General features: G+C 47.0%; 58 protein-coding genes, 10 tRNA genes, 1 riboswitch and 1 other annotated feature (1 of these 70 cut by a window edge). Of the genes, 41 read left to right on the top strand and 27 right to left on the bottom strand.

Annotation, left to right across the window (positions count from 1 at the left end; translation table 11 throughout):
- Positions 1–216, top strand: the end of a protein-coding gene (locus HZS85_RS14590; protein WP_214856665.1) for an alanine/glycine:cation symporter family protein. It extends 1161 nt beyond the left edge of the window; 216 of the gene's 1377 nt are visible here — the last part of the coding sequence; the start codon falls outside the window, past its left edge; it ends in the stop codon at positions 214–216.
- Positions 217–273: 57 nt separating this feature from the next.
- Here the strand turns inward: HZS85_RS14590 and HZS85_RS14585 are convergent, their stop codons facing one another.
- From HZS85_RS14585 to HZS85_RS14570, 4 genes are all read right to left on the bottom strand, one after another.
- Entirely contained in the window at positions 274–1131 is an 858-nt protein-coding gene (locus HZS85_RS14585; RefSeq protein WP_214856663.1) for a sulfite exporter TauE/SafE family protein, read from the bottom strand.
- 114 nt (positions 1132–1245) lie between these two features.
- Positions 1246–2802 (bottom strand): solute symporter family protein, encoded by a 1557-nt coding sequence (locus HZS85_RS14580; RefSeq protein WP_035412105.1) that lies wholly within the window; start codon positions 2800–2802, stop codon positions 1246–1248.
- Positions 2799–3125, bottom strand: coding sequence for a DUF485 domain-containing protein (locus HZS85_RS14575; RefSeq protein WP_214856662.1), 327 nt, complete (start codon positions 3123–3125; stop codon positions 2799–2801). The genes HZS85_RS14580 and HZS85_RS14575 overlap by 4 nt, the downstream gene beginning before the upstream one ends.
- Positions 3126–3602: 477 nt before the next feature.
- Entirely contained in the window at positions 3603–4250 is a 648-nt protein-coding gene (locus HZS85_RS14570; protein ID WP_214856661.1) for a TVP38/TMEM64 family protein, read from the bottom strand.
- A 238-nt stretch (positions 4251–4488) separates the two neighbouring features.
- Between HZS85_RS14570 and trhO the strand changes: the two genes are divergently transcribed.
- Positions 4489–5403 carry an oxygen-dependent tRNA uridine(34) hydroxylase TrhO gene (gene trhO, locus HZS85_RS14565; RefSeq protein WP_396136368.1) on the top strand — a complete coding sequence of 305 codons (915 nt, stop codon included), beginning with the start codon at positions 4489–4491 and terminating at the stop codon, positions 5401–5403.
- Between the two features lie 59 nt (positions 5404–5462).
- Here the strand turns inward: trhO and HZS85_RS14560 are convergent, their stop codons facing one another.
- Both HZS85_RS14560 and HZS85_RS14555 read right to left on the bottom strand, forming a co-directional pair.
- Positions 5463–6245: an alpha/beta hydrolase gene (locus tag HZS85_RS14560; RefSeq protein ID WP_214856659.1), complete on the bottom strand. Its 783-nt coding sequence runs from the start codon at positions 6243–6245 to the stop codon at positions 5463–5465.
- 15 nt (positions 6246–6260) lie between these two features.
- Positions 6261–7937, bottom strand: coding sequence for a GGDEF domain-containing protein (locus HZS85_RS14555; RefSeq protein WP_214856658.1), 1677 nt, complete (start codon positions 7935–7937; stop codon positions 6261–6263).
- A gap of 129 nt (positions 7938–8066) precedes the next feature.
- Positions 8067–8285: a binding site (T-box leader), on the top strand.
- 59 nt (positions 8286–8344) lie between these two features.
- On the opposite strand from HZS85_RS14555, the gene argS reads away from it, so the two are divergent.
- Entirely contained in the window at positions 8345–10027 is a 1683-nt protein-coding gene (gene argS, locus HZS85_RS14550; protein WP_214856657.1) for an arginine--tRNA ligase, read from the top strand.
- Between the two features lie 30 nt (positions 10028–10057).
- On the top strand, positions 10058–10663 hold the full coding sequence (locus HZS85_RS14545) for a hypothetical protein (protein WP_214856656.1): 606 nt from the start codon (positions 10058–10060) through the stop codon (positions 10661–10663).
- A gap of 62 nt (positions 10664–10725) precedes the next feature.
- Here the strand turns inward: HZS85_RS14545 and HZS85_RS14540 are convergent, their stop codons facing one another.
- Complete coding sequence (locus HZS85_RS14540; RefSeq protein ID WP_214856655.1) at positions 10726–11322, bottom strand: metallophosphoesterase family protein; 597 nt, start codon at positions 11320–11322, stop codon at positions 10726–10728.
- An 80-nt stretch (positions 11323–11402) separates the two neighbouring features.
- Positions 11403–11897, bottom strand: coding sequence for a YajQ family cyclic di-GMP-binding protein (locus HZS85_RS14535; protein WP_214856654.1), 495 nt, complete (start codon positions 11895–11897; stop codon positions 11403–11405).
- Between the two features lie 111 nt (positions 11898–12008).
- On the opposite strand from HZS85_RS14535, the gene pulA reads away from it, so the two are divergent.
- Positions 12009–14015 (top strand): type I pullulanase, encoded by a 2007-nt coding sequence (gene pulA / locus HZS85_RS14530; RefSeq protein WP_251138012.1) that lies wholly within the window; start codon positions 12009–12011, stop codon positions 14013–14015.
- A gap of 184 nt (positions 14016–14199) precedes the next feature.
- Positions 14200–14682, top strand: coding sequence for a site-2 protease family protein (locus tag HZS85_RS14525; protein ID WP_035412122.1), 483 nt, complete (start codon positions 14200–14202; stop codon positions 14680–14682).
- Between the two features lie 47 nt (positions 14683–14729).
- On the opposite strand, the gene HZS85_RS14520 is transcribed toward HZS85_RS14525, so the two are convergent.
- Entirely contained in the window at positions 14730–14903 is a 174-nt protein-coding gene (locus HZS85_RS14520) for a YycC family protein (protein WP_214856652.1), read from the bottom strand.
- Between the two features lie 115 nt (positions 14904–15018).
- On the opposite strand from HZS85_RS14520, the gene HZS85_RS14515 reads away from it, so the two are divergent.
- The 3 genes from HZS85_RS14515 to HZS85_RS14505 all read left to right on the top strand — a co-directional run bounded on the left by HZS85_RS14515 (position 15019) and on the right by HZS85_RS14505 (position 19182).
- Positions 15019–15813, top strand: a complete 795-nt coding sequence (locus HZS85_RS14515) for a hypothetical protein (RefSeq protein ID WP_214856650.1) — start codon at positions 15019–15021, stop codon at positions 15811–15813.
- 69 nt (positions 15814–15882) lie between these two features.
- Complete coding sequence (locus HZS85_RS14510; protein ID WP_214856648.1) at positions 15883–17958, top strand: MMPL family transporter; 2076 nt, start codon at positions 15883–15885, stop codon at positions 17956–17958.
- A gap of 108 nt (positions 17959–18066) precedes the next feature.
- A complete protein-coding gene (locus HZS85_RS14505) occupies positions 18067–19182 on the top strand; it encodes an NADH-dependent flavin oxidoreductase (protein WP_056059882.1) in 1116 nt (371 codons plus the stop codon).
- Positions 19183–19588: 406 nt separating this feature from the next.
- On the opposite strand, the gene HZS85_RS14500 is transcribed toward HZS85_RS14505, so the two are convergent.
- The 8 genes from HZS85_RS14500 to HZS85_RS14465 all read right to left on the bottom strand — a co-directional run bounded on the left by HZS85_RS14500 (position 19589) and on the right by HZS85_RS14465 (position 27456).
- Positions 19589–20155, bottom strand: coding sequence for a 3'-5' exonuclease (locus HZS85_RS14500; protein ID WP_214856647.1), 567 nt, complete (start codon positions 20153–20155; stop codon positions 19589–19591).
- Between the two features lie 108 nt (positions 20156–20263).
- Positions 20264–21652 carry an MATE family efflux transporter gene (locus HZS85_RS14495; RefSeq protein ID WP_214856646.1) on the bottom strand — a complete coding sequence of 463 codons (1389 nt, stop codon included), beginning with the start codon at positions 21650–21652 and terminating at the stop codon, positions 20264–20266.
- Between the two features lie 150 nt (positions 21653–21802).
- Positions 21803–22876, bottom strand: a complete 1074-nt coding sequence (locus HZS85_RS14490; RefSeq protein ID WP_214856645.1) for a site-2 protease family protein — start codon at positions 22874–22876, stop codon at positions 21803–21805.
- Positions 22877–22943: 67 nt separating this feature from the next.
- A complete protein-coding gene (locus HZS85_RS14485) occupies positions 22944–24215 on the bottom strand; it encodes a HAMP domain-containing sensor histidine kinase (RefSeq protein WP_214856644.1) in 1272 nt (423 codons plus the stop codon).
- On the bottom strand, positions 24212–24895 hold the full coding sequence (locus HZS85_RS14480) for a response regulator transcription factor (RefSeq protein WP_214856643.1): 684 nt from the start codon (positions 24893–24895) through the stop codon (positions 24212–24214). The genes HZS85_RS14485 and HZS85_RS14480 overlap by 4 nt, the downstream gene beginning before the upstream one ends.
- A gap of 19 nt (positions 24896–24914) precedes the next feature.
- Complete coding sequence (locus HZS85_RS14475; protein ID WP_251138011.1) at positions 24915–25799, bottom strand: hypothetical protein; 885 nt, start codon at positions 25797–25799, stop codon at positions 24915–24917.
- A 98-nt stretch (positions 25800–25897) separates the two neighbouring features.
- Positions 25898–26449, bottom strand: coding sequence for a maltose acetyltransferase domain-containing protein (locus HZS85_RS14470; RefSeq protein WP_214856642.1), 552 nt, complete (start codon positions 26447–26449; stop codon positions 25898–25900).
- A gap of 122 nt (positions 26450–26571) precedes the next feature.
- Positions 26572–27456 (bottom strand): SDR family oxidoreductase, encoded by an 885-nt coding sequence (locus tag HZS85_RS14465; protein WP_214856640.1) that lies wholly within the window; start codon positions 27454–27456, stop codon positions 26572–26574.
- A gap of 131 nt (positions 27457–27587) precedes the next feature.
- Between HZS85_RS14465 and HZS85_RS14460 the strand changes: the two genes are divergently transcribed.
- Positions 27588–28061, top strand: a complete 474-nt coding sequence (locus HZS85_RS14460; RefSeq protein WP_035412154.1) for a VOC family protein — start codon at positions 27588–27590, stop codon at positions 28059–28061.
- A 153-nt stretch (positions 28062–28214) separates the two neighbouring features.
- Here HZS85_RS14460 and HZS85_RS14455 read toward each other — a convergent pair whose 3' ends face one another.
- The gene (locus tag HZS85_RS14455; protein ID WP_214856639.1) at positions 28215–29564 is read right to left on the bottom strand and encodes an FAD-dependent oxidoreductase; all 1350 of its coding nucleotides are present in this window, start codon (positions 29562–29564) and stop codon (positions 28215–28217) included.
- A gap of 411 nt (positions 29565–29975) precedes the next feature.
- On the opposite strand from HZS85_RS14455, the gene HZS85_RS14450 reads away from it, so the two are divergent.
- Positions 29976–30593 (top strand): YitT family protein, encoded by a 618-nt coding sequence (locus tag HZS85_RS14450; protein WP_214856638.1) that lies wholly within the window; start codon positions 29976–29978, stop codon positions 30591–30593.
- Between the two features lie 101 nt (positions 30594–30694).
- On the top strand, positions 30695–31261 hold the full coding sequence (locus HZS85_RS14445; RefSeq protein WP_214856637.1) for a GNAT family N-acetyltransferase: 567 nt from the start codon (positions 30695–30697) through the stop codon (positions 31259–31261).
- Positions 31262–31454: 193 nt separating this feature from the next.
- On the opposite strand, the gene HZS85_RS14440 is transcribed toward HZS85_RS14445, so the two are convergent.
- Positions 31455–32630 (bottom strand): hypothetical protein, encoded by a 1176-nt coding sequence (locus tag HZS85_RS14440; RefSeq protein WP_214856636.1) that lies wholly within the window; start codon positions 32628–32630, stop codon positions 31455–31457.
- Between the two features lie 151 nt (positions 32631–32781).
- Positions 32782–33309: a type III secretion system chaperone family protein gene (locus HZS85_RS14435; RefSeq protein WP_023469644.1), complete on the bottom strand. Its 528-nt coding sequence runs from the start codon at positions 33307–33309 to the stop codon at positions 32782–32784.
- 201 nt (positions 33310–33510) lie between these two features.
- On the opposite strand from HZS85_RS14435, the gene HZS85_RS14430 reads away from it, so the two are divergent.
- The 3 genes from HZS85_RS14430 to HZS85_RS14420 all read left to right on the top strand — a co-directional run bounded on the left by HZS85_RS14430 (position 33511) and on the right by HZS85_RS14420 (position 38139).
- Positions 33511–35964, top strand: coding sequence for a CoA-disulfide reductase (locus tag HZS85_RS14430; protein ID WP_214856635.1), 2454 nt, complete (start codon positions 33511–33513; stop codon positions 35962–35964).
- 181 nt (positions 35965–36145) lie between these two features.
- Entirely contained in the window at positions 36146–37591 is a 1446-nt protein-coding gene (locus tag HZS85_RS14425; RefSeq protein ID WP_214856633.1) for an alanine/glycine:cation symporter family protein, read from the top strand.
- Positions 37592–37677: 86 nt separating this feature from the next.
- Positions 37678–38139 carry a YfbM family protein gene (locus tag HZS85_RS14420; protein ID WP_214856632.1) on the top strand — a complete coding sequence of 154 codons (462 nt, stop codon included), beginning with the start codon at positions 37678–37680 and terminating at the stop codon, positions 38137–38139.
- 122 nt (positions 38140–38261) lie between these two features.
- Here HZS85_RS14420 and HZS85_RS14415 read toward each other — a convergent pair whose 3' ends face one another.
- A complete protein-coding gene (locus HZS85_RS14415; RefSeq protein WP_214856631.1) occupies positions 38262–39074 on the bottom strand; it encodes an aldo/keto reductase in 813 nt (270 codons plus the stop codon).
- Between the two features lie 159 nt (positions 39075–39233).
- Between HZS85_RS14415 and HZS85_RS14410 the strand changes: the two genes are divergently transcribed.
- Positions 39234–39437: a hypothetical protein gene (locus HZS85_RS14410; protein ID WP_214856630.1), complete on the top strand. Its 204-nt coding sequence runs from the start codon at positions 39234–39236 to the stop codon at positions 39435–39437.
- Positions 39438–39476: 39 nt separating this feature from the next.
- Here HZS85_RS14410 and HZS85_RS14405 read toward each other — a convergent pair whose 3' ends face one another.
- Positions 39477–40787 (bottom strand): Na+/H+ antiporter NhaC family protein, encoded by a 1311-nt coding sequence (locus HZS85_RS14405; protein ID WP_214856629.1) that lies wholly within the window; start codon positions 40785–40787, stop codon positions 39477–39479.
- Between the two features lie 81 nt (positions 40788–40868).
- Positions 40869–40973, bottom strand: a riboswitch (SAM riboswitch).
- A 69-nt stretch (positions 40974–41042) separates the two neighbouring features.
- Entirely contained in the window at positions 41043–42011 is a 969-nt protein-coding gene (locus HZS85_RS14400) for a metal ABC transporter solute-binding protein, Zn/Mn family (RefSeq protein ID WP_214856628.1), read from the bottom strand.
- Positions 42012–42180: 169 nt separating this feature from the next.
- On the opposite strand from HZS85_RS14400, the gene HZS85_RS14395 reads away from it, so the two are divergent.
- Complete coding sequence (locus HZS85_RS14395; RefSeq protein WP_214856627.1) at positions 42181–43170, top strand: alpha/beta hydrolase; 990 nt, start codon at positions 42181–42183, stop codon at positions 43168–43170.
- 17 nt (positions 43171–43187) lie between these two features.
- Positions 43188–43778: a histidine phosphatase family protein gene (locus HZS85_RS14390; protein WP_035412184.1), complete on the top strand. Its 591-nt coding sequence runs from the start codon at positions 43188–43190 to the stop codon at positions 43776–43778.
- Here the strand turns inward: HZS85_RS14390 and HZS85_RS14385 are convergent.
- Positions 43775–44266: a YwpF family protein gene (locus HZS85_RS14385; RefSeq protein ID WP_035412187.1), complete on the bottom strand. Its 492-nt coding sequence runs from the start codon at positions 44264–44266 to the stop codon at positions 43775–43777. The genes HZS85_RS14390 and HZS85_RS14385 overlap by 4 nt on opposite strands.
- Before the next feature lie 141 nt (positions 44267–44407).
- Here HZS85_RS14385 and HZS85_RS14380 point away from each other — a divergent pair, with 141 nt between their 5' ends.
- Positions 44408–44734, top strand: coding sequence for a hypothetical protein (locus HZS85_RS14380; protein ID WP_029342848.1), 327 nt, complete (start codon positions 44408–44410; stop codon positions 44732–44734).
- Positions 44735–44785: 51 nt separating this feature from the next.
- On the opposite strand, the gene HZS85_RS14375 is transcribed toward HZS85_RS14380, so the two are convergent.
- Both HZS85_RS14375 and HZS85_RS14370 read right to left on the bottom strand, forming a co-directional pair.
- Entirely contained in the window at positions 44786–46237 is a 1452-nt protein-coding gene (locus HZS85_RS14375; protein WP_214856625.1) for a nicotinate phosphoribosyltransferase, read from the bottom strand.
- A 17-nt stretch (positions 46238–46254) separates the two neighbouring features.
- Positions 46255–46788, bottom strand: a complete 534-nt coding sequence (locus tag HZS85_RS14370; RefSeq protein WP_035412192.1) for a cysteine hydrolase family protein — start codon at positions 46786–46788, stop codon at positions 46255–46257.
- 162 nt (positions 46789–46950) lie between these two features.
- Here HZS85_RS14370 and HZS85_RS14365 point away from each other — a divergent pair, with 162 nt between their 5' ends.
- The 3 genes from HZS85_RS14365 to HZS85_RS14355 are packed head-to-tail and all read left to right on the top strand — an operon-like array spanning position 46951 to position 47999.
- Entirely contained in the window at positions 46951–47226 is a 276-nt protein-coding gene (locus HZS85_RS14365) for a 4a-hydroxytetrahydrobiopterin dehydratase (RefSeq protein ID WP_035412195.1), read from the top strand.
- Positions 47216–47716 carry a hypothetical protein gene (locus HZS85_RS14360; RefSeq protein ID WP_214856624.1) on the top strand — a complete coding sequence of 167 codons (501 nt, stop codon included), beginning with the start codon at positions 47216–47218 and terminating at the stop codon, positions 47714–47716. Before HZS85_RS14365 ends, HZS85_RS14360 begins: the two co-directional genes overlap by 11 nt.
- Positions 47717–47735: 19 nt before the next feature.
- The gene (locus tag HZS85_RS14355) at positions 47736–47999 is read left to right on the top strand and encodes a hypothetical protein (RefSeq protein ID WP_035412200.1); all 264 of its coding nucleotides are present in this window, start codon (positions 47736–47738) and stop codon (positions 47997–47999) included.
- Positions 48000–48049: 50 nt separating this feature from the next.
- Here the strand turns inward: HZS85_RS14355 and HZS85_RS14350 are convergent, their stop codons facing one another.
- Positions 48050–48790, bottom strand: a complete 741-nt coding sequence (locus HZS85_RS14350; protein WP_214856623.1) for a rhomboid family intramembrane serine protease — start codon at positions 48788–48790, stop codon at positions 48050–48052.
- A 68-nt stretch (positions 48791–48858) separates the two neighbouring features.
- Between HZS85_RS14350 and acpS the strand changes: the two genes are divergently transcribed.
- The 19 genes from acpS (at position 48859) to HZS85_RS14255 (ending at position 56468) form a co-directional block, all read left to right on the top strand.
- Entirely contained in the window at positions 48859–49239 is a 381-nt protein-coding gene (acpS, locus tag HZS85_RS14345) for a holo-ACP synthase (RefSeq protein WP_214856622.1), read from the top strand.
- Positions 49217–50290 (top strand): alanine racemase, encoded by a 1074-nt coding sequence (gene alr / locus HZS85_RS14340; RefSeq protein WP_214856621.1) that lies wholly within the window; start codon positions 49217–49219, stop codon positions 50288–50290. The genes acpS and alr overlap by 23 nt, the downstream gene beginning before the upstream one ends.
- 139 nt (positions 50291–50429) lie before the next feature.
- Positions 50430–50654 carry a hypothetical protein gene (locus HZS85_RS14335; protein WP_023469624.1) on the top strand — a complete coding sequence of 75 codons (225 nt, stop codon included), beginning with the start codon at positions 50430–50432 and terminating at the stop codon, positions 50652–50654.
- A gap of 3 nt (positions 50655–50657) precedes the next feature.
- A complete protein-coding gene (locus HZS85_RS14330) occupies positions 50658–51008 on the top strand; it encodes a type II toxin-antitoxin system PemK/MazF family toxin (protein WP_023469623.1) in 351 nt (116 codons plus the stop codon).
- Positions 51009–51201: 193 nt separating this feature from the next.
- Positions 51202–51528 (top strand): STAS domain-containing protein, encoded by a 327-nt coding sequence (locus HZS85_RS14325; protein WP_029342841.1) that lies wholly within the window; start codon positions 51202–51204, stop codon positions 51526–51528.
- Entirely contained in the window at positions 51525–52007 is a 483-nt protein-coding gene (gene rsbW, locus HZS85_RS14320; protein ID WP_035412210.1) for an anti-sigma B factor RsbW, read from the top strand. The genes HZS85_RS14325 and rsbW overlap by 4 nt, the downstream gene beginning before the upstream one ends.
- Positions 51973–52770: an RNA polymerase sigma factor SigB gene (sigB, locus tag HZS85_RS14315; RefSeq protein ID WP_023469620.1), complete on the top strand. Its 798-nt coding sequence runs from the start codon at positions 51973–51975 to the stop codon at positions 52768–52770. The genes rsbW and sigB overlap by 35 nt, the downstream gene beginning before the upstream one ends.
- Positions 52771–52833: 63 nt before the next feature.
- Positions 52834–54954, top strand: a complete 2121-nt coding sequence (locus tag HZS85_RS14310; protein WP_214856620.1) for a Tex family protein — start codon at positions 52834–52836, stop codon at positions 54952–54954.
- Positions 54951–55391: a SprT family protein gene (locus HZS85_RS14305; RefSeq protein ID WP_214856619.1), complete on the top strand. Its 441-nt coding sequence runs from the start codon at positions 54951–54953 to the stop codon at positions 55389–55391. Before HZS85_RS14310 ends, HZS85_RS14305 begins: the two co-directional genes overlap by 4 nt.
- Before the next feature lie 149 nt (positions 55392–55540).
- A tRNA-Asn gene (locus HZS85_RS14300) sits at positions 55541–55615 on the top strand.
- 7 nt (positions 55616–55622) lie between these two features.
- Positions 55623–55714: transfer RNA gene (locus HZS85_RS14295), tRNA-Ser, on the top strand.
- A gap of 49 nt (positions 55715–55763) precedes the next feature.
- Positions 55764–55838: transfer RNA gene (locus HZS85_RS14290), tRNA-Glu, on the top strand.
- A 3-nt stretch (positions 55839–55841) separates the two neighbouring features.
- A tRNA-Val gene (locus HZS85_RS14285) sits at positions 55842–55917 on the top strand.
- Between the two features lie 36 nt (positions 55918–55953).
- Positions 55954–56029: transfer RNA gene (locus HZS85_RS14280), tRNA-Asp, on the top strand.
- 4 nt (positions 56030–56033) lie between these two features.
- A tRNA-Gln gene (locus HZS85_RS14275) sits at positions 56034–56105 on the top strand.
- 7 nt (positions 56106–56112) lie between these two features.
- A tRNA-Lys gene (locus tag HZS85_RS14270) sits at positions 56113–56188 on the top strand.
- A gap of 17 nt (positions 56189–56205) precedes the next feature.
- Positions 56206–56292, top strand: a tRNA-Leu gene (locus HZS85_RS14265).
- Between the two features lie 4 nt (positions 56293–56296).
- Positions 56297–56373, top strand: a tRNA-Arg gene (locus HZS85_RS14260).
- Between the two features lie 18 nt (positions 56374–56391).
- A tRNA-Ile gene (locus tag HZS85_RS14255) sits at positions 56392–56468 on the top strand.
- The last annotated feature ends 188 nt before the right edge of the window (positions 56469–56656 follow it).

Genomic DNA, 56656 nt, shown 5'->3' with positions numbered 1-56656 from the left:
AGCGGTACGACACGTTTCAACGAAGGATACCGTGTATTCTTTGCACTCGCAGCCTGTTATGGTGCCGTCGCGCAATTAGAACCGTTGTGGCTCGTCGCAGATATCGCAAATGGATTGATGATGATTCCGAACTTGATCGGGATGCTGTTCTTGTCGCACTTGGTCATTGAACAAACGAGGAATTACGAACGGACGGCTCATAAACGAGTCGCTTAAACGAACAAAAGCCGTGATGCCTTTAAACAGGCACCACGGCTTTTGTGATGAGACGATTCATCCATTCGTCCGACGACGACTGTAGATGAGGAGTGTCAGTAAGAATATTAAACTCAGCGCAACGAGGACAGAGAGTGAAGCGACGTTCCAGCCGATGACCTCGAGTAAAACACTGATCGCAACCGTCAAATAGAAGATACCGAGGTACTTTTTGACGAATGGGCTTTCGAAGTGCGTCAATTGCTTCGCGCCAATCGGTGCTCCGAGCAAGGCACCGACGATCAGCATGATTCCGACCAGGATATCGATGTTCGTACTTGCGACCGTGTAATTGACGAGTCCCGATAGGACAATCAGCAACGCGGAAGCAATACTCGTTCCGACCGCACGTTTCAACTCATAGCCAACGATCCCGACGAGTAACGGGGTGATGATGAAGCCACCGCTGACACCAAGTAATGAAGAAATGAATCCGGCGAACAAACCAGTGAAGGCAAGAGCGAGATATCGATTTTTCCACCCCGTCTGTTCACCCGTCGTTGATTTCGGACGTAAGAATTTATTCGCGAAGTAGAGTAAGAGACCGATATAAACGATTGAGATGACGAGATGAGCACCATTGACTGCCTCTAGTCGAAGAACGAGTGGTGTCGCGATCGTCGAACCGATGATTCCGACGCCACCGACGACGAGACTATCGCGCCAGACGACATTTTTAAGACGTAAGTGAGAGAGCGTACCTGAAACCGTTGATCCGAGAGTCAACATGAGGCTCGTCGCGATCGCGACACTCGGAGCATATCCTAAAATGAGTAACAGGGGCGTCAAGATGATACCGCCACCGATTCCGAAAAATCCGGAAATGATTCCAATGAAAAATCCGAGGATTAAGAAATAATAAAAAGCGAGATCCATGTACAGTCTTCCTTTCCTTTTCTTCTCTATTATTCACTTAGTATGGCAATGAATGAGAAGAATGTAAAAGGGGACGGCTCCTTCAAGGGGGTTGAAGGAGCCGTTAAGGGGAACTTATTCTTTTGACGCGGCGACTTCCGTTGCTGCATCGATACCGGTATTGGCCTTGACTAAGATACGTTCGAAGTTACCGGCAACTTCGTTCGATTTCGTCAACAATGTCCCGACGATAGCTCCGAGGAAACCAAGCGGGATGGAGACGATTCCTGGATTCGTCAGCGGGAAGAGGGCTTCCCCGACAAACAAGGCTGAACCGTCGACTGCCCAAAGGTTTGGACTGAGTGCGACGAGAATCAGTGAAGAGAATAACCCGACGACCATACCTGTGACAGCTCCGCCAGTATTGAAACGGCGCCAGAAGATCGTCAAGAGAATGACTGGCAAGTTGGCACTTGCCGCGACAGCGAAGGCAAGCGATACGAGGAACGCGACGTTCATCGATTGTGCGAACAATGCCAGTACCATCGAAATCAAGGCGACAGCAATGGAAGCAAGTCGTGCTGCCGTCATCTGTTCTTTTTCCGTTGCTTGCCCTTTGCGTAGAATATGACTATAAAAATCATGAGCAAAGGCAGACGCAGCGGATAAGACAAGTCCTGCAACAACGGCGAGGATTGTCGCAAAAGCGACCGCAGCGACGAATGCAAAGAGTAAATCGCCACCAAGTGCTTTAGCGAGAAGTGGCGCAGCCATGTTACCAGCAGCATTAGCAGCGATGATATCTTCAGAACCAACGAAAGCAGCAGCACCAAAGCCGAGGAAAATCGTCAAGATATAAAAGACACCAATGATCCATGTCGCGTACACGACGGATTTACGAGCTGTCGGAGCATCCTTAACAGTAAAGAAACGAATTAAGATATGTGGTAATCCAGCTGTTCCAAGAACGAGCGCGAGATTGAGCGAAATCGTATCGAGTGGTAACTTAAATTTGTTTCCAGGATTCAAGAATGAATCTCCGAGCGGCGTGGCTTGTTTCACTTCTGAAAACATCTTGAAGATCGAGAAATCGAACTTCGCGAAGACCATGAACGAGATGACGGCTGTTCCTGCCATCAAGAGAATCGCTTTGATGATTTGAACCCACGAAGTCGCAGTCATACCACCGAAGACGACGTAGACCGTCATTAAGATACCGACGATGATGACACTCGTCGTATAAGGAATTCCTAACAACAATTCAATCAAGGCACCTGCACCGACGAGTTGCGCGATCATGTAAAAAATCGAGATCGCAATCGAGTTCATGGCAGCGACTCCACGAACTTTTGAGGCGTTAAAACGAGCGGCAATCATATCAGCCATCGTGTATTTTCCGAGGTTCCGAAGTGGTTCGGCAACGAGGTACAAGACAACAAGATAAGCAACGAGGAAGCCGATCGAGTAAAAGAATCCGTCGAATCCGGCTAAAGCGATCATCCCGGCAATTCCGAGGAACGAGGCGGCGGACATGTAGTCGCCGGCAATCGCCATCCCGTTTTGTGCACCAGTGAGTCCGCCGTCCGCTGTATAAAAGTCGTTAGCTGTTTTTGTTTTACGGGCAGCAAAGTATGTAATGACGAGCGTCAAACCGACGATCGCTGCGAATAGGGCAACGGCAGTATAATTCATTTCGACTCCTCCTTGATCTGTTCGACGAGTCGATCAAAGGCACGTGCTTTTTTGCTATACATCATGCAGAACGTCCACGTCATGATGAACTGGGCAAATGCGAATACCCAAGCTCCTGTAATATCACCGAATACTGGCTCATTCAAAATCGTGAAGTAACTTGTCAAAATCGGAAGCGCAAAATAAAAAATAAGGCAAAAACTAATAGCTGGAAGAATGAAGCCGTTCTTTTGGCGCATCAATTGTTGAAAGGTAGCACTCTCGACAATGGCTGGAGCAGATTGAGTCGCTTCATTTTTCTGGAATTCGGACGCTTGATGCATGAGGACGCCTCCTTTAAGGAATGAATGTAAATTCATTATAAGGATGTCGTTTCTGGAAAAGCTATCCTAATTTTTAAGAAGAAAAGATCATTATTATATTAATATTGGTCATACCAATTTAATGTAAGCGTTCTCAATATTGAACATTGTTTGAACGTTATTTTTATATATTAACCACTTTATAAAATGATTCAAAAGACCTAGTCCCTAGAAAAATGAGAACAGCTTAAAGGGGCTGACTCAAAAGTCAGTCTCTACAAAGATAAGGATGGCAGAATGATGATCTGCCATCCTTATCTCGTAACAAAAAGAATGACGCGTTTCGCGCCACTCCTACAGGAACAAGCGCATTTATGCGCTATCAGAGACGAACAAGACCCGCTTTCCTGCTTCAACGGAGCAGGAAAACTGGCTTGTGTCTCGCCTGAGGAAAGGGCGTGAAAAGACGCGTCATTCTTTTTTTGAGTCAGCCTCGAGTCATTTTTCAAATGGACGTTCGATCTTATCTTCGATTTCTCGTAAATGATCCGCACGTTTTGAAAGTGCACGACGCTTCAACCATTCTTCCGTCCCGCGACTAAATCCCCAGATGGCGAGTAAAATCAAAAATAGAAGGACAAGACGCATCGGACGTTCAAGAAACGTGGACCATTCCTTTCCGATTAGCGAGAAGATGATGACGACGATCAGACGCCCGGCACCAGCAGCGATCAAATACGTCCGCAGCGATAGTTGAATCATGGCAGAAATGGACGTGATGATGAACGCAGGCATGAATGGAAGCGAAAAAAAGAATCCGAGTGAGATGGGACTCATGTGACGAACACGTTCGATCCACTGTTGCGCGGCATGGTGTTTTTCAAGCCAACGCGTGACCGGACGACGAAATAGATATCGAATACAAGCGAAGACGACGAGTGATCCAAGCATGCTCCCGACCCATGATACGAGAACACCCATACCAAAACCATAGGTTGCCGCATTCGCAGAAATGATCAGGACGAGTGGCAGGAAAGGAAATAGAGACTCAAGAAACGGGGCAATCAAACCGGTGGCAGCTCCTCCAGGTAAGTCTTGGAGAAAGAAAATCATCTGCTCGATCCAGTCACGAAGTGTATGGAGCATTCGGAATCCTCCTTGCGAGATGTACTACTGTGTTTTATTTTACCTCTTTCGGATTCAGAAAGGGAATGAAATTCCTTGAAAGGGATTCAGGAATTGTGGATTGTACATTCGAAAGGGAGTTGGTATTATACTTAAATGGGTGCGTTTTGCAGGCGTTCCCAGCTAGTCAATAGCTAGACGCTTCGTTTGCCAACGTTCGTTTTACTGCAAAAAACTGACATGGGGGCTAATGAGGAATATGAAACCTTATCGCGTACTATTATTTTATAAGTATGTTCCAATTGAAAATGCGGAACAGCTAACGAAAGAGCATCTTGCTTACTGTAAAGAGCTCGGTATCAAAGGTCGGATTTTGATTGCACCTGAAGGAATCAACGGCACACTCTCTGGAACGGTCGAACAAACGGAACAATACATGAAGGACTTGACGGCGGATCCACGATTCGCTGACATCGAATTCAAAATCGATGAAGTCGAGGAGCATGCCTTCAAAAAGACGTTCGTCCGTTACAAAAAAGAACTCGTCACATGGCGTTTTGAGGACGAATTCAACGTACCAGAAGAACACGCTGCGTATCTTGAACCAGCAGAGTGGAAAGAAATGATGAAACAAGATGACGTCGTCATTCTCGATGTACGCAACAACTACGAATACGACCTCGGACACTTCAAGAATGCTGTAAAAGTGGATGTCAATGCTTCACGGGAATTCCCGGAGTGGCTTGACGAGAACGAGCATTTGTTTGAAGGAAAAAAGGTTCTCACATACTGTACGGGTGGTGTTCGTTGTGAAAAATTCACGGCGTACTTCCGTAAACGGCAACAGAGTGATGATATCTTCCACCTTAAAGGCGGAGTCGTCATGTACGGAAAAGATGAACAGACACAAGGAGAAGACTGGGAAGGCGAACTATACGTCTTTGATGAGCGTGTACAAGTTCCTGTCAATGCCGTCAATCCTTCTGTCGTCTCAGAATGTTACTACTGTGGAAAACCGGAGACGCGCTACGTTAATTGCGCAAACCCGGAATGCAATCGACAGCACTTCTGCTGTGAAGAATGCGAACCAAAAGTCATGCGTTCGTGTTCCGATGAATGCCGGGAGCATCCGCGCAACCGTTATGAAAAAGAGCAACAAGAAGAATTAGTATAAGGCACGCGTAAAAAGCCGGATGATTTCTTTAATAGAAACCGTCCGGCTTTTTTGTGTATTCAAGAGGATGGGAACAAGTAACGTAAAATATCTGGCAAACGTTTGGCCCAGGCCGTTTCATGATGGATTGCTTCCGGAATGATCGTATAGCGACTTTGAGCGAGTTTCTGTTCGACCGCTCGCGCTAAGACATCATTCGTGTGTAAATAATCCGTCTCGGTCATCGGACCACTCACTTCTTTTGTGCCGACGTCCATATAACAGCGATGCGTTGCAGACAGAGACGGACTGCGCTCGATGAATTCAAGGAGTGAGGAGAAGTTTGCCCATCCAGCAGTCGATAAGGCAGCGACGCGCGTGATGACTTCCGGATACGCGAATAATCCATATAGCGAGATGACGCCACCCATCGAACTGCCGATCATTGTCGTATCATCAGGGCGTGTCGCATAGTTGGCATCAATGTATGGTTTTAACTCGCGGATGATCCAGTCCATATAGACCTTACCGTTGCCACCGATTGACGTCCGGTGCGAAGGATAGGCGCTCCGCATCAATAAGGCTTCGTCACTCCAAGGAGCATAGTCATCGTACCGATCCATTCCATCTTCTGGACTGTCAATCGCGACGACCATTGCCGGAATCTGTGTCTGTTGTAGTGCAAGATGAATCTCCCAGCCTTTTCCGAACGAGGCGGTTTCTCCACTAAAGACGTTTTGTCCGTCATGCATATAAATTACTGGTAAAGCTTTAGAAGGATCAAAATGTGGCGGACGATGAATTCGAATCGTCCGGTGGGTTTGTGATGTCGGTAGCGTCATTTCAATTTCCGTAATCGACAATAGAGTCACGACCTTTCAAAGATTTGCATAGTGCGCGGTACAATTGCGTCCGTTGTGTTTTCCGCCGACATAGAGTGCATGATCGGCTTGACGTAGCGATTCTTCGAACGTCCGTTGATATCTTTCTTCCACTGTATCAATTCCGAGGCTTATAGTTAAGGAAAGTCGGTGACCATCGACGAGGAAGGGGCGATCCATGACCGCATGGCGGACCGTCTCGGCAATCTGAATGGCAGCCTCTTGACTACGATTTCGCAACAAAAGTACGAATTCCTCCCCGCCATAACGAGCAGCGAAGACATCATCATGTTGCAGTTGGATCACCTGGATGCGTCGACCGAGTTCACGAAGGACGAGATCGCCTACTTTATGCCCGTACGTATCGTTGACGCGTTTGAAATGATCGATATCAAACAGGATCACGGAAAGCGGATAGCAATCAGCAGCGAATTCTTGTCGACCGTGTTCGTAAAAGGCACGACTATTTGGTAATTCCGTTAAGGCGTCAGTCCGACTTTCTGTATAGAGTTGAACCGTTTCACGAGAGCGTTCTAGGACGCGACAAAAGATACGGAGTAGACGAGATAATTCGTCGGCATTCGTCGCATCATAGGCGTCTGCGACTTGATGGAACAGAATGATCGAGACATCGACTTCTCCGCTCGTAATCGAAGGAATTGCTAGCATTGAATGGCGATCGACAGGCAATCCGATTTGAATATCGTTTCCCCAGTCGCAACGAAGACCATAGATGATCGGGGTATGCAAATCGTCGGCTGTCAAAGAGTGAAACAGCGGTAACACATCGATCGGTTGCTTCGTCCGGATGTCATAGATGACTTGTTTCCGCTGTTGTTGAATCGAAATCCAGCCTTCAGAAAACGGTAGCAGATGCGGTAAATCGAGAAGTAACGAGTCGATCGTCTCGCGTTCGAAGCGGGAGATCAATAAGTGTTCCTTCGCATCATCAAATCGTTTAGCATTATCATTTGCTTCAAGTAAGTCACCACGTTCTTGCAACAGACGTTTGAATAAAAAGAGAATCAAGGCGGAGACTGTAGCCGCGACAAGAGGACTTTCATCGTAGAACCAGATCCCAAGTAGAGCACTTAACATGCTGATTCCGTAAACGAGGGACTGAAGCTTCACAAGACGTTGCCAATCGTATTTCAAGAAAAGAAAGCGATTGACGAGCAGACATTGGAAGTAAGAAACAAGGAAGACTGTGATCAAAAAGCCGATGAAGGGAATCAGAGCTTTGGTATACGTAAAGCTTGAGCCGATCGGTCCACCGAGCGCTTCATACGCAAATACCGGAAGCGAGATGTAGACTAAATCAAACAAGGCGTTGATTGGGTAGAGATAGGCGAAACGTTTCCAGCGAATCGCTTTTCGGTGAGACATGAATTGAAAGACGAGAATACCGACTTGGCTTAAAATCAAAGCGTACGTCAAACCGTAATTGAGGAATAAAAATAAAATGATTCCTTCTTGAAACGTATAATAAATGCCGCCACGACGGACATTATCGAACTGAAACAGGAGAACGAGCCCAAACAAATAAAGGGTATTGACGATGGAGATGGAAGGAGGGAAGGTAGGTGGATGAACGATGCCAATCAATAACAATGTCAAGGCGACGAGACTGAAAACGATCCAGCTCGTCCGGGCTACCTGTTGGTAGTAGCGCATGAAACATCCCTCCCCCTGAGAAGTATCTTTTATTCCTATACCCGAATTGTGGAAATTTTGATAAGCCATTTACCAAAAAAATAAGGTTGAGAGAAAAGAAAGAATTGCGTATAATGTGAAAGATATCGAATACAGTCGATGATGAAGAGAGTAACGGTTGATTTTCGTCAACTAGCGAATCAGGGAATGGTGGAAGCCTGAGGACGAACCGGTCGTGAAGCGCACTTCTGAGACGCTACCCGATTCCTGAAAGAAAAGGCGTAGCCGGGGGAACCCCGTTATCCCCGAACAAGGTGGGTGTCAAAAGGACACCAAGAAGAGTGGTACCGCGGTCATTCCGTCTCTTTGCGCGTGGCGCAAGGGGCGTTTTTTATTGCCAAAAATCAGTGAAGCAGGAGGAAATAAAGATGAGTTATAAAACGCAATACGCAGAAGTATTACATCAAGTCATGGAAGGTGCCTTATCGATTGAACAAATCGAACAACTAATCGAGCAACCGAAACATGAAGATCATGGAGATCTAGCATTCCCATGCTTCATGCTCGCGAAAGCATTCCGTAAAGCACCCAATATGATTGCTTCGGACCTCGCAGAAAAAATCGACGCGCCATTGTTCTCAAACGTTCAGGCTGTAGGTCCTTACATCAACGTCTTCTTGAACCGGGAAGTCGTATCGCAAGAAATCGTCAACCAAGTTCTGACGGAAAATGAGACGTTCGGATCAAGTGAAGCCAATGGAAAAACGATTGTCACTGATTTTTCATCACCAAACATCGCGAAACCATTCTCGATGGGTCACTTACGTTCAACGGTAATCGGAAACGCGCTCAACCAAATCTCACGTAAAAAAGGCTATGATGTCGTCGGTGTCAACCATTTAGGGGACTGGGGAACACAGTTCGGGAAATTGATGGTTGCGTACACGATGTGGGGTGAGGAAGAAGCGGTCCGTGCAGAACCAATCAAGGAATTGTTGAAATTATATGTCCGGTTCCACGAAGAAGCGGAAACAAATCCGGCACTTGAAGACGAAGGACGTCTCTGGTTCAAAAAACTCGAACAAGGTGATGAGCAGGCAACAACGCTTTGGACGTGGTTCCGTGAAGTCTCACTTGTTGAGTTCAATCGTGTTTATGAGATGCTCGGAGTTAAATTCGATAGCTTGAACGGAGAAGCTTTCTACAACGATAAGATGCAACACGTCATCGATTTGCTTGAAGAAAAAGATTTACTCGTCGAATCAGAAGGGGCAATGGTCGTCGACCTCGAAGCAGAAGGTATGCCGCCTGCTTTGATTAAAAAGAAGGATGGCGCAACGCTTTATGCGACACGTGACTTAGCAGCTGCTGTCTATCGTCTCGAAACGTACCGTTTTGAGCAAGCATTCTACGTCGTTGGCGGCGAACAAGCGCTTCACTTTAAGCAATTGTTCGCAGTCCTGAAGAAACTTGGATTTGAGAATGTCGACGGAATGCACCATGTACCGTTCGGTTTGATTATGAAAGACGGAAAGAAAATGTCTACGCGTAAAGGTCGGATCGTCTTGCTTGAAGAAGTACTACAAGAAGCAATCGACGTCGCGAAGCAAAACATCGCGGAAAAAAATCCGAACTTAGCGAATGCCGAAGCAACAGCTCGTCAAGTAGGTGTTGGCGCCGTCATCTTCCATGATTTGAAAAATGAACGGATGAACAATATCGAGTTCGATCTTGAGCAGATGTTGAAATTCGAAGGTGAAACAGGACCGTATGTCCAGTATACGAATGCTCGTGCGCACTCATTGCTCCGTAAAGGTAGCTATGATGGCACACCATTCGCTGGCAGTGCCGATGATCATGCATGGGGTGTCGTATCGATGCTGAACCAATTCTCGACGGTCATCGATCGCGCGTTCACACGTCGCGAGCCGTCAATCATCAGCCGTTACGTCTTAGATCTTGCACAAAGCTTTAATAAATACTACGGACACGTCCGTGTTCTCGAAGATGACGCGGCAAAACAATCGCGTCTTGCACTCGTCAAGTCCGTCACGATCGTCTTGACAGAAGGTCTTCGTTTACTTGGTGTCGGCGCTCCGGAAGAAATGTAAGACCAATCCACGAATAAGAAGAGGTAGATTATGAAGACTGAGACGAAAGACCGATTACAGCAAGCTGCTTCACGGATGAAGCAGGAGCCTTTGGCAGAAACCGTCGCCTTCATGGCTGATTTTCACGGGAAACTCGCTGCTTGGTTACCGGGAGAGTCTGTCGATTTCGTTCACGATTTCGTGACGGCGCCGGAAGCTGATTTGATTGCTCCGATCGAAGGAGACGCGTTGCGCACGAAAGACAATTTTGAATTCTTCATGCGTAAAAAACAGACACGAAAAAAACTCGGCGAACTGTTGACGCTTTGGAAGTCGGCGCGCACGACAGAGACGTTGAGTCAAATCGATGCGATCGGATTGAAAAAATGGCTCGCTCGTAATGAATTCCGTTCGGAAGACAAGCCATGGGATTATTTGAACCGTCTGCATGTTCTTCTGTTCCTTGATTTGATGACGACGATCATCGATGATCATCGATTGACGAGTTTGCATGAGCAACTTGTCGGTACAACACCAGTTCCGACGAGCTTCGTTCGTCGTCAAGGGGATGTCCGTCAAGTCATCGAAGCATTCGCGGAAGAGACGAACTTCACACAAGTGGATGTTGTCAAGGCATCGCTTGTCCGTTATCTCTGATCAATAGGATGCACAAACAAAAGCCGTCGAGCCCCGTGCCCGACGGCTTTTGTCGTATCTTCTTAGTTTGCCCGATGGAACACGATCGATTGTTGCTCTGAATCGTAAAGACACCATTCTCGTTCGAACACGACAGGACCTAGATTGATGGCATATCGTCCTCCATTATTAATGGATAAAGATTGATACAATGGGCTCGACATAGCAATGCCATTTCGAAACAAACCTCTGATATGACTATGACCAAAAAAGAGTACTGGTTCACGTTGCTGTGACAGATCGGGCAAAAAATCACGGGACCAATTCAATTGATCTCCATGAATCAATAATGCACCCTCGATGCGTTGTTTTCGAGGGCAATCGCGTAACGCATCGATGACAGGAGATAGTTGCGGTGGAACGAGCGACAGGATGCGCTCTTCTTGATTGCCAAGTAACATCTTAAAATCAATTAGGTTTAAAAAATCATCATCAAGCGTCACGACGAGGGAGAGCGATTCGAAGGAATAGCGCTTCGCTCGCTTTTTACCGACATGACATTCATGAACGTCACCAAGACAGAACAAATGCGCATCGGGAGCGAGCTGTCGTATGTCAGCTAGGACAGCCGTTGTGTCGGCTACTGAGCTGTGAAGATCCGCAAAAAGGGCATAACGCATGATCGACCACTCCTTTGTTAAGGAGATACCCGAAAATGCGCTATGCCTATCTTTTGAATATGAGCGTTCAGATCAATCGATTAACGGAAGTTAATGAATTGAACGTCGACCGATAATGGAAGCTCACGAACGATCTGCATGACTTGTTGTAAGTCATCACGCGATTTACCTGTGACACGAATTTGATCATCTTGGATCTGTGTCTTCACTTTTAATTTCGATTCCTTGACGGCATTGTTGATCTTTTTCGCGTCGTCACGGTCGATTCCACTTTTCAGGATGACACGTTGTCGGACTGTATTCCCGGCAGCCTGCTCGACTTTTTCATACTGCAGGTTTTTGGTTGGGACTTCTCGCTTGATCAATTTTGATGTTAAGACGTCTTTGACTTGATCGAGTTTGAAATCGTCATCTGAGATTAGAATCAAATCCTCTTTTTCGAGCTTCATGTCGCTTTTTGAACCTTTGAAGTCGAAGCGGTTCGTGATTTCCTTCAGTGCGATTTGGACCGCGTTCTTGACTTCCTCGATGTTGATTTGTGACACGATATCAAATGAATTATCTTTTGCTGCCATTTCAATCTCCCCTTTCATTCCACTCTCTATTTTAGAGAGGAATACCGGAAGCGTCCACTGCTTTGAAATTTTGTTATAATAAAAACCATGAAATGAAAGGGGTGCTTGGCTTTGAAACAAACAGCAGACATGTTGACGCTCACACCGCAAGAACTGGATGAGCGATTTGCCTATAGTGGAAATGATTTAGGAGCGACCTTCTCAGAGACAGCGATTCACGTGCGCTTGTGGGCGCCGACAGCAGAACGTGTCGTGATTCGTCTCTACAAGACACTACGCGCACGAAAAGTCGAAGAGGTCGAGATGGTGGCAGGCGAACGGGGAACGTACGTCGTCGAACTCGATCGAGCGACATATGAAGGTTATTTCTATACGTTTCAAGCGAGCATCAACGGACAAAAAGTCGAGGCGGTCGATCCGTATGCGAAAGCCGTCGGAACGAACGGAAAGCGCGGCGCATTAATTGACCCGACCAGTGTGACACCAGAACGATGGATTGAAGAACGTCCATTGTTCCATTCTTCGCAAGACGCAGTTGTCTATGAATTACACGTACGCGATGCAACGAGTCATCCGGCTAGTGGTGTCGTCGCACGTGGGACGTTCGCTGGACTGACGGAAGCTGGGACACGGACACCAAATGGTGGATTGACAGGGCTTGATTATTTAGCAGACCTCGGTGTGACACATGTCCAGTTACTACCGATCTATGATTTTGGCTCGGTCAATGAGACAGCGCCGAACGACCCGGATAACTATAACTGGGGTTATGATCCGGTGAACTACTTTGCGCCGGAAGGTTCGTACTCCTCGAATCCGGATGATCCACGAACGCGGATCCTTGAATTAAAACAATTGGTGCAGGCGTTACATGATCGCGGGATCCGTGTCATCATGGACGTCGTCTTCAATCATACGTATGATGCGGCGACGGTTCCGCTTGGTCAGTTCGTTCCTGGATACTTTTATCGTCAAGAGGCGGATGGGAGTCTCTCAAACGGTAGTTTCTGTGGAAATGATACCGCATCTGAACGTCTGATGATGCGAAAGTTCATTCTTGATTGTGTGACGTACTGGGCGAAAGAATACCATCTCGATGGGTTCCGCTTCGACTTAATGGGACTTCATGATGTTGAGACGATGAATCATGTGCGCCATGCACTTGACCGGATTGATCCGTCGATTCTGATCATCGGTGAAGGCTGGGATCTCGATACGCCACTTGATCCGGAAGAAAAAGCGAACTATTTCAACGCACCGAAGATGCCAGGGATCGCTCATTTCAACAACGGCTTACGGGACGGGGTCAAAGGCGACGTCCAAACGCCAGAAGACCGTGGTTTCATCAGTGGTGCATTTGACCGGACGAGTGAAGTCAAACGGGGAATCGCTGGTAACGTCTCTTCGCAAGGATTTGCCGATGAGCCGAATCAAGTCGTCTCGTACGTCGAGGCTCATGATGATTTGACGATTTGGGATAAATTAACGGTGTCTCGTCCAGAAGACACGGAAGAGATTCGTCGGAAACGGCAAATGCTTGCAAATGCGATCATTTTGACGGGACAAGGCATTCCTTTCCTCCATGCCGGACAAGAGTTCTTCCGGACGAAAGACGGTATTCGTGACAGTTTCAATGCCGGAGAGGTCGTGAATCGTCTCGACTATGAACGGGCAGAAACAGAGCGTCCAGCAGTCGAGTACGTCAAAGGATTGATTGCCCTTCGTCGTCAGTATCCGATGTTCCGTCTCGCAAACGCGGCGATGATCAAAAAACATCTTCGTTTCCTTGAAGAAGAGGAAGGTGTCATTGCCTTTGAACTGAAGCGAACATATGAAGGATACGTCGAACGGCAGCGTGTCTATCACAATGCGACGGAAAAAGATATCACGATTGAATTGCCAAATGGTGAATTCGAGGTGTTGGTTGAGTCGGGTGCCGTTAAATTACACGCACCACGATTGCACGAAGAAAAACAGTTAGTCGTTCCAGCATTGACGACTACGGTTATTGCGGAACGAAAAGCAGATTACAAGAAATACGCGGTAGCAGGTGGTGCAGCACTGACAATCATCGGATTGTTGTACGCAGCGAACAAGCGTCGAAAGAAAACCGATTAAATGGAGAAGGATGAAGCACTAAATGGCTTCGTCCTTCTTTTGTGCGCGGATGATAGTCCGATGTCAGCCTGTCATGCAATTGACTTACAAAAATCATTGAAAGATTGTTTGAACATACATCTTTCGGGAACAATTCATATGTAGTATTTTAAATGTTGTTTTGACGTGAAAGGATGTACGTTGTATGTTCGGTTTCGGTGATTTATGGAAATTCTTTTTGTCGTTCTTTTTACTATTGCCTATCGTGACATTGATTCATGAGATGGGACATTACTTTTTTGCCCGATTATTCGGCGGAAACATGGAGATCAATATCGGTTCAGGAAAGTCGTTGCTTCGTGTTGGTCCGATTCGTTTGAATCGCGTCTATTTTTGGGATGGCTGGTGTCAATATGAGGCACTACGTAAGGAGACGAAATTCGCTAACATTCTGGTTTATGCCGGTGGATCGATTGCAAACGTGGTGAGTATCTTAGCCATCAATGGTCTGATTTACGCCGGTGTGTTCGAAGCATCAATCTTTACCTATCAATTTGCGTATTTTTCGTTTTATTTCGTTTTTTTCTCACTCTTCCCGATCGATCATCCGAACGGTTATCCGAGTGATGGGAAAGCGATCATTAATGTCTTCCGGTACGGTAAATCAGAATACCATCCGCAATCCTAAGGTAAAAAATAAAGCCTCCTTCCATCGTTGGAAAAGAGGCTCTTCACTCAAGATTCCGATTCGCTAGACGAATCAGATTCCTTTTTCGCTTGTTCCTGCTCGAGTTCGACGAGCTTTTGAATCAAGATATGGCGTGGCATATGCATTAGTTGTTCAAGTGGTACGTTCAGACGTTTCGAGAGTTCGACAGCTGTCTCTGCGGATAATTGTAAAGGTTTCATCGTGTTCGTCCTCCTTCTTCCATGAAGTTAGTATAACAGGAGGTGCAAGCTGAGCGCATCAATAGTAGCGAGAAACGGAGAAGGTTGATACCGTATGAAGTAGGAAGTGATGCATATGTATAAACCTGCTGCAGAGCTGTTACTCCATGAATCCGTCTCACTGTTTGATCGCATCGGGGAGGATTTGCTTCTTTTTCGAGATCGCCACGGATTTATGAAATGTGATGCGGATTTAAGACCACTGTGGGAAACAGCATGTGCGTATGTTCCATTCTCCTGGTACATTGAGCCAGGCGGTGGACGATTGTTCATCGTATTTGAAGAGTCAGCTTATTTTGGTTTATTGGATTTAGAGCAAGGGCATTTAAATTACATTAAGCGACCCGCTGCTTTTTCCGAAGCATGGTTCAGTAATTTATTCTTGTGGCAAGATGATGAAATCTTCCTATACACGGCAGAAACGGACGTCGTCTGTGTGAACGTTCAAACAGGGGACTGGCGGTACTCAAACTATGAAGAGGCGCCGCTGTTCGGACGATTAGTTGAGCGAGGATATGATACACGTTTGACGTTCGAGCGATTCATCGCACCTACGACGATCATCTCCTATGATGATCTACAAGAACGATATGTGATTTGGGATGCCGCGACGAATCTGGAATCGGTCATTCCTTTTTCGGATTACGCGGAGTATTCACTCGTTGACCACCGGCACCAATTGTTTTCGATCACCGATTCCTCTCGGTTTTACTTGTATGAGAAGAGTCAGCTGAAATATAAGTTCGAGGGATGCTACTCCTCCGTTTTACTCAAAAGTGTGTTACTCGATGAAGAGGCGCGGCGTCTTGCGATCGTGTCGACATCGACTACATTCGGCAACACATGGGTTCAAATTTTTCAAAAGACGTAATGAAACATCCTTTTCGCTTTTCAGCAAGAAGGATGTTTTTTGTACGTTTATACAGGAAGGAGACGCATCATGGAACGGCTTGGTCATCTGATTAGTGCGTATTTTCGAGAAGTGTTGATCGTTTGGGGGCTTCTACTCGTCGTGCTTGGTTATTTTGCATATCAATTACCCGATCGTCTAGAAGGAAATGGATTTACACGTGACGGTGATTTTCAACGTGTCGAAACGGTGCTCGATCAAGATTTCGGTCAGGATCCACATACGATCATCGTCCTATTTGAGAATCAAGAGAATCTACGACAAACGATGGTACAACATGTCGAGCGCTTCCGTGACATCAAAGGAGTCGGGAATGTCATTGGTCCCGTCGAAAATCCGCGAGCGATGCGGGACGATAAGGGATACGTGACAGTCGGTGTACCAACACTTGATGCGAAATGGGCAACAGCGGTCACACGTCAACTGGATGGTACCGGGACGATTCGGCTAACGGGTGAACCGGTCGTCGTTGATGATTTGAATACAGCGTCCAAAAATGACCTCATCCGAGCTGAGTTAATCGGAATTCCGGCAGCATTGATCGTCTTACTACTCGTTTTCGGTACACCCGTTGCCGCCATCTTACCCTTGATCATGGGACTCGTCACTTTTGTTTTTGGAGCCGGTATTCTTTATTTCGTTGCCGGACAACAAGAGTTATCGATCTTCGTCTTGAATGCGGTCGCAATGATTTCGCTGGCACTCGGCATTGATTTTTCGTTGTTATACGTTAATCGGTTCCGTGAAGAACGGCAGGACGGACAAGGGATTCGGTCGGCAGCGATTCGTTCGGTCGAGACGGCAGGACGCTCGATTTTATTTTCCGGAATCTGTGTATTCGTCGGACTTGCCGGATTGTTGTTGATTGATGTTGATGTCTTCCGCGCTGTCGCAATCGGGACACTCGTTTCGGTACTCGGGGCGGTTGTCAGTGCGTTGACATTATTACCGGCACTATTAATCGTTTTCGGGAAGGTACTAGAAAAAGGACGACTTTTCCGGCAACGAGCAGGTCGTGGAGAAGATCGTTGGCGCCGCCTCGCACGTTTCGTCATGAAGCGCCCTGTCACAGTGACGATTCTATCTTTATTACTTCTTTTACCTTGTTTATTTCCGTTACGGGACTTGACGTTGAACATTCCGCAAGCAACTGCCTTGCCGGAATCCTATCCGTCGCGTCTCGCCTTTGAGTCGTGGGAAAAAACATTCGGGAACGATGGAACGGACGCCGTTCTCATCTTATCTGCGGATGCTTCCTCAGAGGTGGGACGAGAAAAAATCGAAGATGTGACGATTCGACTCGAATCAGATTCAGAAGTGCGTTCCGTCGTGTCCGCCGCAACGATCGCGGAACAGCAACAGGTTCCGCTCGAGCAGTTACTCGCTGTTTCGGCTGGGCGCGATGCACTGAAGCCGTTTCTATCAGAGAACGATCAAGCACGGATCAACGTCAATTTAAAAGGAGATCCCGGCGATGCTACGTCGCAAGACTGGGTACGAAAGGTGCAGGCGGACGGTTACCTTGTCGGGGGACCAGCAGCCTTCAATCAGGAAATTTATGATGCCATTGAATCGAAACTTCCACTGGCTGTCGGTGTCGTCGTCTTGGCGACATTCATCATTCTGCTAATCGCGTTCCGATCCATCTTGATTCCAATCAAGGCGATTCTGATGAATTTGCTCAGTTTAGGAGCAACGTTTGGATTACTCGTCGTCTTGTTCGAGTCCGGCGCAGTTCTTCCGCAGGAGACGATCGGCATTCTAACACCGGTCTTCATCTTCTCACTCGTCTTCGGCTTATCGATGGATTATGAAGTGTTCCTCGTCTCGCGAATGGAAGAATATTATGACGAGACGGGCGACAACGATCATGCGACCGAGATGGGACTGGCGAAGACGAGTAAAATCATTACGTCCGCTGCCTTGATCATGATCGTCGTCACTGGTGCGTTTGCCTTTACAGGTGTTAGTCCGATCAAACAACTTGGCGTCGGTATCGCGCTTGCAATTTTTATTGATGCTACGATTGTCCGGATGCTCCTTGTTCCCGCACTGATGAAGCTATTTGGTCACTGGAACTGGTGGTGGCCGGGGGGGGCGTCGTAAAGCGATCCGCAAGTGACACATCGCCTAAGCACATCAGTAGCTATTCAGAGGAAGACGAGCGTATACTGTCGATATTCAATTCAAGAAATTAGAGGAGGCACTTCACTCATGGCAACTCAAGCAATGTTTGAACCATTTACACTACCAAACGGTGTGACGCTGAAAAACCGCGTCTTGATGGCACCGATGACGAACTATGCGGCACAAGAGAACGGCGAAGTATCGGATGCGGAACTCGCGTACTACGCAGAACGTTCAGGTGGCGTCAGCGCTGTCATTACAGCATGTGCGAACGTCACAGCAGACGGTCAAGGATTCCCGAATGAGTTTGGTGCACATCGTGACGATCTCGTGCCGAGTCTGAAGCGACTCGCGAAAACGATTCAAGATAAAGGCGCAAAAGCGATCTTACAAATCTTCCACGCTGGTCGTATGGCACCACCAGAACTCGTCGGTGGGCAAACGGTCAGTGCAAGTGCTATTGCACCCGTGCGTGAAGGTGCGATGACACCACGTGCGTTAGAGGCAGAAGAAGTCGAAGCAATCATCGAAGCATTCGGTCAAGCGACACGCCGTGCGATGGAAGCCGGATTTGATGGTGTTGAGATTCACGGTGCAAACACGTACTTGATCCAACAATTCTTCTCACCACACTCAAATCGTCGTGAAGATAAATGGGGCGGTAGCTTAGAAAAACGTCTCGCCTTCCCATTAGCTGTCGTGGATGCAGTCGAAGCTGTCGCGAAACAAGATCCTTCGTTCATCGTCGGATACCGTTTCTCTCCAGAGGAAATTGAAAATCCAGGAATCACACTCGATGATACGATGCGTCTCGTCGATGAGCTGGCGAAAAAAGACCTCGATTACTTGCACGTTTCCGTGATGGACTTCTTCGCAGGTTCAATTCGTGATGAAAATGAAACGACGTCACCAATTACACTCGTTCAAGAACGTGTTGGTGAACAAGTACCTATCATCGGTGTCGGATCGCTTCACACAGCGGACGAAGTAGAACAAGGTTTGGCTGTCGTTCCAATGATCGCTCTTGGTCGTGAACTGATCATGGAACCGAAATGGGTTGAGAAAGTCGAAGCGGGTGACCTTGCGTCAATCCGGACAGAACTTGATCCAGAAGCACAAGCAGAACTCGTCGTTCCAGATGCATTATGGGCAGGTATCACAAGCCGTCCAGGCTGGTTCCCGATCAAACAAGCAAGCAAATAATAGAACAGCATCAAAAAGCACTCTAGATTTCGTGTCTAGAGTGCTTTGAGACTGAAGGTAAAGTGCAATTTTTCTCTAACGAGAAGGATTGCGCTTTTTTGTTCGTCTCGCATCGTTTTCCTGGGACAAGCATCGCGCCGCTTCGCTGTAGGGTCGCTCTTGCTTGTTTTTCCCTAGGAAGCGATGTCGAGTGAACAAAACGCTTCTCGAATCCTTCTTCTAGAAAAAAATAACGCGTTTCACGCCACTCCTACAGGAAAAAGCGCATTATGCGCTGTCAGAGACAAACGAGGCCCGTTTTCCTGCTCGAAGCGGGAAAACTGGCTTGTGTCTCGCCTGAGGAAAGGGCGTGAAGAGACGCGTCATTTTTTGGAGTCATCCCTGTTATCTACAATTTTTTTGTTTATTAATAGGCAACCTGTCCCATCCGAACGCCACAAAACGTATGCAAAGTGACCGGATCCTGTAGGTTCGTTCGCTCCAACATATCGTTTAAGAGTAACGCACAGACGTAGGCATCTTCTTTTGCATCATGGTGCTGGAAAGAGACGTTGAGAAACTCTGCCATCGTATTCAATCGATGGTTCGGCAACCAAGGATACAATTTGCGGGATAATTTGACCGTGCAGCCGTAGGTGAAAGCGGGCATCTGGTACATATCGTATTTTTGAATCGCTTTTTGAAGTGCCCCCATATCAAATGATGCATTGTGAGCAACGATCAGTTGAGCGCCTGCAATCAAATCGTATAAGCCATGGGCTTCCATCGCTTCCGGTAACGTCGGTGCATCAAAGACATCACTCGGACGAATTCCATGGACCCGAATGTTTCCAGCATCGAAGTTCTCTTCTGGGTTGATTAAGACCTGTTTACTCTCCGTGACACGACCGTTCGCGAGAACGGACCAACCAAACGCACAAATGCTTCGGCTATTCCGATTTGCCGTTTCAAAGTCAATCGCTAATGTATACATGCAGCAGGCTCCTTTCTGTCATTCACTAGTAACAGAATACATGTTCGTATTCTGGAAGTCCATCAAAAAAGACCATCTGCAAAGCAGACGATCTTAGATCCATTCCAGTCACTTCGCGGTAGCGACTTTTTGTTCCTCTGCGACGTACTCTTCCGGTTTAAATAACAGAACGCGATCTTTATAGGCGAAGACAAGCGCCGTCAAAACAGCCATTGCATCAGCGATCGGAAAAGCGACCCAGACACCATTGACACCGAAGAACAGGGGCAATATCAAGACGAGTGGAATCGTGTATAACGTTTGGCGCGACAAGGACAAGAATAAAGCGACTTTTGCTTTTGCAAGCGATTGGTACATTCCGTTGACAATCATTTGAATTCCGTAGACGAACGATAAGGCGAATAAGATGCGCATCGCACTCGAGCCTTCCTGTAGAAGTGTCGCCTCTTCTGTGAACAAGCCGACCCAAAAACGAGGGAACAGTTGAATGAGTAACCACAAGCTGATCGATAACGATAAACCGTAGCGGATTGCGAGCTTGATGGCAAGCGACATCCGGCTAAACTGCCGGGATCCGAAATTATATCCGACGATCGGTTGCATCCCTTGCACGATCCCCATGATCGGCATACCGACGAGCGCCATGAACTTATTGATGACCGCAAACGTAGCTAGTTCTGTCGTACCACCGTACCGGACGAGCATATGGTTGACGGTGATGAACAAAATCGATTGGGAGACTTGCATGATGAACGATGATGATCCAATTTGCATCATCCGGAACGTTAATCGGAAATCAGGTTTGAAAGCATTCCGATCGAGTGTTAACCCCGTTTGCCGACGTTTCGTAAAGAAGAATCGGAAAACAAGTGCAGCACCGACGATTTGCGCAACTACTGTCCCGAGTGCAGCACCTTGGATGCCCCAATCAAGACCAAAGATGAACAGCGGTGTCAGGACGATGTTGATGGCAACCGTCGTCAGCATGACGCGCATCTGATAGTTCGCGCGTCCTTCTGCGCGTAACATTGCACTCGACGCCATCGTCAACATGAAGAAAGGAGATCCGATCAAGAGGACGCGTAAGAAATCGATACTGTACGGCATGATCTCATCCGTCGCTCCAAAGAGACGTAGCAACGGTTCGACGAAGATGAAAGCACTGATGATAGCGAGCATACTGATGAAGAAAACAGCCATCAAGACGTTGGCATAAGCACGACTGGAACCATCTATTTGTTTTTGACCGAGTCGTTGTGACGCAATTGCAGCACCACCAATCCCGATCGAGTTGGCGATTGCCATTAATACGAGCTGGACGGGGAAAGCGATTCCGACGGCGGCCACGGCAGCCGTACCGATTCCTTGAGCGACGAAAATCGTATCGATGATATTGTAGAGTGCCGTGACGAGCATCCCGACCATCGCTGGTAAAGAGAGACTAAGTAAAAGCTGATTGACAGGTGCTTCACCCAAACGGGCAGTGTTTTTATTCATGGAAGGAGAACCTCCTATTTTAGACAAGTGGTAAGTAGGGTTTTACTCAGAGTAGTCGCTTCTTTAACGAGATGCAAGAAATCACTCTAGTCAATGTGTTCGTTCTATGAAAAAAGGATGCGCCATGAAGCGCATCCGATGGATCTCGATTTAAGATGGTGTAGGCAGGTAACCTTTCGAATATTCGAAAGCAACGAATAAAATAGCACCGAGCGCCAAATAAGCGAGGAGCGTGATCGTTTGTTGTTTTTTCGGCATCTGATGATACTGAACAGACTCTTCAGCAAGACGAAGTGGTTCAATCCGCTGATCGATTCGTCGCAACAACGCATCGTAGTCGTTCGCAGCATCATATTGATACCGTAACAGATCGTCCGCTTCCTGACGTGCCTCTTCTGGACTCGCTTGTCGCAAATCTTGTAAATCGAGACGAAGCGACCAAGCAATCGGATCGTACGTACTTTCGACCGTTTGTTCTTCCTCCACTTCCGGTGCAAGAGCGACTTCAGCGTTTGCACGTTCCTGCTCCGCCTTTGCCCGTAAGACGCGTTCGCGTGCAGCACGATACAACATTAAGGTCGACCGGTTCGCCTCATATTGTTTCGCGAACTTATACCGTTTCCAAACGGCACTGCCGCCTAAAAAGGCAATCAAGAGCAAAATCAGACTAAAGTGGGTGATACCGTAGGCAATCAAGGCAGCAAGTCCCGCGACCCAGACGATGATCGGAAGTCCCGCAAGAATCCGTCCGCCGTCAAGTGGACTGACGGGAAGTAGGTTGAAGAGATTCAATAGAGCCCCGAGGTGGAAGATGACGAGCCAGAAGTCATTTCCGGTCACAGCATATCCGATCGCAAGCGGAATCAGGGATACGAGACCCGCGAGTGGTCCACCGTACGCGAGAATCGCTTCTTGTTTTGGCGTTCGAAATGTATCCTTGATGCCGATGACGGCTCCCATGAACGGTACGAAAATCGCAGGACCGGTCTTAAAACCGAGTCGTTTAGCGGCGAGTAGATGTCCCATCTCATGAATGAATAGGAGATAAAGCAATCCGACCCCGAACCAAACACCGAATATTTGAGCGTAAAAGAGAAGAGAGATTCCGAACGAAATCAGAGTGCCTCCGAACTTTGAAAATTTCAATAAGGCAAGGATGACCTTTCCTTTCGTCAAGAGAAAGGCGCCGGCAACAGCAAGTCCACCCCAACGTTTTTTAGCCATCGTGAAGTTCCTTCTTTCATCATGTGACGTTCTTCCTTAAGTGTACGACACAATTGTAGAAAAAGTTTCATTCAGACTGCTCGGGGATTAAATAGAAGCAGCTTCCATCTGGCTGACGCGCTTCACTACCTACCTTAAAATGATGTGTCGTCGCAAGTGCAGCAGCAATCGACAATCCGAGTCCACTTCCTGAACGATCGCGTGCTGCATCGAGTCGGTAAAACCGGTCGAATAACCGAGCGCGTTCTTCGTCCGTTAGAGACGTTCCCCGATCAAGGACAGCCAGACGTTCTTTTCGCAGGTGCAATTCTGGTGAAGTGGCATACTTCAGGACATTATCGATATAGATCGTCAAGATACGTAACACCGCTTCGCGATTTGCCCGAATCGTTCCGGAGGCATCAACAGGAATGATCGTCCCTGTCGCGTGATACATCCGATCAGCGAGTTCGCTTCCAAGCTCTGCTAAGTCAATCACTTCGACAGACGTTTCCTCGTAACCGAGACGAGACAATTCGAGCATAGGCTCAATCAAGGTCGTCCGCATCGCATGTGTTTCCTGCAAGATATGTTCAATCGATTCATCGAGTACGTCGGGCTTCGTTTTGCCCCATCGCTTCAATAATTGCGCATACCCTTCGATGACGGTCAGCGGTGTCTTCATCTCATGCGAGACATCGGCGACGAACTGCCGTTGTTGTTCCATCGTTTGATCGACACGCCCAATCATCTGATTGAAGACGCGACCGAGGCGACCGATCTCATCATCACGTTCGGTCTGCACGGTCTCAAGCGTTCCAGAAGACGAGATCCGTTGCATCGTATCATTTAGTTGCCTGAGCGGGCGGAGCGTCTGATACGCAATCCAGAAGCTACTGATGAACGCGATGACGATTCCAACGACCAACACGATGGTGAAGGTCAAGACGAGTGTCGAGACCGTATCATCGACGCTCTCATCTTCGAACAGATAGGCTTGATCCTGATAGACGATGCCGAACCAATCGCCAGACTTAAAAGGTTCATTCGAGCGCGGGATACCGGGGAGGTCATTTGCTTGTACGTCTCCGTTAATAGTAGACGAGTCGTCGCCATCTTCATCGTTTGAGATGACCCAGCGTCCATTTTCGTTCGATAAGACGACAGCATCCTCATGAAGCGTCAGCAATGTCCGGACCGATGAATCATCTTCCATCAATTCCTCTGCCTGTTCCAGTTGGGTATAACGCGATTCAATTAAATGATTTTGGACGACGAGTGTCACGACGATGAACGAAAGGAATAACAAGAGTGTCGTAAAGGCGGTGACGGATAAAGCAAGCTTCGTTCGAAGCTTCATGGGATCGCCTCCCGTAGCACATAACCAACCCCACGAACGGTCTGAATCAAAGCTGGAGGGTGGGCATCGACTTTTTTGCGAAGATAACGGATGTAGACGTCGACGATGTTCGTCTCGCCGAAGTAATCGTACCCCCAGACGCGATTTAGGATTTGTTCACGTGTCAGGACATGTTCCTTGTTTTCTAGTAAATATGTCAGAAGTTCGAACTCACGTGGTGTCAAATCGAGTCGCCCTTCATTGCGAAATGCTTCATGTCGATCAAGATTGAGTACAAGATCGGCGAATTGTAACGTGCGCGGTGCGTTATTAGTTGAAGTCGGAGTGCGTAATAACGCTCGGATCCGAGCAAGGAGTTCCTCCATCTCGAACGGTTTCGTCACATAATCATTCGCACCAAGATCGAGTCCCGCGACTTTATCGTACACTTCTCCACGTGCTGTTAGCATAATGACGGGGACGTGAATACCTTTTCCACGGAGCCTGCGCAACACCTCGAAGCCGCTCAGCTCCGGCATCATCACGTCGAGTAAGACGAGATCAACCGAATGCTCAGCGGCAGCGAGACCATCTTTTCCGTTGGGGGCGACTCGTGTCGCGTACCCGGCATATTGGAGTTCGAGTTCAAGGAGCCGTGCGATTTTCGCGTCGTCCTCAACGATTAAGATGGTGGTTGACATAAACATCCTCCTTTAATGATCATTCATCGATTTCTGTCACTTCGTCTGATGCGTTCAACTCAAGTTTGACGGAACTACCAACTCGGACGTCATCATCTTGTTCCATGTTTGATGCACGAGAGTACGATTTTTGCGCACCATTCTGTTCGATGATGATTTCTTGATTCGTTACTTTAGAGAGTGTACCGCGGATTTCTTGCTCCCGTGCATCGTCACCGTCTTCATCGCGTACATCATTACGATTTTCGTCATCATCTTCCCGATCAAGCTCACGGACTTGACCATCTGCATTCAATTCGATTTTTACGGTATCCCCAGATTTCGCAGCGTCACGTTCCGCACGATCCGCCATCGCGTAGATCGTCTCTTGTCCATCTTGTTCGAGTGTCAATTCACTTTGTGATAGGGCACGAAGGATACCGTATCGTTCATTCGCATCGTCCGATGAATCATTTGAGCGATTGCCATCGTCCTCTCGGTCATTGCGATCATCTGGATCTTCTCGCTCAAGTTCCGTGATTTGCTGATTCGCATTCAGATCGATTTTGACCCAATCCTCTTTTTGCACGGCTTCACGTTCTACTGACGAAGCAAAGTCATACGTCTGAGCGTCACCGTTAACGTCGATCGTCATCGAACGATCTGATAGTTTCTGCAATGTGCCTTCGATTTCTTGATCGTCACGCATTGAAGCAGGAAGCTTTTGCTCGACTTGGCGCGAAGCAGCTTCGACTTTTTGCTCTGCCTGCTGTGAAGTGGTGACCGTCGAGTTGACGAGAGAGTGTCCTGGGCCTGTGAAGAGTAGGAACGCACCAGCTCCTGTTAAGACTGTACCCGTTACGGCAAGTGTAGCGATTCCTTTTTTGAAACGTTTATTTCCTTTATCTGTTCGTTTTTCAGTCATGATGATGTCCTCCCTTGAGTAGTGGCTGTTGTTCTTATACCTAGAATAACCAGACCACGTGAAAGGAAACTGAGGAACAGATTAGAATTTGATGAGAATTAGATCGTCTTGATGATCCGAGCTGGATTTCCACCAACGACGCTGTTTGCCGGTACATCCTTGACGACGACACTACCTGAGGCAATAACTGCATTATCTCCGATCGTCACACCCGGATTGATGACCGCGCGTCCACCGATCCAGACATTGTTCCCGATGACGACTGGTTTTCCTAATTCATAACCGCTATTGCGCTCGACAGGATCGAGTGGGTGGGTCGCGGTATAGATATGTACTCCTGGAGCAAACATGCAGTTGTCGCCGATCGTAATCGGACAAATATCGAGCAAGACACAGTCATAGTTGGCATAAAAACGAGCCCCTAACGTGATATTGTAGCCATAATCACATTTAAAGGTCGGTTCGATGTAAAAGTCGGCTTGCTCCGTCTGAAACAATTGCTGTAAAAGCATCTTTCGCTTGGCACGATCATGGACACTCAATTGATTGAACTCATAGCAGAGCGATTGTGCCCGGATGCGATCAGCCACGAGTTCCGGATCTTGTGCTAAATAGAGTTCCCCTTTAATCATCTTTTCTTTTTCAGTCATCTGATTCACTCCTTCATCGTTATTACTTTCATTAGACTAAATGGCACCGGGTGATGCAACTGATATCCCGTTAAGACACGCGAAAACAGGATAGCCGAAGCTACCCTGTCGAGATTCGATCCTTATGCTAACTCGATTCCACCTGTAACACCATAGATTTGCGCTGTGACATAGCTTGCAGCGTCTGAAGCGAGGAAGACATAGACATCGGACAGTTCGACCGGTTGACCACTTCGTTTCAGTGGTGTTTCCTGTCCGAACTCTGGAATGTTCTCGCTTGGCTGACCACCCGAGATTTGAAGCGGTGTCCAAATCGGACCAGGTGCGACGGAGTTGACACGGATTCCTTTTGGCGCGACTTGTTTAGCGAGTCCACGTGTGAAACCGTTAATGGCAAACTTCGTCGAAGCATAATCCAAGAGATTCGCGCTTGGATTATATCCTTGGACAGATGTCGTCGTGATAATCGAAGCACCTTCCTTTAAGAGTGGCAAGGCTGCCTTGACGACCCAGAAGAGGGAAAAGACGTTGATTTCGTATGTCTTGCGTAATTGCTCCGTCGAAAGGTCGAGAATGTTTTCGACAGCTTGTTGTTTACCCGCGACAAGTGCCAAAATGTCGAGTCCACCGAGTGATTCATGTGCTTCTTTGACGAGTTGTCCACAGAACGCTTCATCACTTAAATCACCAGGTAAGAGATATGCTTTTTGTCCCGCTGCTTCAACGAGTGCTTTGACCTCTTCAGCATCCTGTTGTTCTTCCGGTAAGTAGTTAAGGACGATATCAGCCCCTTCACGTGCGTAGGCGATTGCTGCTGCTCGGCCGATGCCGGAGTCGCCACCCGTAATCAGTGCTTTTTTGCCGATCAATTTGCCAGAACCTTTATAACTTTCTTCTCCACAATCGGGAACAGGTTCCATTTTTGCTTGAACCGCTGGAGCGTCCTGATATTGTTTTGGGAAATCGTCATTGAAGTATTGTGTTAACGGATTTTTCGATGCAGCCATGTAAACATTCCCCCTGAAAGTTGGTTTTGATATAGGTTGTATGTTCCCTCAACAGGTCGGATTAAACGTTTTTGATGGTAGTAAATTTGGAAATTGATGGTTTACACTCGAAAAAGAGGAGTGTGAAGAAGATGATTGCTGGACTGTATGAAGCTCATTTACCGGTCAAAGAGCTCGAACGATCGATTGTCTTTTACGAAGAGTTAGGTCTTGAATGTGCGTTCCGAAATGAACGCGTCGCTTTCTTTTGGATCGAGCACGGTAAGAGTTGGTTGGGGCTATGGAAAGCAGGTCAAGCTGAGTTACCGTATCATCCGTCGATTCGCCATGTTGCGTTTCGGATGGAGCATGAAAATATCGACAAAGCACAGGACTGGTTAAAGGAGAGAGGGATTGAAGTTCGATCAGCCTTCGGTGTAGCAGGAGCAAATCAACCGCTCGTTCTCGATAATCATCCACATGCGCACGCAGCAATCTACTTCGAGGATCCAGATGGTAATTCACTCGAATTGATCGCACCGTTACGCTTTGATATGGAGACGATGAACGGAACGATGTCGTATCAGGACTGGCAGCATCTTTATCAGATTGAAACGGAAAAATGAAGAGGTGACTGTAACGTTCAGTCATTGATTACGCATTCAAATCGCAAACTGCATGACGTGTTCTTTTATAGAAAACGGTTCGAAATGAACAAAAAGTGCAATCTTTCTCCTCATAATAGAGAAAAATTGCACTTAATCTATCTTGCAATAAATTTAGACACGAGCTGATTGGCGCTCGCTCATTGCTTGTAGAGCTGCTTGGTTTAGTAAGTTCCACGGTTTGTTGTAGTGCGGTTGGAAGAAGAAATCGACGAAAGCGAGCTCTTCAAGTGTCATGTCATTTTGAATCGCGACAGAAAGTGTGTTCATTGCCTGTGTCAAATCAACTTTTGAGATGATTTGTGCACCGACGACACGATGTGTTGCCGTCTCGAAGACGAGCTTCAATTGGACGTCTTCTGCTGTTGGCATGAACTCTGGACGATACGCATCTGTAACTGTCGTGCTGCTCACTTCAAGTCCGAACAAGGGTGCCGCTTCTTCTGTCAAACCAGTCGACGCGATGTTCAAATCATATAAGCGAAGACCAGATGTGCCTTGTGTTCCTTGGTAACGAATCTTTGGCGCGAGTAAGTTTTTTCCGATGAGCGTACCCATCCGGACAGCATTCGTTGCGAGTGGAATATAGGCATGTGTCCGAGCTGGGTTGTAATAGACGGCACAGCTGTCACCAGCAGCAAAAATGTTCGGGTTGCTCGTCCGCATATAATCGTCAACGATGATGGCACCGTTCGGTAACATATCGACTTGTCCTTTTAAGAGTTCCGTGCTTGGGCGGAAACCGACACAGAGAATGACGAGATCCGTTTCAAATGTGCCTTTATCTGTAACGACGTGTGTGACAGCACCGTTTTCTCCTTTGAAGCTTTGGACGGTTTGTCCAAGTTCAAGACGAATGCCGCGATCTGTTAATTCGCGTTCAATGACGTCAGTGAACGAGCGGTCGAGGTATTTGTTGAGAATGCGATCTGCACTGTCGATGAACGTAACATCTTTTCCGTAGGCTTCAAACGCTTCGACGAGTTCAGCACCGATATAGCCTGCACCAACGACCGTGATCCGCTCTGCATCTGATGCTTTTTCGATGATTGTTTGAGCGTGGTGATAGTTTTTACAGAGCTCGATTTGGTTCAACTCAATACCAGGAAGCATTGGAATGATTGGCCAAGATCCAGTCGTCATGATGAGTTTATCGTACGTATCGTGAACGACTTCACCAGTCATGAGGTTTTTCGCAACGATCGTCTGACGTTCACTATCGATTTCAAGTACATCATGTTTCAGACGCATCTCGGCTCCGAGCTCAGCAAGTTCACTTGGTGACGAGTAAAATAGCGATTCCGCGTGCTTGACGACACCACCGACGTGAAGTGCGATCCCACAAGAGAGAAACGATACATTGTCATTCCGCTCATAAACGGTGATCTCGACATCTTGTTGTGAAGCGAGTTCTTTGACTGCTGCTGTTCCTGCGTGTGTACATCCGATGACTGCTACTTTCATGGGTAAAGTCTCCTTTGTGTTTTGTTTGTGATGTAAATCACATTCATTTGATATACTTAGTGTAATCCTTCACAAGTTCACTTTCAAGTAGTTTGTTCAACATTGAGCATAATCTTGTCTAAATTGTGAATGAGTGAGCAAAAGTGTTTGGATTATGTGAAGAATGCTTAAAACTGTTTTAGTTACTGAAATTCGGGTTATAATGAAAATAGATTTTTAATGAAGGGGTGGAAACCGATGGATACCGAGAGGACCAATCATCTATTCAGCTTACCTGATTTTTAGCAGTACCGGTCAAGACGAACAAGACGGTAATGGCTTATAAAAATCAGGGAGAGCGAAAATAGATGAATACCCAAACGGGACGTATAAAACCTCTCCCACGATGTAAATGGGAGAGGACAATAAAACATGAAACGAATCGCAACCATCTTAACCGGAACGCTGATCATGGCGTTCGGTTACTACACATTGAATGAACAGTTCGGATTAGCAGAAGGCGGCTTTATCGGATTATCGTTGCTCGGTCGATACTTTTTTGATATCAATCCTTCGATCTCGATGATCGTGTTCGATATTCCATTTTTCATTGGCGCTTTGTACTTCAAAGGAAAACGTTTCGTCAGCGAAGCGTTACTTTCAGCAGGTGCGTTATCACTCTTTTACGAGATGTGGCACCGACTTGATTTGTTCCACTTTCCAGAACAGGCTTGGCCAGCGACACTTATCGCAGCGATCGCTAGCGGAATCGTGACCGGATATGGTCTCGGACTTGTTTTGAAAAGTGGAGCAGCGACAGGTGGAGACGATTTACTGTCGATGGGACTCAGTAAACTAACAGGTCTATCGATCGGGACGATTTTGTTCGGACTCGACGCCATCGTGTTAGTGATTTCACTTGTTTATCTGCCACTTAGCTTGACGTTATACACATTACTGGCCGTAGCGATCGCCGGTCGTGTTGTTGCTGTCATGACACGGGAGCCTATCATCGTACCGGCACCTGTCGTAAAGAGAGTGACGCAGTAAAACGGAGAATATCTAAAAAAATTATGTATCGGATTCGACATCGTCGAGTCCGATTTTTCAGGTTCATTAATTAGAAAATAAGTTCAAAGGAGAACGATTAGATGATTCGACAAGCACATGCTTCTGAAGCACAACAGATTGCCCCGTTGATTGAGCAAGCGATTCATGAGATTGCTGAGACATTGACGGGAACGACAGAAAAAGAAGAGGTTCTAGAAAGGCTCGCTTATTTCGTTTCCCAAACCGGAAACCGGCTCAGTCATGAGAACATCCTCGTGAAAATCATCAAGGACGAAGTAGCGGGCATCGTGATCGCTTATGCCGGAACAGAGGCGAAACAACTCGACGAACCAATTAAAGAACAATTGAAACAGTGGACAGGTCAAGACGTCCAGATCGAAGTCGAGACGGAAGGACCGGTCTATTACCTGGATACCTTATCAGTGGATGCGCGTCATGGTGGAAAAGGAATTGGTACGGAACTGTTGCAGGCAGCAGCGGAAGTAGGCGAGAAACAGGGACTACAAGCGTTTACGTTAAACGCTGATCAAACGAACGTTGGAGCGCAACGACTGTATCGCCGTCTTGGCTTTAAACCGGTCCGGACGATTGAAATTAGTGGCGGTATCTTTGATTATATGGAACGTCGTTACGATATACAGCAATGAAAAAACCATGTCGATCTCCACAGTGTCATTCGGGAATCGACATGGTTTTTATAGTCATGCCATCATGGCATCTTTAGTTGATACAAATCGCTTGCGCGTCTTCTGATTTGTATCGGGCATCACTCGTAAAGCGGAAGCTTGGTGAAGACATGAAGAGGTTCACCTTAGCACTCCGTTTTCATAACATTTTTGCTTAGTTAAATGGTTTGAGTGCGTCCGTAATCCGTTCACCTATCATTTTGGCCTTGACGTCACCTTTTTCAACGAGCGCGAACCATTCGTTCGCATCTTTAGTGATTTGCGCTACTTTTTCTTTACCGAGACGGTTTTCAAGCGTGGGTTTCATCGCAATGATGAACAGGTTAGCTTCCATTGCTTTTGCCCGTGCTGTATCGATGTCTTTCTTCTCGATTGCTTCTTGTGTTTCTTCATAAGATTCGTCGACTTTTTCCGTCAACGCTTGTGCGAATAATCCTTCGATTTCTTTGTAAGAAACGTCAGCTGGCTTTGTCTTCGAGAAGTCATAACGTTCTTTTAGTATTTTGACAGTCTCTTCCTCGCCATCCGCTAAAGATTTTTCAACTGCAAGGAGGGAAGCATATCCTTCTGCTTGCCCTACCTGTAATTCTTTTTCGTCCGTCCCGCTTTTGACACCATCCTCGATTTTTTGAGCATAATTGAGTGCAGCCAAGTAGAACGAACGATAAATCGATTTATCCGTCACTTGTTTCGCGACATTGAAGTCATCGATTTTTTTAGTATCAATGGCTTCTTGCTGAGCAGATAGACCAGAAGTAATTGCTTGAGCAATCGCGTCTTCATTTTTGAAATCGTAGCTTACGTCGCACTTTTTCGCTGTCGGGATGAAAACGGTCTTTGCCATTGCTTCGACATCTTTGAGTGCTTCTGTTGCAGCTTCCGGTTTACCCGCAACGAGTGCTTCTTCAGCTTTTGCTTGAGTTGCCTTTTGTAATTGATAGAAATAGGATTGTAGACCTTTATCGACGAGTTGACGTGCGATGTTCTGATCGAGATTCTTCGCTTCAACATCTATTAAAGCGGATTGAATGACTTGGTCGATTTCTGGTGCTACCGTTTTGACACCACCTTTTAGTTTTGCTTCATAACTCGTCTTGACCATCTTCCAATCCATTGCTTGTCCGTCTTTCGCTTTGTCGAGTTCTGCTTTGATCGAGCTGTAGATCGTCAATTCATCTATCAATGTCGTTGCAGCGATTCCAGCATCCGCTGATTTCGTTTCTGTCGACTGCTCTTTTTTCGGTACAGTCGTATCGGTTTCGTTCGAACCGCAGGCAGCTAAGATGCCAGCTAACATAAAGATCGAAGCTACTTCTATGCGCTTTTTCATAATCGTGACCTCCTACAAAAGTGATAAGAAGTTTCTATCATGTAGTTGTTTTCAGAAATCTGAACGTAAGGAGAATAATTCATATTTTTAATTGAACTTTAAATAAAAAACGGCTTTGGAATAAGAATCCAAAGCCGTCCAAAATCAAAAATCAGAACTGTTCATACAGTTTTGTCAAATACGTATAGACTTCGTCCGATGCTTGGAACATCATGACAGAATGTCCGAAGATTGCTGCTGGATTGAAGCCGTGATCCAGATCAATTGTCGATGCGATCGTGACATCACGGTCGCTATCGAGAACGACGCGGAAGTATTTGAACTCTTGGTTGAAATCGTTAATGGCATTAAGAATCGGAAGATCCTCGACACCGTCTGGTACGTGTGTCACCGTACGAGCGAACAATTCAACATCTGTCGTCGTCTTACTGAAGACGATCATCATCATCGGTTCTGCTCCTGCAGGTGTTTTTTCTTGTGTCATGAAGAAGACGTGTGTCTCATTCTCACGTGCTTCCATTGGAATGCCTTTTTCAACGAGGAAAGCTTGGAAAGCTTCTAAGTGTTGTTGCTGTTGTGGCGCGATTCCTTGTTCGTTTGTTTCGGGTTGACGATCTTGGTGAATCGGTGTCACTTTATTGTTCTCGTTTGATTCGTTCGAGTTACGTTCCTGGTCCATTGCAAAATCCCCCTTTATATACTATAGATTTAGTTTCAAGCATTTCAGAAGGAAATGCAACTAATGTCCGTTCAGATAGGAAGAAAATACAAAACGAATGGGATATGTCATATCTGTGAAGCCGCAAGCAACTGACTTGAAAATACATACCTAACAGGGTATATTGAGTGGCAGATAGTACTTCAAGGAGGAATCATTTAGATGAAAACGATCATCGTAGGTGGCGTCGCAGGTGGCGCAACGGCAGCGGCACGACTACGCCGGATTGACGAAACGGCAGAAATCATTTTGCTCGAGCGCGGAAAAGAGATCTCGTTCGCGAACTGCGGACTGCCTTACTATATTGGAGATGTCATTAAAGATCGCAATAAATTACTTGTCCAAACGCCAGAGGGGATGCATGCACGATTTAATTTAGACGTCCGTAACTTGTCGGAAGCGATTCGGATCAACCGTGAAGCGAAGACTGTCACGATCCGTAACGTTGACACAGGTGAAGAATACGATGAATCGTACGATCATCTGATTCTTTCTCCAGGTGCAAAACCAATTCGTCCGAACATTAAAGGACTGAGTGATGCAACAAATGTCTTTACGTTACGGAACATTCCGGATACGGACCGGATGCGAGAATACGTCGATACGACACGTCCGGAACGGGCAGTCGTCATCGGTGGAGGATTCATCGGTCTCGAGATGGCAGAAAATCTTGTCGAACGTGGGGCACACGTTACCCTCGTTGAAATGGCAAACCAAGTCATGGCTCCGATCGACCCGGAAATGGCAGCGATCGTTCATGAACATCTTCGGGCAAAAGGCGTCGAGCTGATTCTAGAAGATGGCGTCGCTCGTTTTGAAGAAGCGGGTCGTCGTGTCGTCTTGACAAGTGGACGCGTGATTGAGACAGAGATGAACATCTTATCAATCGGTGTCGCACCGGAGAGCACGCTCGCAGCAGATGCTGGTTTAACGCTTGGAATCAAACAGACGATTCAAGTCGACAATCAACTGCGGACATCCGATCCGTCGATTTTTGCGATTGGTGACGCGATCGAAGTTAAGGATTTTATCACGAAGGAAGCGACACATGTGCCGCTCGCATGGCCTGCGAACCGTCAAGGGCGTCTCGTCGCCGACATCATTGCCGGGCGCGATGTCCGGTACAGTGGAACGCTCGGTACAGCAGTAGCGAAAGTCTTCGATTTGACAGTCGCTTCTACCGGTAACAACGAAAAACGATTGCGTCAGCTCGGTATGCGTTATGAAGCGATTCACCTCCATCCGGGATCCCATGCGGGTTACTATCCAGGGGCGAGTCCCATTTCGATGAAGCTGTTATTTGATCCGATCGAAGGAACGATCTACGGAGCGCAGGCAATCGGCATGACAGGTGTCGAGAAACGAATCGATGTCCTCGCGACAGCGATTAAAGGTGGATTGACAGTGCTTGATCTACCAGATCTTGAACTATCATATGCACCGCCGTATAGTTCAGCAAAAGATCCGGTCAATATGGCAGGATATATTGCGTCGAACATCGTGCTTGGTGACAGTGCGAACGTTCATTGGCACGAAATCGATAAAATCGTCGCAAACGGAGGTTTGTTACTCGATGTCCGTGAACCATCGGAAAACGAGTTAGGCGCGATTCCGGGATCAGTCAATATCTCGTTACCGACGTTACGTGAGAAGTTGACTGATCTGCCGAAGGATCAAACGATCTATGTGACATGCCAAGTCGGATTACGTGGATATGTTGCAAGTCAACTGTTGCAACAACACGGTTATGATGTGAAAAACTTAAGCGGCGGATACAAAACATGGTCGGTCGTGCATCGTGATCAAGAAGCACGAAGCCAAGCGAAGGAGGAGACTGCTGTGACGGTAACGAAACGTGAGCCAACAACGAAGACTTCACCAGAACAAGTGGCGCTGCTCGATACGTGCGGTTTACAGTGCCCAGGTCCAATTTTAGAGCTGAAAACAAAAATCGATCAGATGACGGACGGCGAGCAAATTTTTGTCAAAGCGTCGGATCCGGGATTTTTACCGGACGTTCAAGCATGGGCGAAAAAACTAGGACACACAGTCCATTCAGCGGAGATGAATCAAGGGGTCGTTGAGGTCTTGTTTGAAAAAGGGCAAGGGGAGACACCTGCTGCAACACCGGTTCAAGTCAATCCGGCAGATGATGCGACGATGGTCGTCTTTAGTGGTGATCTGGATAAAGCACTTGCATCTTTCGTCATCGCACAAGGTGCACAAGCAATGGGGAAGCAAGTGACGATGTTCTTTACGTTCTGGGGCTTGAACATCATTCGAAAACCGGATGCACCGGCAGTCGAGAAAGCCGCTATTGAGCGGATGATGGGGATGATGATGCCGAAACACGCCGGGGAACTGCCACTCTCAAACATGAATATGGCAGGTGCTGGTCAAAAAATGATGAAAAAAGTCATGAAGGATAAACAAGTCGATGCACTCGAGACGATGATGGCAAAAGCGCAAGCGGCGGGTGTCCGCATGATTGCCTGCACGATGTCGATGGATATCATGGGCATTAAGAAAGAAGAACTCCTCGACGGCATTGATTACGGTGGTGTCGCGAGTTATCTCGGCGCAACAGATGGTGCTAATCTGAATCTGTTCATCTAATAAAAGAATTAACTATGTGAACGTGTTAAACCTGACATCTGATGTGAGGTTTAACACGTTTTTTATGTTCTGAGTTATAAGTGAGTTTGATTTTTCAAAAAAAATTGCGTATGATAAATCACATGTGAAAAAAACTTACATAGAAATAGAGAGAAAAGATGAATGAAAGTGAGGAGATTCGATGGAAAAAGAAGTGATGAAATTAGTAAATCGAGCAAATGATTACTTATGGACGAACGTATTAATTGTTTTACTCGTTGGACTAGGCATTTATTTTACATTCCGGATGCGGTTCGTTCAATTTCGAATGATCCCGGAGATGTTACGCTTACTGTTCCAAGGAACGGATAAAGGGAAAGATGGCGTATCGCCATTCCAAGCATTTGCGATCAGTACGGCAGCACGTGTCGGTACTGGTAATATCGCAGGTGTCGCGGCAGCAATCGCACTCGGTGGACCAGGAGCGGTCTTCTGGATGTGGTTAATTGCCTTGATCGGATCGGCATCGGCATTCGTTGAAAGTACACTCGCTCAAATTTATAAAGTGCGTGATGATAAGGCGTGGCGTGGGGGCCCTGCCTATTATATGGAGAAAGCACTCGGTCAACGTTGGTTAGGAATCTTATTTAGTGTCTTGATTACGATCTCATTCGGATTTGTCTTCAATTCCGTTCAATCGAATACGATCTCGCTTTCTCTTCAAAATCAATATGGCTTTGATAAGACATGGATTACGGTCGGACTGGTCGTGCTGACGGCACTCGTCATCTTTGGTGGCGTCCGTAGCATTGCAACCGTCGCGTCGTTCCTCGTACCGATCATGGCCGGTGGTTATATCCTGATCGCGCTCTATATCATGGCGACGAATCTTGAAGTACTGCCAAGTATTTTTAAATTGATCTTCCAAGAAGGTCTATTCGAATTCAAGACACTCGCAGGTGGTGCAGTAGGTGCAGCACTCTTGAACGGGATTCGCCGTGGTTTGTTCTCGAACGAGGCCGGTATGGGTTCGGCACCGAACGCAGCAGCAACGGCTGAAGTCTCCCACCCGGTCAAACAAGGCTTGATTCAATCATTCGCGGTCTTCGTTGATACGTTGATGGTCTGTTCGGCGACAGCGATGATTGTTCTCGTCAGTGGTGTTCCGACAAAAGATGCGAATGGAGATGCCTTAGCCGGTATTGATTTAGCGCAAGGGGCACTTGCGTCGCAAGTTGGATCACTTGCGACAGGATTCATGGCACTTGCCATCTTCCTCTTTGCCTTTAGTTCTGTCGTTGGAAACTACTATTACGGTGAATCGAACATCACGTTCATCCGTGACAATAAACAGGTCATGATGGCATACCGTGCACTCGTCCTCGTCATGATCGTCTTCGGTTCACTTGTCGAGTCGGCTAGTCTCGTGTGGGCTTTAGCGGACATCTGTATGGGACTGATGGCAATCGTTAATCTATATGCGATTTTCCGTCTCGCAAAAATCGCGAAGCTTGCGCTCGATGATTACGCGACACAACGAAAAGCAGGAAAAGAGCCGCGTTTCTATGCGGACTCGATTCCGAACTTGCCAGGAAAACATACGCTTGAAGCATGGCATGGGTCAGAAGAAGACGAAAAAGCGATCTAAGAAAAGGGAGTCAGAGAAATCTGGCTCTTTTTTTTGTATAGAACGAATTTAAAAAGGGAATACAGAGTACAGAAGGGAGGGGGAGAATGGAAAACGTACATTTCGTTCGCGTCACGGATGCGGTCTGGGAGTCGTTCGGAAACGATCCCCACATCATCATGGACTGGATATTATTCATTCATGAGACACAACCCGACCATGAACAATTGTTTGCCCTCGAACAAACGAATGCCATCTACCATTTGATGAATCAAATCGATATCTATATTGATCAGGACACGCACTATAATCTAGGGCGAGCGATCATTGGTGAAGAGTTGATCGTCAATGAGGAAAAAGCGGCAATCGTCGGGATTCTTCCTTTACCGCTTTTGATCATTTCCGCTGAAGTGATGCGAAACTTCGATCAACGGGCACTCGCTTCGATTCATGATGAAGCTGGAATACCGGGCGAATTCGAATATGTCTGGGAGCAGTTCGCCGATCTGCGTGCCTATTTTCAAAAGGCAGAAGAAGCGGAAGATACGATTTTGATTTATTACGTATGACTAGTACCATCTATAAAAAAGAGACCCGCTTCCAAGTCGTCGACTGGAAACGGGTCTCTTGTCGTTCATCTAAATCAAGATGACTTCACATGGAAATCACTCTTTTTACAATAATTTTTAGATTAAAAATCGATTTCGTCTGGATCCGGTCCGAGGCGGACATCCGTTGCTAGACGATCAATTTTCTCAAGATCATCGGCATCGAGTTGGAAATCAAAGACGTCGAAGTTTTCTGCAATGCGTTCTGGTGTGACGGATTTTGGAAGAGCAACGATACCGTTGTCGAGGTGCCAGCGCAAGACGACTTGTGAAGGTGTCTTACCATGCTTCTCTGCGATTTCCTTGAAATCGTTGATTTCGAGGAATTTCCCTTGCATGAGTGGACTCCATGCTTCGACTTGGATGTTGTGATCTTGCAAGTATTCGTGCAGTTCGTGTTGCGGCAATTGTGGATGCAATTCGACTTGGTTGATCATTGGTGCCATCAAGCCCTCTTCTGCCAATGTATCGAGGTGATGTTCCTTGAAGTTCGAGACACCGATCGCTTTGATCTTGCCTGCTTCATAAAGTTCAATCATTGCTTTCCACGCTTCGATATAGCCTTCGACTGGCCAGTGGATCAGGTAGAGGTCAAGGTAGTCTGTTTCGAGACGTTCGAGCGATTCTGCGAATGCTTCCTTCGTCCGACCGGCACGAATATCATCGTTCCAGACTTTCGACGTTAAGAAGAGATCCTCACGTTTCACGCCGCTTTCTTTGATTCCTTTTGCGACACCGCGCTCGTTTTTATAGACAGCAGCTGTATCGATATGACGATAGCCGACACGTAGTGCTTCAGCAACAGCAGCGGGTGCTTCTGTTTCTTCGTCTACTTGCCAGACACCGAATCCGATTTGGGGAATCGTAATACCGTTTGAAAGTTTTGCGTATTGCATGTGTTACTCCTCCTCATAAAACGTAGTTTAGATTTGCTCGTTTAGTTTAGCACGAACGAACGAAACCGTCCGTTTCCATGCTCATGGAGGAATAGAATGGGTTAAAATAAAAGAGAATTCATCACATCTGACCGTATGTCAGAAAGAGGGGGAGAAAGGATGGCTCAAAAGAATAAAAAGCTATCAAAGGGAGCTTGGTTTAGTATTAGTGCCTTGTTGGTCACGCAAGCAGTTAGCCTGTTTTTCAGTGCACGAAAATCAGGACGTAACCCGTGGGTATGGGGAGGCGCGGGACTCCTTCAGTTTCCACTTCCAGCAATCGCGTATTTGATTTTAGAACGACAAGCGAAGCAGAAAAAATAATGAAACAGGTCCGATCACCATGATCGGACCTGTCGTTGGTTAAGAAGAGATTTTTTCCTGTTGAGCAACTGATTTTTTCGGACGTGGGAAACCAAAGATGATGGCAATCGATCCACAGACGAAGAGCAGGAACGGATAGAACAGATACGGAATCAGTTCTGGTGAAGCTGTCTTCGTCAACTCTGCTGCGATCAAGAGTTGTGCCCCATACGGAATGATACCTTGAATCCCACAAGAGAAGATATCAAGAATACTCGCTGATTTCTTGCGATCGATTTCATACGTATCGGCGATTTCAGCCGCGAGTGGTCCAGCGACAAGAATCGAGATCGTATTGTTCGCCGTTGCGAGGTTCGTTGCACTGACGAGTGCCGCCATACTGAATTCGGCACCGCGACGCTGTGAAATCTTGCGCGTCAACGTCTCCTTCAAGTAGGCGATTCCACCGTTGAACGTAATCAAACTGACGAGACCACCCATGAGGAGCGTCAAGATTGAAATCTCTGCCATGCCCATCATTCCTTTTGACATCGAAAGGACGAACCCACTTAAACCGAAGCTACCGTCAATCATACCGATGATGCCAGTGAGCAATGTACCACCAATGAGAACGAGGATGACGTTAACACCAAATAGTGCAAGGACGATGACGGCGAGATATGGAATCAATTTGTAGAACTCGAATGCTTTAGCCGTTACCGCATCGCCAGAACCAGAAACGAATGCGAGTAAGATGACCGTCAAGATGGCAGCCGGGAGAACGATCATGAAGTTCGTTCGGAACTTATCACGCATGTTCGTTTTTTGCGTTCGAACGGCAGCGATCGTCGTATCTGAGATGAACGACAAGTTATCGCCGAACATCGAACCCCCAACGACTGACGCTGCTGCGATTGCGACGTTGATGCCTGTTGCTTCATGAATACCGAAGGCGATCGGTGCGAGTGCAGCAATCGTTCCAGTCGAAGTTCCCATTGCCATCGAGATGAAGGCAGCGATGACGAACAGACCGCTCATCAGGAGTGACGGAGGTAGGAACGTTAAGGCAGCATTGACGGTCGCATCAATGGCGCCGATTGCTTCTGCCGTTCCAGAGAACGTACCGGCTAATAAGAAGATGAAGACCATAATCATGATATCGGGATTTCCGGCACCGGTTGCGATTCGTTCAACCGTTTGATTAATCGATCCTTTCGTCGTGATTGCAGCAAAGATCAGCGCGATCAAAGCAGCGATAAGAATCGGGAATTTGTAAAAGTCGTCATAGAAGATGCCGGCTCCGATGAAGAGGACCAGAAATACGACGAGGGGAAGCAGTGCCCATTTGTTAGGCGTGATCATTTCATTCATTGTTGACACCTCGTTTCTCAAAGATACAAAAAAAGACCCCTTCGCAAGAAAGAAGGAGGTCTTTATGAAATAAAGACGCTCTTCTTATCTCTCAAGCTTTCGCTTGCTGGATTTGGCACAGTACGAATCAAATCGTCCGCTGCCGAAACATCATTGGGCCAGTCCCTCCGTTTCTCGCGATAAAAAGAAGTCATTCAATTGTTGTAAAACACGTTTCTTACCGTACCGCATTGAGTAACGCGTGTCAACTGTACTTTACTGAAGTGCCTGTTCTAACGTCTGGACGTTTTCTTCCATCAACTTAAAATACGAGCTGTTTTGCTGCGATTTCGTCACCGACTCGAGGTTATGGATCGTCACGGATTTAGCTCCGATTTCTTTTTGGATGACACGCGCAACCTTTGGTGAAACCGTTTCTTCGAACGCGACGTATTTCAAATCATGCATCCGCGCTTCTTTCACTAAAGCAGCCAGTTGCTTTTGTGAGGGTTCATCGGAAGGGGAAATTCCGGCGATTGGAAGCTGCGTGAAACCATATCGTTCGGCGAGGTAACCGTAAGCTGCATGTGTGACGAGAAGTTCTTTTTTTGATCCGTCAGCGACGGCTTGCTTGAACTCTTTATCGAGTGCGTCAGCCTGCTGATCGAACGCTTTCAAGTTTTTTTCGAATGTTGCTTTGTCTTTTGGTACTTCTTTTGATAAGGCGACTGTGATAGAACGTGCCATTGCTTTGGCGTTGACAGGATCAAGCCAGACGTGTGGATCGTATTTTCCATGATCGTGTCCTTCCTCTTCGTGCGCCTGCTCATCTTCTGTATGTCCCTCTTCTTCATGTGCGTGAAGCGTAGCATCCGATTCCAGCAAAGTGACATCCTTACTCGTCTCGATGAACCGGACGTCCGTGCCTTTTAGACTCTCTTGGATTTTTTTTGAATAGGGTTCAAGTGTCGTACCCGTCAAAAGGAAAAGGTCACCTTTGGCAATCTCAGTGAGTTGCTTTGACGTCGGTTCATAGGAGTGCGGATCTGCTCCAGGTGGGACGATCATCTTGACGTTGACTTGATTACCACCGATTTCACGGGCAATGGCAGCTGTTGCGAACGTCGATGTATAGATTTCCGTCTTTTTATCATCTGAAGTCGATGAATCGGTGTTTGATCCACAAGCTGCGAGGATACTTGCGCTCGCGAATGCGACCGTTAAAGCAGGAATGATTTTTTTCATTATATGTTACCTCCGTTATTAAAACGTAATTATTCCGATTTGGACTTTTTCACTATAGCGGAACGTTTGAGAAGCGTCAAGTACGAATACCGAGACGTTCGACTTCTTTTAAAACGGGGTAAAAGGATAATAAAGTGAAGGAATTGGTACGTCTTTTGGAGGTGATCAAGTGAAACGTGAAACTGCATGGCTAATGGGGGGAGCTGCACTACTAACGACGGCAGCTGCGGGAGCAAGTATCTGGAACAATTACGGTGCATTACTTCGATGGACTGAACCTGCCTTGCCAATCACAGAAAAACAACTCGCATCGCGGACACTCACTTACAAACAAGTGGGAGACCGTACCTTACAACTCGATCTCTATTATCCGCCGGGGGAAGGACCGTTTCCGGTCGCGATCTACGCGCACGGTGGCGCATTCGTTCGTGGAGAGCGCGAGGATCTGTTCTGTTTTAGCCCGATCGTTGATCGTCTGCTTGAACTTGGGGTTGCTGTTTGTAGTATCGATTATCGTCTGTTTGAAGAAGGCAGTTATTTTCCGGATAATCTCGAAGATGTACGGGATGCCTTATGCTTTTTGAACAAAGAAGCAGAAGATCTTCGCATTTTAAGAGGACGGATGATGGTATGGGGAGACTCAGCCGGAGCTGCACTCATGCTGACGACGGCACTTGCCCCATCTGCTTTCGTTGGTGAGCGAGATGAACGACACATGCCATTGATTAGTGGTGTCATTGCCTTATATCCACCGACGAATTTTTTATTGTTTACTTTCATTCAGACTTGGATTGCCCACATTAAGTTTTATAAAGGTGGACGGGAAGAATGGCGCAAGCTGATGACGCACGTTTCACCTGTGACGCATCTCTCGTCAGACGCCCCACCGATCATGCTCCTGCATGGCAAAAAAGATCCAATCGTTCCGTTTTCCCAAGCTCTTCACTTCGTTGAAAAAGGAGCCGATGTCGGAGCTGATGTCCGTTTGTTTTCTTTTCCGAACGGTACCCACTCACTTGCTAGTTTTGCACAGACCGAAAATCCATTGAAAATTGAACGACTTCTCGAACGAATTGAACGCTTCACTTGTCAGGTGTTGTTATTGCCACCGCGACAACTTCCCGATGAAAAACATGATACAATCAGTCATATTTCTTGAATGAAGGAGACAGAGACATGACTGAAATTTGTTTAGTGCGACATGGTCAGACGGATTGGAACTTAAATGAACGAATCCAAGGAAGAGAAGATATCCCGTTGAATGCAACAGGAAAAAGACAAGCGGAACTCAGCGCCGCTTATCTAGCCAATGAAAAGTGGGATGTCTTGCTAGCAAGTCCGTTGTCCCGCGCTGTTGAAACAGCCGAAATCATCGGACGTGCGGTCGGATTGACGATCACAGCGACCGATGATCGACTCGTCGAGCGTGAATTTGGTGCCGCTTCCGGTGAACCGGTTGCGTCGATTTATGAAGCTGTTCAAGCGAACGATACGAAACGTGTTCCGGGTCTTGAAACGGAACAAGCGATTCAGGATCGCGTATTCGAAGCATTACAGGAAGTGACACGAACGTATGAGGGGAAACGAATCTTAATCGTCTGTCACTCGCATACGATCAAAGCAGCCTTATCGTCGATTGATGAGACATTCAGTTACCGGACACCTTTGAAAAATGCGTGTGCGAATTATATCCAATATACGGACCACTATACGATTGATCGAATCAATGTTGCGGATCACATTACGGACGAAGTCGAAAAACCTTAAGAAATCGGTGTTTCTGGATGTTCTGCTAGATACTGTTTAAATGTTTCTTTAGCGATACTCGTGATATGTGCACCGCGTTTTGAACGACGATCCTTGTATTCTTGGACGAGTTCCTCGCCAGCGAATCCATCCTCGACGACTTCACGTAAGATCGATTCGGATAAATCATTCTTCATCATGACCATCTTACCGGTGAAGACATAGGAGACGTGTTCGCTTAAGGCAGTCCGTTCAAGAGGCGTGACGATCATCGCGGCAGGGTCATTATCGGGTCGTGAGATCGTGATTTCAATCAAAGCACGTAAATGTTTTGTGAACAATTCATCGACGATCGGCTGATCGCTCGAAGGAACGACGATTTCTGCGACCCATTGTGCCGTTTGTTCGGTACTGACCGTTAGTCCGTCTTGAATGGCCACGGGAATCGTCGTATCACGTCCTGACTCGTCCATTAAAATGCGTAATGTGCATAATTTAAAGGTTTTCATGAAAAAATGCCCTCCCTTGATCGCTTACGATTTTTCTACAGTATACCGTGAGGAATGTGGGACGGGAAACTTTTCCTGACGAAATTCGTGTGAACTATGTTTAAATAAGACTAGATATTACTAACAGGAGGATCGTTCATTATGCCGCAAGTACTCATTGGAATATTAGGAATCCTGGGTATTGTCTTACTTGCCCACCATATCATCATGTATTGGCATGCTGAACCGACAGACCGCCCGACGCTTGCATATCGCATTGCGCTCCTGATTGCCTGTTTGCTACTCATTAGTGGAAGTGATCATTTAATCAGTATTTTTTACGCGGATTCCTTAGCAGAATTCGGTCAACGCATAACGTATATCGTCTTCATCGGAGGTGCGCTTGGTTTCGCATGGTACTTTCGTAAGAAGATGGAACAAGCGCCAACAGAAATGACACCTGTCGGAAACGAAGCAGGATTAACATGAGAAAAGCGCCGTTCATCCTGAGGGAGGAAGAACGGCGCTTGTTTGTGCGTCTTATTTTAAACCACTCGCGAGTCGTGTTTCCCGAATCATGTCGAGTTTGAGTTTCCAGAGACGGTCACTGAATGTGACGGCATAGATCTCTGGCAAACGGAGACGTTTGTACTCCTCCCAAAGACGACCAATCTGCGTTTCATGGAAGTGACGGATCTCTTCGATCGTTGGAACTGTATAGATTAACTCTCCATCTTTGAAGATCGGTTCAAGCAAACGTTCGACCTTGAACTGCTCCACACGGTTACGGAACGATGGGTCCCGGACGTCGATGAGATCGACGGCTTCAAGTGTCGATGGATCCTCATCCATCAACGTCACGTAATCCCCTTTAAACTTATCCGTCACCGGATCGATGATGCGATAGACTTCCTTGATGTGTGGTGTCGTCGTCTTGGCTTTTGACGAGGACACTTTGATGACAGGCGTGAGTTCGCCGTCTACTTCACGTGCGACCAGTTTATAGACCATTCCGAGAGCGGGTTGCTCGTAAGCTGTAATACCACGTGTTCCGACGAGGAACGTATTCGCTTGGGCGCCTTGGATGCGCAAATCTTGGATGACGTACTCATCGAGATCCCCTGACAAGACGATGTCGACTTCTGGGAAGCCGGCTTCGTCAAGCATGTTACGAGCACGTTTTGACAAATAAGATAAGTCACCAGAATCGATCCGGATTCCGCGCAGTTTATGTCCTTTGGCTTGGAGTTCCTTTGCGACCGTGATGGCATTCGGCAGACCACTCTTGAGTGTGTCATACGTATCGACGAGTAACGTCGTTTGATCCGGATAGTGAGAAGCAAATGTCCGGAATGCTGTTAGTTCATCATCATGGAATTGAATGTCGGCATGTTCCATCGTTCCGCCACATGGGATTCCGAAATCGCGTCCTGCTGAAGCAAGACTTGTGACGTCAAAACCAGCGAGGTACGAAGCACGCGTTCCGAAGTAAGCAGCATCGATGCCTTGCGCACGTCGGGCACCGGCTTCAAGAAACTTCGCACGGGGGGCCGATTGACGAATGCGTGCGTATTTCGTCGCGATGAGTGATTCATGGTTCGCGATGTTCAAAATCGCGGTCTGTAAGAGTTTCGCTTCAAAAATTCGTGCCTCGATCCGAATCAATGGTTCGTTCGGGAAGACGATCTCACCTTCTTTGACACTGGAAATCGAACCGTTGAACTTGAATTGACGCAGTTCATCCTTGAATTCATCTGGGAAGCCGATCATCTCTTGCAAGTACGTGATGTCTTCTTCCGTGAAACGGAGTGTTTGAATGTACTCGATGATGTTCTCAAGACCCGCAAAGACGACATACCCTCCTGCAAACGGATTCGAACGGTAGTAGACATCGAAGACGGCACGTTCATTGTGACGTCCTTCTTTCCAGTAGATATACATCCACCGTGGTAAGTATAGATCGGTATGGAGTGCAAGATTACGTTGTAACATAACGGACAAATCCCTTCTTATTCGCCGACGACTTCTGCGCCGATCGATTGTTTAAAGTGTGTAAGCGCCCAGTCGTGACCCGTCGCGTTAAAGCTTGCGACCGCATCGGCATGGACGACGATATGATATCCGAGATTGTAGGCATCAACAGCTGTATGAAGGACACAGATGTCCGTACAGACGCCAACGAGGTGGACTTCGCGGATACCACGTTCACGCAAGCGTAAATCAAGGTCCGTCCCGGCGAACGCACTGTAACGCGTCTTATCAATGATGTGATCAGCGACACGTGCCATGGCTGCGACTTTCCCAAACAAATCACGTCCATGTGTTCCGCGAATATTATGCGGCGGGAAAAGGACAGTTTCCGGATGGAACGTATCACCTTCCTCATGAATATCGTTGGCAATGACGACGTAGTCCTCTGTTGAAAATTCCTCCATCAATGTAGCGATCCGGTCTTCAATCGCCTGTCCTGGTTTTCCACAAGTCAGCTTCCCTTCGTCAGCAACGAAGTCGATCGTGTAATCAATGACAATCAGAGCGCGCATGTGCGTGAGCCCCTTTCGGTTTTGAATTAGTGTTCTCTTTCACATTGTACTCTATCTCACATAGAAGGCGAAAGGAAGAAATCGGATACAAACAGGTATAGAGAAGTAATAGAATGGGGTATAAAGTATAGGACGAAAATGATAGTAGAGGAGGAGAAAGGGATGGCTAGGTTGAATGAGTATGAAGTGGAAGAGCGTCTTGAACGATTGCAGGATTGGAGTATCGTCGATGATGAAATCGTCCGAACGTATACACTTCCATCGTTTCCTGCTGCACTGGATTTCGTACAGGAAGTCGGGAGTATCGCCGAAAACTTGAATCATCATCCACGGATCGTGATTGACTATAAAAACGTCACACTTGCGGCGACGACTCATGATGAAAATGGATTGACGGAAAAAGACTTTCAACTTGCGGAGGCCTGTGATGCCATCTAAACTTTCGATCACATTCGGTAGCGGTTCGTTTGTTGAACAAATTCGTTCTTGGGACGCTCACATTCGTGTTGCTAGCGGAAGCGGTGACGCTATCCTCTGGATAGAGACGGACTCGAAATCACCTTTTCAAAGTGGCAATACCTACACGTTGCTCGAATCACGTGGAAATTTTTCGGATGAAGGCAGTCTCTTCTACTGGTCGATTCCGGCAGATCAAAATAGCGGAGATTTATTCGTACATCAAGTGATGTCGAATCCAAAAGTCATTGGAGCAGAATATGGTGGCTTCCAGGCTTTTCGAATTGGACGTGTCGAGAAGGGGACGGATCTCGTCTTATTGATTCAGTTCCATGAGACAAGCGACGGGGCTCGTTATGCAAAATCAGTTGAACGTCTCACGGTAGACCAGTATGCTGAAGAGGCAGGGAAGTCGTTCGCGCCTTCTCCCGTCATGAAACGGTATCAAATCGTACCACCAACAAATGAGTGAGATGCAGGGGGACTAACAGATGAAGAAGAACTATTTTGTCGTAGCAACACTTGGTGGCGCACTTGTCGGCGCTACTTTATCACTACTGCATAAAGATACGCGTCAAGCGCAGTTCACGGCAGTGAAACGAACATTCAGTGGCGCAGGAACACAATTGTCTGCTGTCAAACAAGATCCGAAAGGACGCTTTGAGGAATTAAAAGCACTTTATACGGATAATCAGGAGACGATCCATAACTTGATTGATGATGTGAAGGACTTGGCAGAAGTTCTACGCAAATAATCAAAAAAAGGACTTACGCATGTAGCGTAGTCCTTTTTTTGTATGCTGGTTTACAGGTAACGGAAGAATAATCCGAGTACAGCAAAGGCGATGATGACATAGAAGAAGATACGACCCAACTGCCCAGAACCGCTTACGAAGACAGGACCACCACTTGTCCGACGACCCGTTTGGAACGGACGTGTGAATGGCACGGCGCGGTTGCCGAAGACGAATCCGAAAAGGAATCCGAGGACGAAACCGTACAAGTGACCGAAGACAGCGACGTTCGATCCAAGTAATGTAAAGACTGCCGTGACTGCAGTGAAGATATACACAAGCCGTGTATCGTCTGCCATGATGACCGTCCGTTTGAAGCGACTCAAGTAGACATAAAAACCAAGCAGACCAAGAATGGCGCCAGATGCTCCAGCTTGTCCATAGAATGGTTCATTGATTTTCGTGAAGTACGTCAAGACGTTCGCGAGCGTACCGACGAGCAAATAAAAGGCAGCAAATCGACCATGACCAATCATCCGCTCGAGTGGTGGAGCAAAGATGACAAGGGCAAACGTATTGAATGCAATGTGCCAAAAATCATAATGCAAGAACGTGGCCGTGACGACACGCCACCATTCACCTTGTCCGATTAAGAGATTAATTGCTGCGCCTGCACTTAAGGGAGAGAACGTCAGATTAAGGAGTTCACCTAACTGTTCGATGACAAACAGGGCGACTTGGATTAAAATGAACAACGAAACGACCGGATAAGAACGTGTGAACGTTTGTAGGTTTTCCGTTCGACTAAACATGACAACACCTCGCTTCATCTTCATTCTATATGAAGATGGCGAAGAATAGAACTGTGGAGGCGTCTCGGATGATTTATGGAATTGGAATCGATTTAGTCGAATTAAATCGAATCGAGCAAACGCTCGAGCGACAGCCACGTTTTGCAGGGAGAATTTTGACGCAGGCAGAACAGGAACGATTTCAATCGCTTTCAGGACACCGGCAAATTGAGTACCTGGCAGGTCGCTTCGCCGCAAAGGAAGCGTTCGTTAAAGCATTTGGAACCGGTGTCGGAAAAGAGGTTTCCTGGCAGGACGTCGAAGTTTTAAACGATGAGACCGGGCGACCGATCATGAGCGGACCATTCGATGGCGTCATCCATGTCTCGATTACACATTCAGAGCACTACGCGTCTGCACAAGTCTTATTAGAGAAGAGGGAATGGGATGTACCGACCAACTTGGATTGAAATCGATCGGGAAGCGATCGCACATAATATACGCGAAATTAAAACACGAATGGGCGAGCAACAGGTGATGGCAGTCGTCAAGGCAGACGGCTATGGTCACGGTGCAGTGACAGTCGCTGAGATTGCCCTTGAAAATGGAGCTGACTTACTCGCTGTTGCGCTCCTTGAAGAAGCGATTGAGTTGCGAGAAGCGGGTATCCAAGCGCCGATCCTGATGCTTGAAGCTTTACTGCCGGAGCATGCGCCAGTCGCTTCGAATTACGATGTCGCCGTTCCTGTCTTTTCAGCCGATTGGCTCCAAGAAGCGAAACGGCATCTGACGGAAATCGATCATCTCCGTTTGCATATCAAGGTCGATACCGGGATGGGGCGACTCGGACTGCAGCATGTCGATGAGTTGAAGCATATTTTGGTTGAGTGTAATGATGATCTTGTCGAACTCGAAGGCATCTATACGCATTTCGCAACCGCTGACGAGCTGAACAGTCGATTGTTCGAACGTCAGCTCGAGACATTTTTATCCTATGTCGCGCTAGTACCGGACATTCGTTACGTACATTGTGCTAATTCAGCGGCAGCGATTCGCTTAGCGGGACAAGCACCGTTTAACGTCGTTCGGGTCGGTATCGCGTTATATGGGGCGATGCCGTCGGATGAGATGGCAGGACATTATGAATTTTTAAAACCAGCGTTTTCACTGAAAAGTCGTCTGATGCAGGTCAAACAAGTCGAACCAGGTCAGACGATCAGTTATGGAGCGACTTATACGGCACCGACAGATGAATGGATCGGTACCGTTCCGATTGGTTATGCAGATGGCTGGTCACGCAAGTTTCAAGGCTATTCACTGATTGTAGACGGTCTACCGTGCGAAATCGTCGGTCGTGTCTGTATGGATCGCTTGATGATTCGTTTACCGCGAGAATATCCGATTGGAACGGAAGTCATCTTGATTGGAGAAGGGGCACCAATCGAGGAAGCGGCCCATTGGCTTGGAACGATCAACTATGAAGTTCTCTGTCAATTCTCGAAACGTGTTCCGCGTCAGTGATTCGCATAAGACATCAATAAGATGGCAAAAATATGTTATTTGTTTGAATTTTGATTGTATTTTCTGAATTCGACTGATATATTGAAGTAGAAAGTGAGTCGTTCGTTAAGGTTTCAGTGAATCTGGAGGTGCCATTATCTTGGTCCAACAACGGGAAATGCAGTTTGTTGAGCGAAATGTAGCGAAGGAGACGATTGGGATGAAGTCGAATCATACGACCGAAGAACGCAAGCGTCAGCTACGTGAGGAATTGAAGCGTGGTTACGAAGAAATGGCAGCAATCAATTTATCGATCGTAGGCGAAATGTTCCAGATTGAAACGGAGGCGGAGTTCTCACTCCTACGTCAAGTAAGCGGGGTGTAAGCTTTGATAGTCAAACGTGGCGACGTGTTTTATGCAAATTTGTCACCTGTGGTCGGATCGGAACAAGGGGGAGTTCGTCCTGTGCTTGTTCTACAAAATGATATTGGTAACCGATTCAGCCCGACAGTCATCGTGGCTGCGATCACGGCACAGATCGACAAAGCCAAACTACCGACCCATGTGGAAGTATATCGAGAGCGACACGGATTAGAACGTGATTCGGTCATCTTACTTGAGCAAATCCGTACAATTGATAAACGCCGTCTAACGGATAAAGTCACACATCTAGATCCGGACACGATGATGAAAGTAAATAGTGCCGTCGCCATCAGCTTAGGCTTGGTTGATTTTTAGGCACTTACATAGAAGCGCAACACAAGAAGAGTCGATACTAGCGTATACGACTTTTTTTGACCTCTTTTTTATAAAATGGGTTTCAAAGTTTTCTTTACGGGGAAACATACCCAAGTGACCTTTTTATAAAGGGAAGAGGTAGGATGAATAGCAAGACCACATAGACAGATTTTCCTTGAGGAGGAACTTGAAGATGGATTTAACAATTAAAACAGAGCAGCTAGACGGTCAGACGCATCTTTATATCGCAGGTGAGATTGATACGTATACGGCACCAAAGCTTCGCCAAGAATTAGTCCCGGCAGTCGAAACGAATGATGTCATCGTGCACTTGGATGAAGTTCATTATATGGATTCAACAGGTCTCGGTGTTTTTGTCGGTGCGCTCAAAGCAGCGAAAAAGAACGGTACGTCGTTCACGCTCGTTGGCGTCTCTGAACGTATCCGTCGTCTATTCGAGATCACAGGTCTTTCAAGCATCATTACAATTGATAGTGGTGTACGAGGTGGAACGCAATGAAGAATGAACAACTGAACATGACATTACCGGCCAAACCGGAATATGTAGCCATCGCTCGTTTGACGGTTTCAGGCGTCGCGAACCGAATGGGGTATACGTACGATGACATCGAAGATATCAAAATCGCTGTCTCAGAAGCATGTGCGAACGCTGTTCAACATGCGTACGAAGGAAAAGAAGATGGTAGTATCGCCTTGACTTGCAACGTCTATCCAGATGATCGTCTTGAGATCATCGTTAAAGATAACGGCATTACGTTTGATAAAGATGAGGTCAAACGCCAAAGTGAGCCGATTACGGACGCACACGATCTCGATTCCTTGCATGAAGGAGGACTCGGTATCTTGATGATCGAAGCATTGATGGATCAAGTAACGATCGAGAAAGCGAACGGCGTCACTGTCCATATGACAAAATATATGAATAGAGATGAGGTGGGTCAAAGTGCCAGCAAAGTCTCAACAACGCCATCACAGTGATGATGAAGTACTTCGACTGATTGATTTGTATCAGCAGGACGACCAAGATGAGGAAGTGCATGCGGCATTACTCGAGCGTTATTCAGACTTGGTAGAAGCTTTGGCCCGAAAGTTCTCGCGTGGTCGACCGATTCATGACGATCTCGTTCAGGTCGGTATGATTGGGTTGCTCGCGGCGCTTCGTCGATTCGATAAGGAATTTGGTCGCAGTTTTGAATCGTTTGCTGTACCGACGATCATCGGTGAAATCAAACGTTTCATCCGCGATAAGACATGGAGCGTCCATGTTCCACGTCGCATTAAGGAACTCGGACCAAAAATCAAAAAGGCAGTCGAGGAATTGACGACGGAGTTGCAACGTTCTCCGCGTATCGATGAAATTGCTGCTCGCCTTGAAGTATCAGAAGAAGAAGTCCTTGAAACACTCGAGATGGGTAAGAGTTATCAAGCTCTCTCCGTCGATAGCTCGATTGAGGCAGATCAGGAAGGTAGTACCGTTACCTTACTCGACCTCGTTGGTAATCAAGAGAATGGCTATGACTCTGTCGATCAGCGTCTGATTCTTGAAAAGGCATTTGCTGTCTTGACGGACCGCGAGCGTTCGATCCTCGAATGTGCCTATTATCGCAATATGAGTCAAAAAGAAACGGGAGAACTACTCGGCATTTCACAAATGCATGTGTCCCGTCTCCAACGACGTGCTTTGCAGAAGTTACGTGAAGCGATTAAAGTTGAACCAAATGAAGTATTCTCAAAAGACTGACCTCGTGTCAGTCTTTTTTCTTTTCCATGCATTCTTCGGTATAATGAATGAGAGGTGAAGCAGATGGAAAAGAGAATCGCAAGTGAATTGAATGTACGTCCTGCTCAAGTGAAGGCAGTCTTACAATTGACGGAAGAAGGCGGTACGATTCCGTTCATCGCCCGCTACCGAAAAGAACAGACAGATGAACTAGATGAGGTCGCGATTAAAGCGATCCTCGATCGACATAAACAATTAACACAACTTGAAAGTAGACGAAGTGACGTCCTTGAAAAAATCGAGGAACAAGGTGTACTAACGCCGGAACTCCGTCGAACGCTCAATGAAGCGACGACCTTACAACAAGTCGAAGATATTTACTTACCGTTTCGACCAAAACGTCGGACGAAGGCGGAAATTGCACGGGAAGCAGGGCTTGCGCCACTTGCTGACTGGTTACGCGACAAGTCTGCCTATGATGAGGCAACATTTCAGCGTTTGAGCGGTACACTCGATTCGGAAGAAGCACTTGCTGGAGCTCAATCAATCATCGCTGAGGAGTGGGGCGAACAAGCGACGGTGCGTGAGTTCATACGCAAGCAAATACGTCGTTCAGCAGAAATCGTCACGAAACAGAAAAAGGACGCAGTTGATGAAAAAGGTGTCTTTGCACAGTACTATGATTACAACGAACGGATTCAACAGATTGTTCCGCACCGGATTCTTGCGATCAACCGTGCTGAGTCGTTGAAAATCGTCTCGGTGAAGGTCGTATTAGAGGAACAGCAGGTTTTACCAACGTTACTTCGTTCATATGCACAACTGGCGCCAAAGAAACGTGACATCGTCGAAGCGGCAATCACAACAGGGTATAAAAAATCCGTTTTTCCTGCTATCGAACGAGAAATTCGGAACGAACTGACTGAGAAAGCAGAACTTCAGGCGATTGACGTCTTCGGTAAGAACCTCCGTCAACTCTACATGCAGCCACCGATGAAAGGGAAAGTCATGCTTGGTCTTGATCCGGCTTATCGGACGGGGTGTAAGTGGGCGGTCATTGATCCGACGGGTGAGATGAAGGAAGTCGGTGTCATCTACGTGACGATGTCAGAGCAAAAAGCGAAAGAAGCGCGCCAAACCCTTTCAAAGCTCGTCGACACGTATGGTATTGAATTGATTGCGATTGGCAATGGGACGGCTTCGCGGGAAACAGAAGCATTCGTTGCGGATTGGATGAAGGGGCAGAAAGATATTGCCTTTACGATCGTCGACGAGGCAGGGGCAAGTATTTATTCCGCTTCAGAGATTGCCCGAACGGAGTTTCCGGAGCTTCAAGTCGAACAACGATCCGCAATTTCGATCGCACGTCGCTTGCAGGATCCACTGGCAGAACTCGTCAAAGTCGATCCGCAATCTGTTGGTGTCGGTCAATATCAACATGATGTCTCGCAAACGAAATTGAAGGAGACGCTTGATTTTGTCGTCGAAACGGTCGTCAACCAGGTCGGAGTTGATGTCAATACAGCGTCAGAACCGCTTTTGAGTTACGTCGCAGGAATCACGAAAGCGACGGCGAAAAAAATCGTCGAACGTCGCTCGGAACTTGGAACGTTCAAGACGCGTCAGGAATTATTGAAAGTCCCTCGTCTTGGGGCAAAAGCTTATGAACAGGCAGCTGGATTCCTCCGGATCTTAGATGGAACGCATCCGCTCGACCGGACGCCAATTCATCCGGAGCAGTACAAAACAGTCGAAAGGTTATTCAAGACACTAGGTTTAACGCTCGATCAAGTCGGAACGGATGCACTCCGGGAACAATTGTCCACATTGGCATTACCGGAGATGGCACAGACGCTCGAGATTGGAGAGCCAACGTTACGTGACATCATCGAGGCGTTACAACGTCCGGGACGTGACCCGCGAGAAGCACTCGATAAACCGTTACTTCGTCAAGATGTTCTATCGATGGATATGATTCAAGTCGGGATGGAATTCCAAGGGACGATCCGTAATGTTCTTGATTTTGGTGCGTTCGTTGATATCGGAGTGAAAGAGAATGGATTGATCCATATTTCGAAGCTCAGTCGTAAGCGTGTCAAACATCCACTTGATGTTGTCGCTGTCGGGGATATCGTGACGGTATGGGTGACGAATGTTGAACCGGAGCGAGGACGCATTGGTTTGACGCTGGTTCCGCCGAAATGACGAATGAACAATTACAACGATACGTCGAGCAACTTTCGCTCGACGTATTTTCCTTATCGTTTCGACATGAAGCTTATTTTAACCCACGCTTAAAGACGACAGGTGGTCGCTACTTCTTGGGCGATCATCACTTAGACTTCAATAAACGATATATCGATGACATGAAGGTCTTCCGCGGAATCGTGATTCATGAACTGTGTCACTACCATTTACATCTAGCAGGAATGGGACACCGCCATCAAGATCAAGACTTCAAAGAATGGTTGGAGCGCTACGGTGGGCTTCGATACAGTCCGAGAAGAAAAGAAGACGAAAAAAAATCCTATCTTTATGAATGTGAGAAATGCAGTACATTATATAGAAGGAAAAGACGCATGAATACGGAAAAGTATCGATGTGGTCGTTGTCGCGGAAAGATTTTTTACAAAAGTAGTTGACGTTCATTTCGGAGCATGATAAATTATAGAAGTCGTCAAAACGACAGCAACTAAACAACTTATCGTCACTAAAAACTTTTTTAAAAAAGCATTGACGGAAAGAAAAAAAGTTGCTACTATATAAAAGTGTTCCGAACAGAACGTAACGTTCCGCAATAGCTCAGCGGTAGAGCAACCGGCTGTTAACCGGTAGGTCGTAGGTTCAAATCCTACTTGCGGAGCCATTTTTTTGGAGATGTACCCAAGTGGCTATAAGGGGCGCCCCTGCTAAGGGTGTAGGCCGGGAAACTGGTGCGAGGGTTCGAATCCCTCCATCTCCGCCAGACCTCTTATGTGAAAATGTTTCTTGAGAATAATTATTAATTACAAAATGGCCCGTTGGTCAAGCGGTTAAGACACCGCCCTTTCACGGCGGTAACACGGGTTCGAATCCCGTACGGGTCACCATATGGAGGATTAGCTCAGCTGGGAGAGCACCTGCCTTACAAGCAGGGGGTCGGCGGTTCGATCCCGTCATCCTCCACCATTTCTTTTTAAAGAGTTGTTTTCAACTTCAAATTGCGGTCCTGTGGTGTAGCGGTTAACATGCCTGCCTGTCACGCAGGAGATCGCGGGTTCGAATCCCGTCAGGACCGCCATTTTTGGGCTGTAGCCAAGTGGTAAGGCACTGGATTTTGATTCCAGCACGCGAAGGTTCGATCCCTTCCAGCCCAGTTTATATGTGTCATTAGCTCAGTTGGTAGAGCATCTGACTTTTAATCAGAGGGTCGCAGGTTCGAATCCTGCATGACACACCATTTTTAATTTCATATTTGCGGTCGTGGCGGAATCGGTAGACGCGCTAGGTTGAGGGCCTAGTGGTGGCAACATCGTGGAGGTTCAAGTCCTCTCGACCGCACCATATCGCACCCTTAGCTCAGCTGGATAGAGTACTTGACTACGAATCAAGGGGTCGGGAGTTCGAATCTCTCAGGGTGCACCATATTTTGTTTGCTTTGACGGGCCTATAGCTCAGCTGGTTAGAGCGCACGCCTGATAAGCGTGAGGTCGGTGGTTCGAGTCCACTTAGGCCCACCATTTTCAAAACAAACAATGACGAACTTTGAAAACTGAACGATGAGGCAAAAATCGTATTCTACGGAATACAAAAACGAATGAAGCGCAAGCTTCGTCAATCGTGACTTCGGTCACACAACGAGCAAGTCAAACACTTCATGGAGAGTTTGATCCTGGCTCAGGACGAACGCTGGCGGCGTGCCTAATAC

It is taken from the genome of Exiguobacterium sp. s130, assembly GCF_018619055.1.
Taxonomy (GTDB): Bacteria; Bacillota; Bacilli; order Exiguobacteriales; family Exiguobacteriaceae; genus Exiguobacterium_A.
Note: the sequence above shows the minus strand (reverse complement) of the source record. Positions and strands in the feature narration are given on the sequence as shown.

What these genes read in the sequence shown, in the direction of transcription:
- HZS85_RS14470 (WP_214856642.1), bottom strand. Translation starts at nt 26,449, where the DNA reads ATGACTGAAAAAGAAAAGATGATTAAAGGGGAACTCTATTTAGCACAA.
- HZS85_RS14520 (WP_214856652.1), bottom strand. Translation starts at nt 14,903, where the DNA reads ATGAAACCTTTACAATTATCCGCAGAGACAGCTGTCGAACTCTCGAAA.
- HZS85_RS14525 (WP_035412122.1), top strand. Translation starts at nt 14,200, where the DNA reads ATGTTCGGTTTCGGTGATTTATGGAAATTCTTTTTGTCGTTCTTTTTA.
- HZS85_RS14510 (WP_214856648.1), top strand. Translation starts at nt 15,883, where the DNA reads ATGGAACGGCTTGGTCATCTGATTAGTGCGTATTTTCGAGAAGTGTTG.
- HZS85_RS14390 (WP_035412184.1), top strand. Translation starts at nt 43,188, where the DNA reads ATGACTGAAATTTGTTTAGTGCGACATGGTCAGACGGATTGGAACTTA.
- HZS85_RS14490 (WP_214856645.1), bottom strand. Translation starts at nt 22,876, where the DNA reads ATGGCTAAAAAACGTTGGGGTGGACTTGCTGTTGCCGGCGCCTTTCTC.
- HZS85_RS14325 (WP_029342841.1), top strand. Translation starts at nt 51,202, where the DNA reads ATGGATTTAACAATTAAAACAGAGCAGCTAGACGGTCAGACGCATCTT.
- HZS85_RS14425 (WP_214856633.1), top strand. Translation starts at nt 36,146, where the DNA reads ATGGAAAAAGAAGTGATGAAATTAGTAAATCGAGCAAATGATTACTTA.
- HZS85_RS14355 (WP_035412200.1), top strand. Translation starts at nt 47,736, where the DNA reads ATGAAGAAGAACTATTTTGTCGTAGCAACACTTGGTGGCGCACTTGTC.
- HZS85_RS14455 (WP_214856639.1), bottom strand. Translation starts at nt 29,564, where the DNA reads ATGAAAGTAGCAGTCATCGGATGTACACACGCAGGAACAGCAGCAGTC.
- HZS85_RS14410 (WP_214856630.1), top strand. Translation starts at nt 39,234, where the DNA reads ATGGCTCAAAAGAATAAAAAGCTATCAAAGGGAGCTTGGTTTAGTATT.
- HZS85_RS14480 (WP_214856643.1), bottom strand. Translation starts at nt 24,895, where the DNA reads ATGTCAACCACCATCTTAATCGTTGAGGACGACGCGAAAATCGCACGG.
- HZS85_RS14440 (WP_214856636.1), bottom strand. Translation starts at nt 32,630, where the DNA reads ATGAAAAAGCGCATAGAAGTAGCTTCGATCTTTATGTTAGCTGGCATC.
- HZS85_RS14305 (WP_214856619.1), top strand. Translation starts at nt 54,951, where the DNA reads ATGACGAATGAACAATTACAACGATACGTCGAGCAACTTTCGCTCGAC.
- HZS85_RS14475 (WP_251138011.1), bottom strand. Translation starts at nt 25,799, where the DNA reads ATGACTGAAAAACGAACAGATAAAGGAAATAAACGTTTCAAAAAAGGA.
- HZS85_RS14450 (WP_214856638.1), top strand. Translation starts at nt 29,976, where the DNA reads ATGAAACGAATCGCAACCATCTTAACCGGAACGCTGATCATGGCGTTC.
- HZS85_RS14415 (WP_214856631.1), bottom strand. Translation starts at nt 39,074, where the DNA reads ATGCAATACGCAAAACTTTCAAACGGTATTACGATTCCCCAAATCGGA.
- HZS85_RS14495 (WP_214856646.1), bottom strand. Translation starts at nt 21,652, where the DNA reads ATGAATAAAAACACTGCCCGTTTGGGTGAAGCACCTGTCAATCAGCTT.
- HZS85_RS14585 (WP_214856663.1), bottom strand. Translation starts at nt 1,131, where the DNA reads ATGGATCTCGCTTTTTATTATTTCTTAATCCTCGGATTTTTCATTGGA.
- HZS85_RS14505 (WP_056059882.1), top strand. Translation starts at nt 18,067, where the DNA reads ATGGCAACTCAAGCAATGTTTGAACCATTTACACTACCAAACGGTGTG.
- alr (WP_214856621.1), top strand. Translation starts at nt 49,217, where the DNA reads ATGTACCGACCAACTTGGATTGAAATCGATCGGGAAGCGATCGCACAT.
- acpS (WP_214856622.1), top strand. Translation starts at nt 48,859, where the DNA reads ATGATTTATGGAATTGGAATCGATTTAGTCGAATTAAATCGAATCGAG.
- trhO (WP_396136368.1), top strand. Translation starts at nt 4,489, where the DNA reads ATGAAACCTTATCGCGTACTATTATTTTATAAGTATGTTCCAATTGAA.
- HZS85_RS14580 (WP_035412105.1), bottom strand. Translation starts at nt 2,802, where the DNA reads ATGAATTATACTGCCGTTGCCCTATTCGCAGCGATCGTCGGTTTGACG.
- HZS85_RS14370 (WP_035412192.1), bottom strand. Translation starts at nt 46,788, where the DNA reads ATGCGCGCTCTGATTGTCATTGATTACACGATCGACTTCGTTGCTGAC.
- HZS85_RS14445 (WP_214856637.1), top strand. Translation starts at nt 30,695, where the DNA reads ATGATTCGACAAGCACATGCTTCTGAAGCACAACAGATTGCCCCGTTG.
- HZS85_RS14405 (WP_214856629.1), bottom strand. Translation starts at nt 40,787, where the DNA reads ATGAATGAAATGATCACGCCTAACAAATGGGCACTGCTTCCCCTCGTC.
- HZS85_RS14350 (WP_214856623.1), bottom strand. Translation starts at nt 48,790, where the DNA reads ATGTTTAGTCGAACGGAAAACCTACAAACGTTCACACGTTCTTATCCG.
- HZS85_RS14460 (WP_035412154.1), top strand. Translation starts at nt 27,588, where the DNA reads ATGATTGCTGGACTGTATGAAGCTCATTTACCGGTCAAAGAGCTCGAA.
- HZS85_RS14375 (WP_214856625.1), bottom strand. Translation starts at nt 46,237, where the DNA reads ATGTTACAACGTAATCTTGCACTCCATACCGATCTATACTTACCACGG.
- HZS85_RS14540 (WP_214856655.1), bottom strand. Translation starts at nt 11,322, where the DNA reads ATGCGTTATGCCCTTTTTGCGGATCTTCACAGCTCAGTAGCCGACACA.
- HZS85_RS14555 (WP_214856658.1), bottom strand. Translation starts at nt 7,937, where the DNA reads ATGCGCTACTACCAACAGGTAGCCCGGACGAGCTGGATCGTTTTCAGT.
- HZS85_RS14435 (WP_023469644.1), bottom strand. Translation starts at nt 33,309, where the DNA reads ATGGACCAGGAACGTAACTCGAACGAATCAAACGAGAACAATAAAGTG.
- HZS85_RS14575 (WP_214856662.1), bottom strand. Translation starts at nt 3,125, where the DNA reads ATGCATCAAGCGTCCGAATTCCAGAAAAATGAAGCGACTCAATCTGCT.
- HZS85_RS14570 (WP_214856661.1), bottom strand. Translation starts at nt 4,250, where the DNA reads ATGCTCCATACACTTCGTGACTGGATCGAGCAGATGATTTTCTTTCTC.
- HZS85_RS14465 (WP_214856640.1), bottom strand. Translation starts at nt 27,456, where the DNA reads ATGGCTGCATCGAAAAATCCGTTAACACAATACTTCAATGACGATTTC.
- HZS85_RS14380 (WP_029342848.1), top strand. Translation starts at nt 44,408, where the DNA reads ATGCCGCAAGTACTCATTGGAATATTAGGAATCCTGGGTATTGTCTTA.
- HZS85_RS14310 (WP_214856620.1), top strand. Translation starts at nt 52,834, where the DNA reads ATGGAAAAGAGAATCGCAAGTGAATTGAATGTACGTCCTGCTCAAGTG.
- HZS85_RS14500 (WP_214856647.1), bottom strand. Translation starts at nt 20,155, where the DNA reads ATGTATACATTAGCGATTGACTTTGAAACGGCAAATCGGAATAGCCGA.
- rsbW (WP_035412210.1), top strand. Translation starts at nt 51,525, where the DNA reads ATGAAGAATGAACAACTGAACATGACATTACCGGCCAAACCGGAATAT.
- HZS85_RS14515 (WP_214856650.1), top strand. Translation starts at nt 15,019, where the DNA reads ATGTATAAACCTGCTGCAGAGCTGTTACTCCATGAATCCGTCTCACTG.
- HZS85_RS14385 (WP_035412187.1), bottom strand. Translation starts at nt 44,266, where the DNA reads ATGAAAACCTTTAAATTATGCACATTACGCATTTTAATGGACGAGTCA.
- HZS85_RS14535 (WP_214856654.1), bottom strand. Translation starts at nt 11,897, where the DNA reads ATGGCAGCAAAAGATAATTCATTTGATATCGTGTCACAAATCAACATC.
- HZS85_RS14420 (WP_214856632.1), top strand. Translation starts at nt 37,678, where the DNA reads ATGGAAAACGTACATTTCGTTCGCGTCACGGATGCGGTCTGGGAGTCG.
- argS (WP_214856657.1), top strand. Translation starts at nt 8,345, where the DNA reads ATGAGTTATAAAACGCAATACGCAGAAGTATTACATCAAGTCATGGAA.
- HZS85_RS14400 (WP_214856628.1), bottom strand. Translation starts at nt 42,011, where the DNA reads ATGAAAAAAATCATTCCTGCTTTAACGGTCGCATTCGCGAGCGCAAGT.
- HZS85_RS14360 (WP_214856624.1), top strand. Translation starts at nt 47,216, where the DNA reads ATGCCATCTAAACTTTCGATCACATTCGGTAGCGGTTCGTTTGTTGAA.
- HZS85_RS14485 (WP_214856644.1), bottom strand. Translation starts at nt 24,215, where the DNA reads ATGAAGCTTCGAACGAAGCTTGCTTTATCCGTCACCGCCTTTACGACA.
- HZS85_RS14430 (WP_214856635.1), top strand. Translation starts at nt 33,511, where the DNA reads ATGAAAACGATCATCGTAGGTGGCGTCGCAGGTGGCGCAACGGCAGCG.
- HZS85_RS14365 (WP_035412195.1), top strand. Translation starts at nt 46,951, where the DNA reads ATGGCTAGGTTGAATGAGTATGAAGTGGAAGAGCGTCTTGAACGATTG.
- HZS85_RS14545 (WP_214856656.1), top strand. Translation starts at nt 10,058, where the DNA reads ATGAAGACTGAGACGAAAGACCGATTACAGCAAGCTGCTTCACGGATG.